Below are 56,082 nucleotides of genomic sequence, written 5' to 3'. Positions count from 1 at the left end.
CCCGCTCGACCGGCCGCTTCGAGCAGGCCGAAGGTGGCACGCTCTTCCTCGACGAAATCGGTGACATGCCGATGGACGCCCAGACGCGGCTTCTGCGCGTGCTGCAGCAGGGCGAATACACCACCGTCGGCGGCCGCACGCCGATCCGCACCGACGTGCGCATCGTCGCCGCCACCAATAAGGACCTGAAGCAGGCGATTAATCAGGGCCTGTTCCGCGAGGACCTCTATTACCGCCTCAATGTCGTGCCGCTGCGCCTGCCGCCGCTGCGCGATCGCGCCGAGGACATTCCCGATCTCGTGCGCCATTTCATCCAGCAGGCCGAAAAGGAAGGTCTTGGCTCCAAGCGCTTCGATCAGGAAGCGCTGGAACTGATGAAGGCCTATGCCTGGCCGGGCAATGTCCGCGAACTGGAAAATCTCATCCGCCGTCTGGTGGCGCTCTATCCTCAGGATGTCATCACCCGCGAGATCATCGACGCCGAGTTGCGCTCCGATGTGCCCGACAGCCCGATCGACAAGGGTCCGATCCGCAACGGCTCGATGACGATCGCCCAGGCCGTCGAGGAGAACATGCGCACCTATTTCTCAGGCTTCGGTGAAAACCTGCCGCCGCCCGGCCTCTATGACCGCGTGCTGACGGAAATGGAATATCCGCTGATCCTCGCCGCGCTCACGGCAACGCGCGGCAACCAGATCAAAGCAGCCGATCTTCTCGGTCTCAACCGCAATACCTTGCGCAAGAAGATCAGGGAGCTGGGTGTCTCGGTCTACAGAAGTTCCCGCACCGCCTGAGCGTGTTCGGGCTTGCGCGGTACTACGGAGGGATGTCGAACGCATCCTCCCGGTCGCGATGACGCTCATGAATTGCTCATCGGCGCACGCGCCGGCTGAGCTGGCCCGGTATCAGATAGCGCTTCATGAACATGGTGACCTTGCAACTCAGGCTTCAAACGACTGAGCGCAAGACTGACAGAAAGGTGTGTGGGGGACTGCGCCAAGCCTCTTCTCGCCGACCGGCATGCTGCATTTCACACATGTGCCAAAAGTTCCGGCTTCAATCCGGTCCAACGCCGCTCGGACGGCGAGGAGCTCCTTTTGTCCAGCCTCGCCGAGTTCTTCCAGGACTTCATCGTTATTTCGCTCTGTGGCACGATCATTATCGTCAGGATTCCGAGGCTCTTCGAAATCATGCTCGATCGCTTGCAGGCGGGTTTCCAGCTCGCGCCGGCGTTGGTCAAGGATCGCCTTGTACTTTTCGATATGCTGCCTCGTTTGCGAGGAGGACTGCTTCTGCATGATCGCTCTCCAGCCGGCCTTTTGTTCGCGACCGACACCGTGTTTTACTGGGAATTTCGCCCCTGACGGGAAGCGGCAAAGCTAGGCGTGTAGGGCGTCCGTCGGATTGATCCGAATCAAGGTAGCTTTCGATCCGCGAGTGCCGATGAGAGCGGATTTCGTCCTGCCGACCGCATCTTCGAAACGGGTCGCCAACAGGGTTCTATCGAACGTGTAGGTCATGAGAAGTCTCCTTTGGGCGGTGGCTCCCATGCAACGGCCGTCAAATGCCGGGCCTCCAATCACCTGTCCTGCATAAACGCCTGCATTTCCTCAGGCGTAACCTTGCCGTCATTGCTTGCGTCAACCGCGTCGAAGACGCGTTTATGGATCGCGGTCAACTCTTCGAAAGAAATTGCGCCGTCCCCATCACTATCAGCGATGGCAAACATGATCTTCACCATATGACCGCTCATTGGCCCAATCATGCGCATTCCTGGGGACATGCCAGATGGCATCATGTTGCGGCCCATCATGCCTGGCATCATTTCCGATCCGTCCGCCTCGGGTTTAGCCTCAGACTGGGCCGGGTCTGGACTTTTCGTCTGGGCGGAGGCGATGCCCATGGCACCGACGGCACCGAGCAAGGCCAGCAGAGTGATCGTTGGCAGTCTGAACATGGACATCCTGACTCTCCTCTTTGAGTGTTGTCCTCCACGAGTTGGAGCGTCCTTTGAAGATACGACGCACATAGGGTTCAAACATTGCGCTGGATCAAACCACTTGCATGGTTCGAGTCGTCGATGAGGGACCGATCGACTTTGCGCCGCGTCATGCTTGCGATGCGAGCCACCAGAATCTCCGAGGAGTCATAGCGGCCGAAGCGATACCGAGGATCGAGCCGGACGACGCAAGAAACAAGGTGACTTCCGAGTGCGATGAGCTCGTCTCGGGGCCGGTAACGGATGAGCTTTCGAGCTGGCTTCTGCGAGGTCTGGTCAGCGCGCAAACAGGCCGCATCCGATCCCTTTCGGCTGGTCATGCCTGAGGAAAAGAACAGACAGACCGAGCCTTTCCGCGAGCGCAAGACCGTGTGCTTGGCCAAGAACCATCATCGCCGTCGCCCAGGCGTCGGCGCTCATGCAATCGCAGGCGATCACGGTCGCCGAGGCGGGCGGATCTCTAAGCGGGAAGCCGAGGCGCGGCTCCATGGTGTGCGAGAGACGATGGCCGCCGACATCAATCCAGTGTCGATAGTCGCCTGACGTCGCAACGGCGGCATCATCCAGCTCGAGCATGGAATGCACGGCACGCACTTCCAGATTTGGCGTTTCGACGGCGACGGTCCAGCCACGACCGTCGGGCTGAGTGCCGAGTGCTTTCAGTTCGCCGTCGATGGCGAAGAGGCCGGCTTCGATTCCGTGCTCGCGCGCAGCCTTCGCCAGTTGATCGGCGCCATAACCCTTGGCGATGCCATTGAGATCGAAGCACATCTCGGAGTGCTTGCGGGCGCGTCCGGCGGACTTGTCCAGCTCGAGAACATCATGGGCCGGGCTGCGTTTCGCAAGACGGGCGGTCCTGATCATGTCCTCGCTTGCGTCCAACATGCCGAAACCCCACGCGGTGGTGGCATCGCCCACGCCGATATCGAAGGCGCCGCCCGAGGTGCGGCCGATGGCAAGACCCGCTCCCAGCACGGTAAGCAGCCGGTCGGGCAGGGCAATCCATCCACCGGGTCGCGCGGCGTTCAAGCGATTCAGATCGCTTTCAGGCCTCCAGGTGGACATTTGTTTGTCGACTTCGGTCACGGCGTCGGCCATCGCCTTGCGGGCGGGGGCGACATCGAAATGCGATGGCATGTGAAAGAGGGCGGACCAGCGCGTGCCCATGGTCGGACCGTTCATCGCGTAGCGCGTCATGTCAGTAGATGTCCTCGGCATAGCGGCCAGTGGCTTTCAGGAGCGCGAGGTTGAAGCCCTGTGCCGCGAGAATGTCGGCAAGCACGGCGGCAACGGCCGCCGCCATGTCCCGACTCCCGCAGATGAGAACCTGACCGCCTGCGGCAATGAGCTTGCCGATGCGCTCGGCGTCCTTACGCAGAATATCCTGCACATAGGCCGGGCTTGCAGTTCGCGAAAAGGCGGTCGATACCGAGGTCAGCCGGCCGTCCTTTTTCCAGTAGGAAAGCTCCTCGGCGTAAAGCGCGTCGCTGGCTGGATGGCGAGTTCCGAAATAGAGGTGCATGGGGCGGCGTGCCCGGTTTCGACGCGCGAAGCCGGCAAGCGGACCGATACCGGCGCCGGCGCCGATGAGAATGACCGGCTTGCCTCCCCGGGCCGGGCGGAAGGAGGGGTTTGGGCGCACGAAGGCCGCAACAGTATCCCCCGGTTTCAATGCGGTGAGTTGGGTCGAGCAAAGCCATCCCACTTGCTTGCGGACGCAGATTTCGAGAAAGCCATCCGTGGTACCGGAAGCAAGTGAGTAGAAGCGCGGCAGATCCGAGCCTTGCGGCACGATGCCGATCAGGTCTCCGGCCTCGAACCGCGGGAAACCCTTGCCTGTCAGACGCTGCCGGAGCGAGATGTTCGGCAGGGCAAAGCGCAGGATGGCGGTGGTCGCCTGTACGCCTGCGCCATAATCGCGGCGGGATATCAGCGGCAATCTCCAGGTCTTTGGAGCGGTTGGTTGGTGCGTCAGCTCGAAATCGAGGCCAAGCGTCTCAGCCAGGAGCCGTCCCCAGCGGGCGAAATCCTGAGGCGATTGGCGGTCTACCGTGTCGAAGGGTATGAGGGAGGCCCAGCCCTTGTCCTTGGCGATCGTCGCGATCTCGGAGGCGAAACCGCAGAAGGCCGGGAAGCTGCGATCGCCGAAACCGAGCACGGCGAGCGGCAGGCTGGGCTTTGCGGGCGTACGCTCGAAACGTTCGATGAAGCCCATGGCGGAGGCGGGCGCTGCGCCGTCACCATAGGTGGCGGCGAGCAGCATAACACGCCGCGCCTTCGGCCAACGGGCCGGTTCGAAATCGGACATCGGGCCGACGTGGACGCAAAGACCCTCTGCGGAAAGAGCAACCTGCAGCGTATTGGCAAAGCCTTGGGTCGTGCCGCTCTCACTGCCGACGAGCAGGATCGTATCGGCCTCGCCAGCGTCTGCCGAGGTTGCTCTTGGGGCGCGGCGCCCCTTGAGCCAGACAAGCAGGCCTGTCCAGCCGAGAACAGGTACAGCAAGCGCAGAGAACCCGAGGACGAGCCCGAGCCAGGCCAAGCCGCACCCCGTGTGCAGCATGGTGATGAGGAGCGTGACCCTGTCGACCCAGCCGGCGTCCGACCAGGCCAGCAGCGCGCCGTTGCCCTGATCGATGTAAGCTTCTCCTGCTGCTGTCTTGAGTGTGAAAACGTCCGTTGCGTCGCCCGTAGCAGGGAAAGTCAGCGAGAGCAGGTCATTGACCGGCGTCTCTTGAAGCAGAGCGACAGACGTGAGCGCTACCCCGGTCTTGCCGCTGACGTCGGCCGGGAAGGCCGGCGCACCCGCGCTTTCCGGCAGCAGGCCGAAAACAGCAGCCGTCATCCAGAGCGCAGTGAGCGAGGAGAGGAAGAGGCCCGGCAGAGCTAGGCGCGAGACGACGGCGTGTAAGCGTCCGTCGCCGGTACCGCGAACGGATTTCAGGACGAAAAGCCAGCCGCCGGCGCGCCGTGCCATCAGGAACAGCCCGGAAATTGCGAGGGCAAGCATAACCGCTGCACCGCCCGCAGTTATGAAACGTCCAGTATCGTCGAGGAAAAGCGAGCGATGGAGATTGGTCAACCAGCGCTCCAGATCCGAGGTGTCGGCGCTGCCGGCCGGCGTGCCAGTGGCAGGGTCGATGACAGAGGAGGCGGGTTGGTCGCCTTCGTAGTAATAGGCGGTGATCCGCCCGGACGGCGCGCGTCTGATCTGTTCCACCGTAGGTTCTGCCGCCTGGACTCGCGCGGTGAGTTCGGCAACGCTGATGTGCTGCGCGGCAGGCGTGGTGAGCGCCTCAGCGGCGGGGAAGATCGACAGTGCAGCGCCGCTCAGCGCGACGACGGTGAGAAGCACCGTGGCGATCAGCCCAAACCAGCGGTGAAGCGAGCGGTTCATGGCGAGCGTCCTTCCCGCTCAACGCGCATAGGTGAAGGCGGCGACGTAGCGCATGCCCTTCACCTTCTGCCCCAAGCCGGCCGATGCCAGCGGCACCACGATCTCGTTTGGGCTGTCGCGCATGTCTTCCACGGCGGAGTCGATGTGAAGCTGATAGCCGGCATCGAACAGCGTATCGGCAAGATCGACCGTGACCTTGAGTGAACGGCCGGCACCAACACTGGCACCCGTGATGCCTTTGATCTCGGCGGTATCGCCACCGGTGGCGCGGGACCAGCCGGTGAGATGCTCGTAATACCTGCTCTTGCCGCCCGCCATCCAAAGGCTGCCGACATATTTGCCCTGCGCATCGGTGACGTAATAAGCAAGGTAGGCACCATCGCCGCCGTAGTTGCGCATGCTGGTGGTGAAGGTCACCTCACGCGCCATGGCAAGGCCAGGAACGGTAAGAGCCGTGGTGACTGCAAGCATGGCGATAACGGATTTCATTCTCATCGATATTCTCCTTGGCTGATTTGACGGTTCAGTTCGTCTGGACCCGCGGCTTGGAACCAGGCGTGAATAGGCCGTTGCTGGGCGGGGTGGTGTTCTGCTGCTGCACGGTGCCGCCTAGACCGCAGGCATCGTCATCCCAGTTTTCGCAGTCATCGGCGGCGTGACGGCCGGTGTCGTCGTGACGGAGGTGATGCTCCTCCTTGTGTTCATCGTCCTCGCTTTCTTGATAGCCGGCTGGTACGGCCCCGGCGGCGGCACTCTTCTGTGTGGGGGACGGCCTGGCCAGACTGCCGAGGGGAGCGAGAAAGCCGATGCCGGCGCAAGCGGCCAGAAAAAATTTGCGGTACGTCATAAGTGACCTCCAGTTGGCTATCTTTATGGGGATTGGGAGCGATGCTCAGCGATCTTCGCGGCGTCTATCGAGTTGGATGACTTCAAGCGTCACCGGATCGATTTTCGCTTCGAAGCGACGGCCGTCCCTGTCGGTGCCCCGGATTTCGTAACAACCGTCATCGATCTTGATGCGCTTCAACGTCCAACCCCGTTGCCCGGCCATGGCGCGAACCGCCGCATGCGTCTTCCAATTGCTGATCGGAACGTCGCAGTCGTCTCTTGCCTGAGCGGATGTCACGGCGATGACGGCGAGCGCCAAGATGGGCAAGGTGCCGTTTTTCAATCTTGTTTCCTCTCATTTCGGTCTGATCAATTGCGTTCCAAGCTGACCGGCATCTGACAAACCGCGCGACATTGCTTCAGCTTCCCGTAAGCTGGCCGGTGGACTAGGAGACGAAAGAGAGAGGGAGGGTTGCGATGCGGGTTCTGCTGATCGAGGACGATACGGCGCTGGGCGCGGCCATTCGCGACCAGATCGCTGCCGACGGTCACTCCGTCGATTGGGTCAATCGCCTCGACCAGGCGGGCGATGCGATCGTTGCTGCTGCCTACGATCTGGTGCTGCTCGATCTGATGCTGCCCTATGGGCTTGGCATTCCCTTTCTGAAGGCGTTGCGTGGGCGCGGCGACGTGACGCCGGTCATGATCCTGACAGCGCTCGACCAGGTCTCTGACCGCATTGCCGGATTGAACGCTGGCGCCGATGATTACATGGTGAAGCCCTTTGATCTTGCTGAGCTTTCGGCGCGGATCGGGTCGGTGGCGCGCCGTTATGCCGGCAATCCCAATCCCAACATCACGCTTGGCCCGCTCGCCATCGATCTCGCCGCCAGAAGCATCACGCTGAATGGCAAGGCCGTGGTTCTAACGGCGCGAGAATGGGTCCTGTTTGAGGCCTTCCTGCAACGTCCGGGCCAGCTTCTTTCGAAGGCGCAGCTCGAAGAGCGGCTCTATTCCTTCGATAGGGAAATCGACAGCAACGCCATCGAGGTCCATGTCAGCCGGTTGCGCAAGAAGCTCGGTACTCATGTGATCGAGACCGAGCGCGGGCTCGGCTATCGTCTGGGACGGCCATGAGGATCGGCGCTTCGCTCCAGACGCGCCTGGCGCTCGCCCTCGGGCTTTCAGTGACTCTGCTATGGCTTGTGGCGGCAGCGGTGACCGCGCACCGCCTTGGCGGGCAGATGGAAGAGGTGTTCGATGATGGCCTGAAGGCAACAGCGCAGCGCATTTTGCCGATTGCCCGGCACGACCTGCGAGAAGGCCATCAAGGCCGCGATGCGACCGATTACGACGACAATGGTGAGGACGACGACGGCGATGGACGCATCGACCGAGAGGCTCGCTACGGCGAAGATGTAAGCTTCATCGTGCGTGACCAAAACGGGCAGGTTCTGCTCGGTTCGAAGGGGGCGGATGCCTCGAGCTTCCCACCGTCCACGAAACGCGGCTTTCTTCGAACCGCAACGCACCAGCTCTATTACGATACGAGCTTCGACGGGAACCTGACGATTGCCGTCGCCGAACCGCTTGACCATCGCACGGAATTGTCACGCAAGATGCTGTTGGGCCTCGTGCTGCCGCTGATCGTGGTGATCCCTCTCAGCCTGCTCGCGATATACCTCGCGGTGCGCCGCTCCTTACGGCCGGTGCGCGCGCTTAGGCACGAGCTGGCCAATCGCGGCGCGCAGGATTTGTCGCCCGTCACCGACAGTGGCCTGCCGACCGAACTTCTCCCGATTTCGGCAGGTGTCAACCAGCTTCTCGACCGCCTGACGGCAGCGTTCCACGCCGAGCGCGCCTTTGCGGCCAATGCCGCGCACGAGCTTCGTACGCCGGTGGCCGGCGCAATCGCGCAGGCGCAACGCATTCGCTCCGAAACCAAGGAAAAGCTGACGAGCCAGCGGGCGACGGAGATCGAAACGACGCTGAAGCGGTTGATGCGCATATCTGAGAAGCTGATGCAGCTTGCTCGCGCTGAAGGCGGACGTCTACAAAGTGACCAGCCGTCCGATCTCAGAACCGTCCTGCAGATGGTCCTTCAGGATTTTGCCCGGGCCGGAGAGGGGCGCGTCTTGCTGGCACTGCCGACGGCGCCGGTGCGTTCGATGCTGGATCCGGACGCAGTCGGCATTCTCTGCCGCAACCTGATTGAAAACGCGCTGAAACACGGGGCGCAAGATGGAAAGGTTGAGGTTTCACTTCAGCTTGGCGGCCTGCTGAGTGTTGCCAATGACGGCCCGATACTGCCCCCAGACGCTGTAGACAGGCTGATGCGGCGCTTTGAGCGCGGGAACGTTGAGATCGGGGGAAGCGGTGTCGGGCTTGCTATCGTCACGGCCATCGCCGATCGCATTGGAGCCGATGTGACGATTGTGTCTCCGCGACCCGAGAGGAACGAAGGTGTGCAGGTTGAAATAAAGCTACCCGTGTGGTCGCCGAGGCTGAGTGTTTAGCGGGTGGCCGCCGAGGTGCCAATCGCGAAGCCGGCGCTGTCCAACCATCTGTATGCCATGCCGATCGGGGAGATGACGGCGCATCGTCGTTGTCCAGCCGCCGAGATTAAGTCTAGGAAGTCACTCCGTTCTGCTTCTTTTTCGACTGACCCCCGCGGCGATGAACACGCGCGAAAGCCCGTGATAGACCGGTTCGCGCGTCAGAATGCGCGACGTTATGTAGCCGATCATCGAAACGGCCATGATCGGGATGACGGCCTGGTGGTCGCCGATCATTTCAAGGATGATGACGAAGGCGGTCGTCAGCGCCTGCACGACGCCAGCGAAATAGCCTGCCATGGCGAGGATGGCCGCTAACGCGATGCTGGTGCCGAGCAGCGATCCGACCGTGCTGCCGAAACCGGCGCCAACCGCAAGCGATGGTGCAAAGATGCCGCCCGGATGCCTGGATCATCGACAGGAAACTGGCGGCGACGTGCGGCAACCAGATCGAGGCGGCCGATCTTCTCGGTCTCAACCGCAACACCTTGCGCAAGAAGATCAGGGAACTTGGCGTCTCGGTCTACAGGAGTTCCCGCACCGCCTGAGTGTGTTCGGGGGCGCGATAAAAAGAAGGCGGCGGGCCCTCATGTTTGCCCACCGCCCACCCCTCCCGGCGTCCGCCGCCACGGTCGGGAGGAGAGCTGAGCCTATCCGAGCCAGGTCGCGGTTTGTATCCAAGCAGACAAACAAAATTGCGGTGTCATTCAACAGTCACATAAGCATTTGTGAGGGGTGATTTGACGCCAGGCGAATGTCATTGAAGTTGCTGCGGTCGTCGTCGCAATGCCTGTGGATAAGCTGTGGATATCCGGTGGACGACACGATCAATCAGCGGGCTATAATGTCGCAGATTTCTATCGCATGTTGCCTATCCGTTCCGAATCTCATCATCTGCCATTGCTGCTGTCGACCTCCGCCGCAAACGTTGTCGATCGCATGCCACGGGCGCTCCGACTAATGTCGTGGAGCGCCCTTTTTCTTTACGGTCGGGGCTGATGGGAACTGCGACATTGTGTTTTGGTCAACTTCGCGGGCTGAGCCTCGCATCTCGTTGAGCATGCCATAGATTACACGAATCGGTCGTCGATCAATCGGGCGACGCCGTCCCCGGTGACAGGCCGGCACATATTCATAATTTACGGGAGTTGCATGATGGAATATCGACGTTTGGGAAAGTCAGGCCTGAAAGTGAGCGAGTTCTCCTTCGGTTCATGGGTGACGTTCGGCAAGCAGGTCAATGGAGGCGACGCCGTCGACCTCATGAAGCTTGCCTATGACAGCGGGGTGAACTTCTTCGACAATGCCGAAGGATACGAAAGCGGCAAGTCCGAAATCGTCATGGGCGAGGCGCTCAAATCGCTTGGCTGGAGCCGCGACAGCTTCGTCGTCTCGAGCAAGGTCTTCTGGGGCGGCCAGAAGCCGACGCAGCGCGGCCTGTCGCGCAAGCATGTGACCGATGCCTGTCACGCCGCATTGAAGAGGCTTCAGGTCGACTACCTCGACCTCTATTTCTGCCATCGCCCGGATATCGATACGCCGGTCGAGGAAACGGTGCGGGCGATGCACGATCTCGTTGCCCAGGGCAAGGTGCTCTACTGGGGGACGTCGGAATGGTCCGCGCAGCAATTGACGGAAGCCTACGCCGTGGCTCGCGACTTGCGCATCACGCCGCCGACAATGGAGCAGCCGCAATACAACATCTTCGAACGTCAGAAGGTCGAGTCCGACTATCTGCCGCTCTATGACCTCATCGGCCTCGGCACCACGATCTGGTCGCCGCTCGCCTCGGGCGTCCTGACCGGCAAATACAATAATGGTGTGCCAGCCGACAGCCGCATGAACCTGCCGGGATACGAATGGCTGAAGGAAAAGTGGTCCAGCGATGCTGGCCGCGCTCAGCTCAAACAAGTTGGTGAGCTTGCAAAGCTCGCGGACGAGATCGGCCTGTCGATCACGCATCTCGCTTTGTTGTGGTGCCTCGCCAATCGCAACGTCTCCACCGTCATTCTCGGCGCCTCGCGCGCCAGCCAGTTGCAGGACAATCTCGCGGCGCTTTCGCACAGGCACAAGATGACGCCTGACGTGCTGGACCGGATCGACACGATTGTTGGAAACAAACCGGAAGAACCACGTCGTTTCTAAAGAGCATGTGGGCCGAGGCCCTGCGCGGCTTGACAATGTGACGGACGGCGTTGCATTTTCGCCACAATGCGTTGCTTAAAGGTCACGCAAGGGTTTTGGACTTCGCTCCCGATCGAGTCGTTGCAGCGCTGGCTTTCTTGAGCCGGCGTTCTTTGGTTTCGATCGGCTGGCGAGGGCGGCGGGTGCCGCCTGAAGAGAGGCCGAATGACGCAGGATGGGGTATCGCCGGCGGCGGCGGGCGAGGCGGTGACCACGGTGACCGATCGCCGCGCCCTTTTTGCCGTGCCCGGCCTTGTGCTTGCCGGCGGCGCGCTTCTCTGCGCCACGGCGACACTTTTCGTGCTGCTCGGCCTCACCCCGATCGCCCCGAGTTCGCACGTCGTCATCACCTCGGTGATCGTCAATTCCTTCTTTGTCCTGACGCTGCTGGCGCTGATCGCCCGTGAGGTGGCAAGGCTGCTCAAGGCCCGCACCCGAGGGCGGGCGGCTGCTCGCCTGCATATCCGCATCGTCGTGCTCTTCTCGATCGTCGCGATCACGCCGGCAATCCTCGTCGCCATCTTCGCCAGCATCACCCTGAATGCCGGTCTCGACCGCTGGTTTGCGTTGCGCACCCAGTCGATCGTCAGTTCGTCGCGCAATATCGGCCAGGCCTACATGATGGAAAACGCCAGCTACCTGCAGGGGCAGACGGTTTCCATGGCCAACGACCTGGAGCGCAACCGCGCGCTCTACAGCCTCGACCGGACAGGTTTTGCCGACCTGATGACGCGCCAGGCGAGGGGCCGCGGCCTGCTCGGCTCCTTCCTCGTCGAGCGCGACGGTTCGGTGATCGTCCAGGCCGACATCGCCACCGAAAAGCCGTTGCCGGCGATCCCGCAGGACGCGCTTGAGAAGGCCGCGGCCGGCCAGCCGACACTGATTCCGCCCGGCGTCACCAACCTTGTCGGCGCCATCATCAAGCTCGATGCCATCCAGGGCACCTTCCTCTATACGGTGCGCGCCGTCGATCCCAAGGTCATGGGCGCCATGCGCATGATGGAGGAGAACGCCACCGAATATCGCTCGATGGAAGCCAACCGCTTCTCGCTGCAAATCGCCTTCGCCGTGCTCTATATCGGCTTCGCGCTGATCGTGCTGCTCGCGGCGATCTGGACCGCGATCGCCGTTGCCGACCGCATCGTCCGGCCGATCCGGCTGTTGATCACCGCTGCCGACAGCGTGGCATCGGGCAATATGGATATTGTCGTGCCGGTGCATGCCGTCGACGGCGACGTCGCCAATCTGTCGCGCACCTTCAACAAGATGATCTCGGAAATCCGCACTCAGCGCGACGAGATCCTCGAAGCCAAGGACGAGGTCGACGATCGCCGCCGCTTTATCGAAGCGGTGCTGTCGGGCGTCACTGCCGCCGTCATCGGCGTCGAGCAGGATCGCCGCATCGCCATCGTCAACAGTTCGGTCGAAACGCTGATGTCGCTGTCGGCCGATGAGATGCTCGGCAAGCAGCTGGTCGACATCGCGCCGGAGGTCGATCACGTGCTGACCGAGGCGGCTTCGCGTCATCGCGGCGATTTCCGCAAGCAGATCGCGCTCGTGCGCGGCGGCACGGTCAGGACGCTGAGCGTGCAGGTCACCCGCGAGGAAGTGCGCGATCAGAGCGAATCCTATGTGATCACGCTCGACGACATCACCGACTTGGTCATCGCCCAGCGCTCGACCGCCTGGGGCGACGTCGCAAGACGCATCGCCCATGAGATCAAGAACCCGCTGACGCCGATCCAGCTTTCCGCCGAGCGCATCCAGCGCCGTTACGGCAAGCAGATCGACCCGGGCGACCGGGCCGTCTTCGACCAGTGCACCGATACGATCATCCGCCAGGTCGGCGATATCGGCCGCATGGTCGACGAATTCTCTGCCTTCGCCCGCATGCCGAAGCCGACCAAGGAGCCGAGCGACCTGCGCGATATCTTGCGTGACGCGATCTTCCTGCGCGAGATGGGCAATCATCACGTCAGTTTTGCCCAGGATTTCGGTGAGCAGCCGCTGGAGGGCCTGTTCGACAGCCGCATGCTCGGCCAGGCTTTCGGCAATCTGATCAAGAATGCCGTCGAAGCGATCGAGGCCGTTCCGAGCGACGAACGCGACGAACGCAAGATACTCGTCCGAGCCGCCCTCGACACCGGCCGCGACCGCTTCACCGTCGATGTCATCGACAATGGCCGCGGCCTGCCGGTGGAGAACCGCCACAGCATTCTGGAACCCTATATGACGATGCGTGAGAAGGGCACTGGACTCGGTCTCGCCATCGTCAAGAAGATCATCGAGGAACATGGCGGGCAGCTTGAGCTGCATGATGCGCCCGCCGATTTTGACCGGGGAAGAGGGGCCATGATCCGCGTGCATCTGCCACGTCGGGATCCGACGCCCGCCTCTCCCGCAGCCAATGACAAGGAAAGCGTTTATGGCCTCTGATATTCTTGTCGTCGACGACGAGCACGATATTCGCGAGATCGTTTCCGGCATTCTCTCCGACGAGGGGCACGAAACGCGCACGGCCCATGACAGCGACAGCGCGCTGGCGGCGATTTCCGACCGGGTGCCGCGGCTGATCTTCCTCGATATCTGGATGCAGGGCAGCAAGCTCGACGGTCTGTCGCTGCTCGACGAGATCAAGACCCGCCATCCGGAATTGCCGGTGGTAATGATCTCCGGCCATGGCAACATCGAGACCGCCGTCTCGGCGATCAAGCGCGGCGCCTTCGATTTCATCGAGAAGCCTTTCAAGGCCGACCGGCTGATTCTGATCGCCGAACGGGCGCTTGAGAATTCCAAGCTGAAGCGCGAGGTCTCCGAGCTGAAGCGCCGCACCGGCGACGCATTGGAGCTGATCGGCACCTCGGTTGCCGTTTCGCAGCTGCGTCAGACCATCGAGAAGGTCTCACCGACCAACAGCCGCATCATGATCCTCGGCGCATCCGGCTCCGGCAAGGAGCTGGTGGCGCGGATGATCCACAAGAAGTCGGCCCGCGCCAACGGCCCCTTTGTGGCGATCAATGCTGCCAACATCACGCCCGACCGCATGGAAGTGGCGCTGTTCGGCACCGAGGGCACGCCCGGTCAGGCCCGCAAGATCGGCGCGCTCGAGGAAGCCCATCGCGGCATCCTCTATCTCGACGAAGTCGGCGAGATGCCGCGCGAGACGCAGAACAAGATCCTGCGCGTGCTGGTCGACCAGCAGTTCGAGCGGGTAGGCGGTTCCAAGCGCGTCAAGGTCGATGTCCGCATCATCTCCTCGACCGCCTATAATCTCGAGAGCCGTATCGCTGAGGGATGGTTCCGCGAGGATCTTTATCATCGCCTCGCCGTCGTGCCGGTGCGAGTGCCGGCCTTGGCCGAGCGGCGCGAAGACATTCCTTTCCTCGTCGACCAGCTGATGCGGCAGATTTCCGAGCAGGCCGGCATTCGTCCGCGCCGCATCGGCGACGACGCCATGGCCGTGCTGCAGGCGCATGATTGGCCGGGCAATATCCGCCAGCTGCGCAACAATATCGAGCGCCTGATGATCCTTGCCCGCACCGACGGGCCGGATGCGCCGATCACGGCCGACATGCTGCCGACCGATCTCGGCGACATGCTGCCGAAGGTCTCCGCCAAGAACGACTATCACATCATGACGTTGCCGCTGCGCGAAGCCCGCGAGATGTTCGAGAAGGATTATCTGATCGCCCAGATCAACCGCTTCGGCGGCAATATCTCGCGCACCGCGGAATTCGTCGGCATGGAGCGTTCGGCGCTGCACCGCAAGCTGAAGTCGCTCGGCGTCTGATTTGCATTCGGCGCGGCCGACGCCGCGCCGTGCCCCTTGTATTGCTTCCCGGAAGACCAGGTTTCCCATGCCGAGAATTGCCTATGTGAATGGCCGTTACGTCAAGCATTCCGATGCCAGCGTGCATATCGAGGATCGCGGTTATCAGTTCGCCGACGGCGTCTATGAGGTCTGCGAGGTGCGCCATGGCTACATCGTCGATCTCACCCGCCATCTGAACCGTCTCGACCGTTCGCTCGGTGAGCTGCGCATCGCCTGGCCGATGAGCCGGGCGGCACTGACGCAGGTCATTCGCGAGACGCTGCGCCGCAACCATGTCTGCAACGGGCTTTTCTACATGCAGGTGACGCGCGGAGTGGCGCGCCGTGATCATGTCTTCCCGGCCGAGGGAACGACGCCCTCGCTTGTTATCACCGCCAAGAGCACCGATCCCAAAATCATCGCCGCCAAGAATGCCAATGGCATCAGGGCGATCACCCTTGTCGACAATCGCTGGGACCGCGTCGACATCAAATCCGTCGGTCTGCTGCCGAACGCGATGGCCCGCCAGCAGGCCAAGGAGGCCGGCGCCCAGGAAGCGATCTATGTCGACGGCGACAGGATGGTCAAGGAAGGGGCGGCGACCAATGTCTGGATCGTCGATTCCGAGGGAATGCTGGTGACGCGGCCGGCCGAACACGGCATCCTGCGCGGCATTACCCGCACCACCTTGATGGACGTCGCAGCCAAGCTCGGGTTGCAGATCACCGAGCGAAACTTCTCGGTTTCCGAGATGCTCGCAGCCCGCGAGGTCTTCCTCACCGCAGCCACAAGTATTTGTTTTCCGGTCGTTTCCGTCGATGGCCAGACGATCGCCAACGGTCATCCGGGCAGCGTCTCGCAGAAAGTCCGCGAAGCCTTTTTCGACGTTGCGGAAAAGATTGCGATTTGATACCAAGATTTGCTGGACGGGTGAATGAGGCGCCGGTCTTGCGGGTGAGGTTGATTGATATTCTACCGGCCGGATCAGGTCGGCAATAAAGAAAGAAGCGGCGCGATGGCGGAACGTTCTCAGAATCTGCAGGACTTATTTCTCAATACTGTTCGCAAACAAAAGATTTCCCTGACAATCTTTTTGATCAACGGCGTGAAACTCACGGGCGTTGTTACGTCTTTCGACAATTTCTGTGTTCTTCTTCGCCGTGACGGCCATTCGCAGCTCGTGTATAAGCATGCGATCTCGACGATCATGCCGGGCCAGCCCATGCAGATGTTCGAGAGCGAAGAAGCAGCGTCCTAACAGGATCAGCCGTCATTTCGACACGCGATACCAAGAACGATTCGATCATCCCTGAGGCCGCCAAGCACAGGGACGACATGCGCGCGACTGTCGTCGTGCCGGTTCTGAAATCGCGTAGCCGCGGCGGCCAGAGCGAATCGGCCTCGACCCGCACGCCGGAAAGCCGGCTCGAAGAGGCGACGGGGCTTGCCCAGGCGATCGACCTCGATGTCGTCAGCGGCTCGGTCGTCCCGGTCAATGATCCGCGACCGGCCACATTGCTCGGCACCGGCAAGATCGAGGAGATCAAGGCGCTGCTCAATGAGCGGGATTCCGGTCTCGTCATCGTCGATCATCCGCTGACGCCGGTGCAGCAGCGCAATCTCGAAAAGGAATGGAACGCCAAGGTCATCGACCGGACGGGCCTCATCCTCGAAATCTTCGGCCGCCGCGCCTCCACCAAGGAAGGCACGCTGCAGGTCGATCTCGCCCACCTGAATTACCAGAAGGGCAGGCTGGTTCGAAGCTGGACCCACCTTGAACGTCAGCGCGGCGGCGGCGGCTTCATGGGCGGCCCGGGCGAAACCCAGATTGAAGCCGACCGGCGGATGCTGCAGGACCGCATCATCAAGCTCGAACGCGAACTGGAGCAGGTCGTGCGCACTCGCCAGCTCCACCGCGCCAAGCGCCGCAAGGTGCCGCACCCGATCGTGGCGCTGGTCGGCTATACCAATGCCGGCAAGTCGACGCTGTTCAACCGCATCACCGGCGCCGGCGTGCTGGCCGAAGACATGCTCTTTGCCACGCTCGATCCCACGCTTCGGCGCATGAAGCTGCCGCACGGCCGCACCGTCATCCTGTCCGACACCGTCGGCTTCATCTCCGACCTGCCGACCCATCTGGTCGCCGCCTTTCGGGCGACGCTCGAAGAAGTGCTGGAAGCCGATCTCATCCTGCATGTCCGCGACATGTCCGATGCCGACAACCAGGCCCAGAGCTCCGACGTCATGCGCATCCTTGGTGATCTCGGCATCGACGAGGCCGAAGCCGAGAAGCGGCTGATCGAGGTCTGGAACAAGATCGACCGCCTGGAGCCCGAGGTGCACGACACCATGGTGCAGAAATCGGCCGGCGCCAGCAACGTCGTCGCGGTCTCGGCCGTCAGCGGCGAGGGCGTCGACACGCTGATGGATGAGATCAGCCGCAGGCTCTCCGGCGTGATGACCGAAGCGACCATCCGCCTTCCGGTCGACAAGCTAGCGCTGTTGCCCTGGCTCTACGACCACGCGATCGTCGATGCCCGCGAGGACAATGAGGACGGCTCGATCACGCTCGACCTGCGCCTCTCCGAAACCGAAGCCACCGAACTCGAACGCCGCATCGGCAATGGCGCGAAGTCTTCGAAGGAAGATTGGGAGCGGTGAGTCACTCCCTTCTCCCCAGCGGGGAGAAGGTGGCCCGAAGGGTCGGATGAGGGGGCCGCACGGTACACCCTTCATGCTGCCCTTCGCTTGCGCTCAGCGCACTCGCTCCTGGCGTCGCTCACCCCCTCATCTGCCTGCCGGCATCTTCTTCCCGCTGGGGAGAAGGGAGATGTGGCAACACTCTGCTCACTCAGCCTGACCGCCTTGAGCCGAGCATGACGGAGAGTGGGGTTGGCTTCTTGCCAAACTTAGGCCGATCTACCCAGCCACGAGCGCTCTTTCAATCGCCTTGGCCGCTTGCCAGATCTCCTCCATTCGCTCGAGACTGGCCGCTTCCAGTGTCTCGCCTCCTTTATCAAGAACATTCTCTATATGGCTGAACCTACGCCGAAATTTCGTGTTCGTCCCGCGCAGCGCCTGTTCCGGATCGGTCTTCACATGCCGGCCGATATTGACAACCGCGAAGATCAGGTCGCCGAGTTCGTCACTGACCTTCGCGCGATCGCCTTCGCTTAATGCTACCCGCAATTCGCCGATCTCCTCTTCGATCTTGTCGAGGATCGGTTCCGGCGCCGACCAGTCGAAACCGACTTTCGCGGCGCGTTCCTGCAGCTTCAACGCTTCGGTCAAAGCGGGAAAACTGCGCTGCACCGAGCCGAGAAAGCCGCCGTTGAAATCCTCGGTGATCCCCCGCCTGGACCGGCGCTCTGTACGCTCGCGTTTTTCCGCCTGCTTGATCTCGTCCCACTGTTTCTTCACCGCATCCGGCGTATCGGCGGCCGAGCGGGCAAAGACATGTGGGTGGCGGCGGATCATCTTGGTGGTGATGGCGTTGACCACGTCGCCGAACGAGAATTCGCCGGCCTCCTCGGCCATGCGGGCATGGAAGACCACCTGCAGCAGCAGGTCGCCCAACTCGTCGCAAAGATCGTCCATATCGCCGCGCTCGATCGCATCGGAGACCTCATAGGCCTCCTCGATCGTATAGGGCTTGATCGTCTCGAAGCTCTGCTCGATGTCCCAGGGGCAGCCGGTTTCGGGATGGCGCAGCGCCGCCATGATCTCGATCAGCCGTAAAATCTCTGTGGAAGGTTCCATGGTGCCTCGGTTCAGCGGCCTCAGTTGAGCGGTATGTCGTTGGCGCTCTTCGACGACTGGTAGGTGGTGGAAAGCGCGTCGTAGCGCGCCTTGATGCGGGCGGTCTGGGACTGCAGCGCGGTCTTCAGCTGAGCCTCTTCGGTCGCGACGAGATCGGCGATGGCAAAGCTGTTCCAGAAGGCGTTCTGCCTGCGATAGCCGCCGGGTTCAAGCCCGAAGACCTCCTTCAGGATCTTCAGGTCGTGCGGAATGGCGAAGGCATCGCGGGAATCTTCGTGGCTGAAAAAATAATAGAAATTGTCGAAGCCCGCCCAGGTGATCGCCGACATGCACATGGTGCAGGGTTCGTGCGTCGACAGGAAGATCAAATCCTTGGTCGCCGGCTTGTCGCCAAGCTCGTAGAAGCGCTTCAGCGTATGCACTTCGCCGTGCCAGAGCGGATTGTCGAGCTCGTTGTTGGTCTCGGCGACGACGAGCGAAAGATCGGATTTGCGCAGGATCGCCGCGCCGAACACCTTATTCCCCAGTGAAACGCCGCGCTCGGTCAGCGGCAGGATATCGTCTTCGACAACGGAAAGCAGGCGGGCGGCGATGGTTTTGTCGGGCATTGATCTCTCCGGTTTTCCCTCAGTCTATCGCCTCGGCGGCGCAAGTGAAATGCGCGAAACGCCGGTGGACGTCTTTTGTCACAGGCTTTACAATGCGCTGCAGCAAATGCGCTCACTTGTGCTGTTTTGGTCAGCATGGGTGACTTTTCTCAAATCGCTAATGAGACGAGCAAAAGAATACCCGCTTGCTGGGGCTTTCGAATTTCTGTTCCTTCAATCCCTTGTCGATCAAGGGCATAGTCTGGCAACTTCGAAGTGGATTGATGATGTCTCCCAAGACTGAGCAGCTTTCGGTATTTCCAGCCTTCTTTCGCGTGGAAGGCCAGAAGACGGCTGTCTTCGGCAATGGCGACGAAGCGTTCGCCAAGGTGCGGCTGCTCTTGAACACACGGGCGCGGATCGTTGCCTATGCCGATCGGCCGCAAGCCGATTATCACGCCTTCCTGATCGCCAACCGTATCGAGACCGTGCGCACCGGCTTTTCCGCCGAGCAGGTCGAGGGATCGGCGCTGGTCTTCGCCGCCACCGGCAATGAGGCTGACGACCGCCGGATTGTCGATGCCGCCCGCACTGTCAGAATTCCGGCCAATGCCGTCGATCAGCCCGATTACTGCGATTTCTTCACGCCGGCGCTGGTCAATCGCGCCCCCGTCGCCGTTGCGATCGGCACCGAAGGGGCGGGGCCGGTTCTGGCGCAAATGATCCGTGCGCAGATCGATCAGCTTCTCTCCCCCTCGCTCGGCCGGCTTGCCGGCCTGGCGACGAGCTACCGCAAGGCCGTTGACCAGCTCGTTCCGCGTGGCGTCACCCGCCGCGTCTTCTGGCGCCGCTTTTTCTCCGGCGCCGTGGCCGATGCGATCGCCAACGGCAACCTGCCGCAGGCCCGCCACGCCGCCCACCGGCTGTTGGGCTCGATGGACAAAGTCGCCGGCCATGTCTGGCTGGTCGGTGCCGGTCCCGGTGCCGAGGATCTTCTGACGCTACGCGCCCAGCGCGTAATGATGGAAGCCGACGTCATCGTCTATGACGCGCTCGTGCCGCAGGCGATCGTCGATATGGGCCGCCGCGACGCCGAGCGGCTTTCCGTCGGCAAGCGCAAGGGCTGCCATTCGAAATCGCAGGAAGAGATCAACGACCTGCTGGTCGACCTCGGTCGCCAGGGCAAGCGTGTCGTCCGCCTGAAATCCGGCGATCCGCTGGTCTATGGCCGGGCAGGCGAAGAGATGGCGGCAATGCGCGCTGCCGGCGTCACCTATGAGGTGGTGCCCGGCATCACCTCGGCTTTCGCCGCCGCCGCCGATTTCGAGCTGCCGCTGACGCTGCGCGGCGTTGCCTCCTCGCTGGTCTTCACCACCGGCCATGATTTGACCGGCGACGTGCTGCCCGATTGGGCAAGCCTTGCCGTCTCCGGCGCGACGATCGCCGTCTATATGGGCCGCACGGTTGCCGCCTCCGTTGCCGAGCGGCTGATGCAGGCCGGCATTCCCGCCGAGACCACCGTCGCCGTCATCGAGAATGCCAGCCGCACTGAGCGCCGCCTGCTGCATGGCACGCTCGCCGATCTGCCCGACCTGCAGCACCGCGACGAGCTGACCGGTCCGGTCATGGTCATTATCGGCGATGCGGTCGCCGGCGCCAATTTCGAACTGTCCGAGCCGCTGGTGCGTGCGAACGCCCGGCTCGAGGAACTTTCAAGGAGCTAAACATGGTAGACAAGGTTCTGACGGCCAACCGGCTGACGGACGGCATTGCCGTCTGGCTGGATGCGAAGGGCGCGTGGTCCACCTCGCTGCAGGAGGCGCTAGTCGCCCGCCATAACGAAGCCGTTGAAGCGCTGGAAGCCATCGGCAAGAAATCCTATGCCGATAACGAAGTCGTTGACGTCGCCGTCGTCGAAGTCCAGGACACCAACGGCAGTCTCTGGCCGCTTCGCCTTCGCGAGCGCATCCGCGCCCAGGGTCCGACCATGGAATATGCCCCGGGCTACGCTCCGGCCGATCCCGAATTCATTGCAGTCTGAGGAAGACGATGTACCGTTACGACGAATTTGACCATGCCTTTGTCAGCGAGCGCGTCGAGCAGTTTCGCGACCAGGTTCAGCGCCGCCTTTCCGGCGAACTTGCCGAGGATGCGTTCAAGCCGCTGCGCCTGATGAACGGCGTCTACCTGCAGCTCCACGCCTATATGCTGCGCATCGCCATTCCTTATGGCACGCTGAGCGCCCGCCAGCTGCGCATGCTCGCCCATATTGCCCGCACCTATGACCGCGGCTATGGCCATTTCACCACGCGCCAGAACCTGCAGTTCAACTGGCCGAAGCTGTCGGAAATCCCCGATGCGCTCGCCGATCTCGCAAGCGTCGAGATGCATGCCCTGCAGACCTCGGGCAACTGCATCAGAAACGTGACGGCCGATCACTTTGCCGGTGCCGCCGCCGATGAGATCGCCGATCCGCGTCCCTATGCCGAAATCCTGCGCCAGTGGTCGTCGGTCCATCCGGAATTCTCCTTCCTGCCGCGCAAGTTCAAGATCGCCGTCACCGGCGCCGACCGCGACCGCGCCGCGATCCAGGTCCACGATATCGGCCTGCATCTGAAGAAGAACGACAAGGGCGAGATCGGTTTTGCCGTCTATGTCGGCGGTGGCCAGGGCCGCACGCCGATGATCGCCAAGCTGATCCGCGACTTCCTGCCCGAAGAGGACCTACTCTCCTACACCACGGCAATCGTTCGCGTGTACAATCTGCACGGCCGCCGCGACAACAAGTACAAGGCCCGCATCAAGATCCTCGTGCACGAAACCGGCGCCGAGGAACTGGCGCGCCAGGTGGAAGTGGAATTCGCCGCGCTGAAGGATAGCGAGCTGAAGCTGCCGGAAAAGGACGTCGAGGCGATCGCCAGCTATTTCGCACTGCCGGCTTTGTCCGAGCGCGCCGAAGGCTGGGAAAACCTCGCCCGCTGGAAGAAGGCCGATCCGGATTTCGCCCGCTGGGTGCAGCAGAACGTGCAGCCGCACAAGAACCCCGATTACGGCATGGTGACGATCTCGCTGAAGCCGATCGGCGGCATTCCGGGGGATGCTACCGACGCGCAGATGGATGCGATCGCCGATCTCGCCGAAGAATATGCCTTCGACGAAATCCGTGTCAGCCATGAGCAGAACCTCATCCTGCCGCATGTTGCACTTGCCGATCTGGAAGCCGTCTATCGCGGCCTCGTCGCCATCAATCTGGCCGAAGCCAATGCCGGCCTGATCACCGATATCATTGCCTGTCCGGGGCTGGACTATTGCGCGCTCGCCAATGCGCGCTCCATTCCGCTGGCGCAGGAAATCTCCCGCCGTTTCGGCAATGCCGAACGCCAGGCCGAGATCGGCGAGCTGAAGATCAAGATCTCCGGCTGCATCAATGCCTGCGGCCACCACCATGTTGGCCATATCGGCCTGCTTGGTGTCGAGAAGAAGGGCGCCGAACTCTACCAGATCACCCTCGGCGGTTCCGGCGACGAACATACCTCGATCGGCGAGATCATCGGCCGCGGTTTTGAGCCCGACCGGGTGACGGACGCGATCGAGACGATCGTCGACACCTATCTCGGCCTGCGCCTCGATCCATCGGAGATCTTCCTTGCCACCTATCGCCGCGTCGGGCCGCAGCCTTTCAAGGCTGCGCTCTACGGCTCAACCGCCGAAGCGGCATAAGGAGGCGATGATGACGAAGATCTGGAGAGAAACCGGTTTTGTCGAAAACGATCCCTGGGTGATCGAGACCGACGAGGCGAAGGCGACCGGCGAGCAGAAGCCGCTGCTCAGCCTCGACGAGCTGATCGCCAAGGCCGACGTAAGCAACGATGTCGGCCTCGGGGTGCTGATCAAGCCGGCCGACGATGTGCGCCGGCTGGAGCCCTATCTTTATCGCCTCGAAATCGTTGCCGTCGCCTTTCCGGCGTTCAACGACGGGCGGGCCTTCAGCCATGCCTCGCTGCTGCGCCAGCGCCTCGGCTACACCAACGAGCTGCGCGCCGTCGGCGACGTGCTGATCGACCAGGTGCCGCTGATGCTGCGCGTCGGTATCGACAGCTTTTCCGTCAGCAACGCCACGGCGCTGAAGCGGCTTTCCGAAAACCGTCTTCCCGCCATTCCCCATCATTATCAGCCGGCGGTGCGTGACGCCGAAGCCGGCAAGGGCTATAGTTGGCGCCGTCAGGCGAAGCCGGCCGCATAAGCGACCGATCCGCCTTTTTACGATGAGCGGAACGGTAGCATGAAGACATTCGAAGTGGCGGTGATCGGTGGCGGTCTCGCCGGCATGATCGCCGCAATCGCGCTTGGTCGCGGTGGCCGTAGTGTGGCGCTGGTGGCGCCCGTCGCGGCAAAAGAGGACCGGCGCACCACAGCGCTGATGGATCAGTCGATCCGCTTCTTCGACCGGCTGGCGCTCTGGGAAAAGCTGCGCCCGGCAGCCACGCCTCTCACCAGCATGCGCATCGTCGACGGCACTGACCGGCTGCTGCGCGCGCCGACGACCACCTTCCGCGCCGCTGAGGTCGGCCTCGATGCCTTCGGCTATAATTTCCCCAACAAGGCGCTGATCGACGTCCTCGAAAATGCCGTCGCCGACGAGGGCAATATCACCCGCTTCACCGAGATGGCCGAATCGATCGAAATCTCCGCCGAGACCGTGTCGATCACGCTTGCGGGCGGCGAGATGCTTTCAGCCGATTTTGCCGTCGGCGCCGACGGCCGCGGCTCGAAGCTGCGCGAGACGGCAGATATCGGCGTGCGCAACTGGTCCTATCCGCAGTCGGCGATGGTGCTGAATTTCGCCCATTCGCTGCCGCACCAGAACATCTCGACCGAATTCCATACCAAACATGGCCCCTTCACCCAAGTGCCGCTGCCCCAAGGTCGCTCCAGCCTCGTCTGGGTACAGGACCCCGCTGAAGCAGCAAAGCGCCTGGAATTGCCGCTTGCCGAACTCGGCGCCCTTGTCGAGGCGCGCATGCAGTCCATGCTCGGCAAGGTCGATGTGGAGGAGGGCGTCCAGGTCTGGCCGCTGTCCGGCATGATCGCCCATCGTTTCGGCAAGGGGCGCATCGCGCTGATCGGCGAGGCCGCCCATGTCTTCCCGCCGATCGGGGCGCAGGGGCTGAACCTCAGCCTGCGCGATATCATGGCGCTGACCGAGATCCTCTGCGACAGGGCGGAATTGCCGGTGCCGGCCGATGCCGGCGAAAGCTTCGACCGCAAGCGCCGCGCCGATATCATGACGCGCACGGCCAGTGTCGATCTTCTCAACCGCTCGCTGCTTTCGGATTTCCTGCCGGTGCAGATGCTGCGGGCTGCGGGCCTGCATATCCTCTCGGCGATTCCGCCGCTGCGCAATATCATCATGCGCGAAGGCATCGAGCCCGGCCGCGGCTTGCGCGATATTCCGGGTGCTCTACGGGAAAAGCTGAAGCGGAAGAAGGCCTGAGCGGATCACGATCAGCCAGAGCGAAACGCTGACCACCGAAAGCACCGTTGTGATCAGGATCGTCGCCGAGGCGCGCTCCTGCCACACACTATATTGCTGGCCGATGACGAAGACGTTGGTCGCCGTCGGCAGCGAGGCGAGCAGCACGGCTGCCTGGATCCACACCGGCTCGAACCCACCGACCGCTGTCAGTGCCAGGAAAACCGCGACCGGGTGCAGGATCAGCTTCGCCGGCACGATGTAGCCGATCTCAGCCGGGATCCGCTTCAGCGAAGAAAAACGGAAATGCTCTAGGCGCATGTCGGCTCAAAAAAGCACGCCGATCAATCCACATTTGTTGGCCCATGGTCCAACTATACTTCATCAACCCATACACCGAAGATGCCGCCGACGGGAGAGCTACAGAAGCAACAATCCCGCGATTACGAAGTGTGACCTTAGCAATCGGCATCGCGCCGGCGGAGATGAGCAAATGGCACAACAGGATAACTTCGGAATTAGCAGAGCTGATTTTCTAAAAGGGATGGCGACGACGGGCCTGACGGTGGGTCTCGTCGGGCGCTCGTCAGCAGCATCCGCGCAGGATGCCCCACCTGTTTCGCCGAGCGGAAGCGCCGCAAAACCGGCCACCAAGGCGACGACCGAATATAACGCGCTTTATCGCAACGGCCTTCCATTCGATGATGTGAAGGATTTCAAGGACGCCCATCGCGGGCTTTTGGCGGCACTGCCGGACCCGGCGATCATCAACAATGCCGAAGGCGTTCCCGTCTGGGACCTCAGCACCTATTCGTTCCTCGGCACATCCGATCAGGACGATGCGCCCGATACGGTCAATCCGAGCCTCTGGCGCATGGCCAAGCTCAACATGATTCACGGCCTGTTCGAAGTCGTTGACGGCGTCTATCAGGCGCGGGGTTATGACCTTTCGGTGATGAGCATCATCCGCACCGATACCGGCTATATCGTTATCGACCCGCTCGTCAGTTCGGAAACGGCCTCGGCCGTCTGGAAACAACTGGTCATCCCGAAGCTTGGCGACAAGCCGATTGTCGCGGTCATCTACACGCATAGCCATGTGGACCATTATGGTGGTGTGCGTGGGCTGGTGAACCAGGCCGATATCGATGCCGGCAAGGTCAAAATCCTGGCGCCGGAGGATTTCACCGAAGCGGCCGTCGGCGAAAACATCATTGCCGGCAACGCCATGAGCCGGCGCGCAAGTTATATGTACGGCAACCTACTGCCGCGCGGTGCGACCGGCCAGGTCGATGGCGGCCTTGGCAAATCCACCTCTTCAGGCGAAATCGGACTGGCATTGCCGACCGATTGGGCGACGGAAACGGGGCAGAAGATCAACATCGATGGCGTTGAGCTGCAGGTGCTGATGGCGCCGAATTCCGAGGCGCCGTCGGAATTCATGTTCTACATTCCCCGCTACAAGGCATTCTGCGCCGCGGAAGACGCCTGCCATACGCTGCACAATCTCTACACGCTGCGCGGCGCAAAGGTTCGCGACGGGCTCCTCTGGTCGAAATATCTGCAGCAGGCGCTAGACATGTTCGGCGGCGAGACGGAAGTGCTTTTCACCTCGCATCACTGGCCGACCTGGGGCAATGACAAGGTTGTGGCTCATATCGAAAAGCAGCGCGACTTGTTCCGCTTCATCCATGACCAGGTGATGCGCATGGCAAACAGCGGCATGACCCCGAAGGAGATCGGCGAAGTCATTCGCCTGCCGCAGGAGCTGGCGACCACGTGGGCCTGCAGAAGCTATTACGGCACGGTCTATCATGACGCTGTGGCGCAATATAACCTTCGCCTCGGCTTCTTCGACGGCGTTCCGGCCACGCTTCACCAATTGCCGCCGACCGATGCCGGCGCCCGCTATGTCAACTTCATGGGCGGTGCTGACAATGTGCTGCGGCAAGCGAAGGAATCCTTCGACCAGGGCGACTATCGTTGGGTTGCCGAAGTGGTCAATCACGTCGTCTTTGCCGATGCCAACAACATCGCCGCAAAACAGCTCCTCGCCGATACCTACGAGCAGCTCGGCTATCAGGCCGAATCCGGCCCGTGGCGCAACTTCTATCTGACGGGGGCACGCGAGCTTCGCCAAGGCGTTACAGAACTGCCGACGCCGAACACGGCAAGCCCGGATACGATCAAGGCCATGCCGATCGAGATGTTCTTCGACTTCCTCGGAGTGCGGCTGAACGGCGACCGCGCTGCCGGCAAGACCATCAACATCAACATGGAACTGACCGACACGAACCAGAAATATGCGGTCGGCGTTGCCAACGCCGCCATCCACTATTCCAAGGACAAGACGCTTTCGGACGCCGATGTGTCGATCGTCACCACCCGCGAGGCGTTGAACGACGTGATGCTCGGTACTTCGACGATGGAAAAGCAGGTTGTGGAGGGCAAGGCCAAGCTAACTGGCGATCCGAAGAAGCTGGCAGAATTCGTCGGCCTGCTCGACAACTTCGAATTCTGGTTCAACATCGTCACAGCGTGACGGGGGGGCTAAGGCATGTGCACCATATGCTCGCTGACCATCGAGTTCTCCGTCGAGCATCCACTTGCACTTGCGGTGGCTGTAGCAACCCGGCAGGCGATCGACGAGGATCTCCTGCCGGAGCCTCCCATCGGCGAAGTCGACATGGGTCAGTCCCGTCACGCGGCGGTCGTGCTTTTGACGACCCTGCAGCAGCGGCTTGAACAGGTTCTTTCGAGTTCAAAGCTGGCGGCTCTTCCAAACTTCTTCGTCCTGATGATCGAAAGCAGGACGTGGGGCTACTTCCTTCCAACGCCTAGCGGTTTCGACGTTCGGGCCGATCCGCCGGCCCCCCGTGTCGAACCTGACGTGGATGGGATGAGAGACTGCATCGTCATTGTCTCCCAGGAGGGCGCTGCAGCCCTGACCAACGGGCAGCTTACATTTCTGCACTCAGAACAGACCGGCGTCCTGGTGGTCGATGGACCGGATCTATCTGTCGGCAATGTGCGATCGGCCTTTTCGGCAGCTTATCCGGTCGGACGGTTCAGCGAGTTCGTCTGCGCCGAGGTCGCATGAAACTCATTGGCGGCACAGAGCGCCACCAATCACAGTTCAGATGTCGGATCAACAGGCAGCGGAAGGCGAAAGGAAGCCCATGCATCGTTCGATCAAACATTTCCTTGGGATGCTGGCAGCGTCTGTTTTCACTCCGGGGGCTTATGCCGCGGATCTGCTGCCCGTAACGGCGCCGCAGCCCGTTCCCCGAGATCCCGGCCAATGGACGTTTTCGTTTTCGCCCTACTTCTGGGCGGCGGGACTGGACGGCGAGACGCAAGTCTTCGGGCTTCCCACCGTCGATATCCACCAGGACTTCGGCGACATCCTGTCGGACCTCGACTTTGCGTTCATGGCGGCGGGCGATGCCAGATATGACCGGTACAGCATTTTCACCGATCTCAGCTACGTCCGCGTGACGACCAGTTCGGCTTCGCCGCGCGGCGTCGTCGCAGACGAAGTCAGGCTGAAATCGGAGACGTTCACCGCAATGCTGGGTGGTGCCTACACGGTCTACGAGGATCAGAATGCGCGGCTGGACGTTCTCGCGGGTGCTCGCTTCTGGCACGTCGAAACGCGTGTCGGCCTGAGCGGCGGGCTGATCGGCAGCCTGTCGAAGACCGATTCCGCAAACTGGGTCGACGCCATCGTCGGCATCAAGGGTAGCTACTCCTTCACCGACAAGATCTACGCGACCGGCTGGGGAATGATCGGTGCGGGTGGGGCGGACCTCGACTGGGACGTTCTCGCGGGCCTTGGCTACAAGTTCAATGACACCGTTTCCGCCGTGGCCGGCTATCGCGCGCAGGGCGTGGACTACAGCAGCGATGGGTTTTCCTACGACGTCATCCAGCATGGACCGATCATCGGGATGACCGTGAGATTCTGACGTTGGAGTACCTCGCCAAAAAAACTATCCAATCCGATCGCGTCGCTGATAACTACGACTCCGGCTATGGCCCCGACGAGGGCGAGAGAGCCATGGTCAACATCCAGCCTGTCGTTCCGATCGATCTCAACGATGACTGGAAAGCGGCCGACGTCTACCGGACTGATCGGGGGCGTCGGCCCCGCGCTGCTGCCCTGATCAACGCTAACCAAGGTTCGATCCATGCGCCACATCTCCCGAGTGCTTATCTTGGTTGCCTCGATCCTTCTCGGCGTTCATCCGTTAGTCTTCGCCGCCGAAAGCGCCGCATTGACGATGGCTGCAATCCTCCCGAAGCCGCATACCGGCGATCTCGACGCGATGACGAAGCTGCGGCTGATCCGTATTCTCGTTCCCTACAGCAAGACGATTTATTTCCTCGACAAAGGCCGCCAGTTCGGAACGGCCGTCGAGTTTGGTACCGCGCTCGAGACAGCACTAAACGAGGGAAAGAAGAAAGAGATCGAGCGCATGCGGATCGCCTTCATTCCGACGCCGCGCGACCGGCTGATCCCTGCTCTCAACGAAGGGCTGGGCGATATCATCATGGCGAACATGACGATCACGCCCAAGCGACTGGAGCAGGTCGATTTCAGTGCACCGATCTACGAGCACGCAAGCGAAGTTTTAGTTACGGGACCGTCAGCCCCAGCAATCGCAAGTCTCGACGACTTATCCGGCAAGGAGATCTCCGTCCGGGAGACCAGCAGCTACGACGAGCATCTTCTTGCTCTGAACGAGCGCATGAAGGCGGAGGGCCGGCCCGAAGTCCAAATGAAGGTCATCGACGAAAACCTCGAGGACGAGGACCTCATGGAGATGGTCAATGCAGGACTACTGCCCTGGACGATCGTCGACCAATACAAGGCCGACATTTGGACGAAGGTGTTCACCGATCTCAAGGTGCGTTCGGATATCGCGATCTCGACCGACGGTCATATCGCTTGGGCGATCCGCAAGGACAGCCCGCAACTGAAGGCAGTGCTCGACAAGTTTGCTGGCGAGCACGAGGTCGGCACAACATTCGGCAACATGCTGCGCAACAAGTATTTCAAGAGCGACAAGATCCTCAAGCAGGCCTATTCCCCCGAGGATGTCGCGCGCTTCAAGACGCTCGTCGACATATTCCGGGTCCATGCTGGGGAATACTCGTTCGACTACCTCATGCTGATGGCACAGGGCTATCAGGAATCGCAGCTCGACCAGAAGCGACGTAGCCCGCGCGGCGCTGTCGGGGTTATGCAACTGCTTCCGGCAACCGCCGCCGGAAAGGAGGTCGGCATCACAGGCATTGCCAAGAGCGAGGATCGGAACGTCGAAGCGGGCGCGAAATATCTGCGCCACCTTATCGACGTCTACATCGACGATCCGGGCATCTCGCCGCGCGATCGCCAGCTCATGGCGTTTGCGGCCTATAATGCCGGACCGGGCAACCTCAGGAAATTTCGCAAGAAGGCCGCCGAGCTCGGCCTCAGCTCGGATGTATGGTTCGGAAACGTCGAGAATGGTGCTGCTGCGATCGTTGGCCGGGAAACGGTGCAGTATGTCGGCAACATCTTCAAATACTACATCGCCTACAGCCTCCTGGAGGAAGAGACATCCGGCCGCAAGACGTCAGCAAAGACCGCACCGCAATCGCAAAACTGACGTCTAGGTCGGATCGTCCAGATGACAAGATTGCAAACTGCACCACCGCTCAATTCCGGCGCGCGAGAGGTTGCCCGCCCGTGGGAACCTCCCTATTTTAGTACGCTTGAATATTGACTCCACGTTGCATCGCGGATGCGACAAGTTTCAGGTGGTCGCAAGCGGTGGGTTCGAATCGTGCAAAGAGCGTGAAATATCAGGCGATAGGTCTGGCCTGCGCCCTTTTCCTTGCTGTTTCGCTTACTGCATTCGTCGCGAAACAGGCGGTCGCGCAAGTCGGCCCGCATCCCGTCAGCCGAGTCCTGCTTATCTACGAAAACGAAAGCACTCTGACAGCCGCTGTTGAGGTGGCGCAGGGCCTTCGTGCAAGCATGTCAAAGGCCATGCCGGCCGATATAGAAATCTACAGCGAGTACCTCGACACCGTACGTTTCCCTTCCCCCGCCAACGTCGCCCGCCTTACGGATTATTTGACTTCGAAATACCAGGGAATGACGTTCGATGTCATCCTGACGATTGGACCGGGAGCGTTGAAATTCGCGCTTGATCATCGCACCGCAATCGGAGGCGGCGCGCCGATCGTGTTTGGAGCCGTGACTGACAATTCGATCCGCAACAATAATTTACCCGCCGATGTGAAAGGCGTCGTCAGCCACTTTGATGTGGGCAAGACGATCGGCCTTGCCCTCACGTTGCAGCCCGATACAAAGCAGATCGTCGTCGTCACCGGCTCGTCGGCCTTCGACAAAAGTTGGCAAGTCTCTGCGCGTGCTACCCTGCGCGACGCCTATTCGGGTGTTCCAGTGACTTATCTTTCGAACTTGCCGATCGAAGGTTTCATGGATGCTGCGCGCAATGCAGCGGACCAGACGATCTTTCTCGTCCTGACGATTTTTGAGGACGCCGACGGCAGAAAATTCATTCCACGCGATGCTGCGGGGAAGATTGCTGCCGTCGCTCGGGTGCCGGTCTATTCGGTCTACAGTTCATATTTCGGCGCCGGGGCCACGGCTGGCTACGTGGGGACTTTCCAGGCGGTCGGGGAGCAGATGGGCTCACTTGCGGCAAGGGTGCTTAAAGGCGATCTCAATGCATCGCAGACGAGCTTCGTCGGGGATGGCCCGCTGGTGGACTGGCTGCAGGTCCGTCATTTCGGTATCGACCCGGAGCGCATTCCGCGGAATGCTGAAATCGTGAACTTTCAGCCGTCCGTCTGGGAACGATACCGCCCCCAGATATTAGCCATTCTCGCTGTCATTGTTCTACAAACCGCTACGATTGTGGCGCTGTTCTTCGAGCGCCGACGCAAGGTCCGGCTTCAGGCGGAGCTTAACCTCGAACGCCTTGAACTAGCCTACATCTCGCGAACGGCCCAGCTCGGGGAACTGTCCGGCGCGCTTGCGCACGAACTGAACCAACCTTTGACGTCCATTCTTGCTAATGCAGAGTCAGGGCGAAGACTTCTCGATAGTGATCCCTTGGACAGTGGCGAACTGCGGGAGATCCTCGGCGACATCGTTCTCGACAACAGGCGTGCCTCGACCGTGATTATTCAGTTGCGCCGCCTGATGATCCGAGGCGAGACCAGCCTCGCGTCGATGGATCTCAATCACGCGGCGACCACGACGCTTGCCCTTTTACGCAGTGAGCTTCTGGCACGGCAGACCCAAGTCGATCTGGCGCTCGATCTGCCGGATGTCCGTATCCAGGGAAATCTGCCGCAATTGCAGCAAGTCATTCTCAATTTGGTGCTGAATGCTGCAGATGCAATGCGGCATATGCCGCCGGCTAAACGCATAATTGCAATCGAGACAAGAAAACGCGAGAATGGAACACTTGAGCTTACTGTAACCGATCTGGGCGTCGGCATCGCCCCGGAACGGGTCGCGGATTTGTTTAAGCCGTTCGTCAGCACGAAGAAGGCGAGCCTCGGCCTCGGCTTGGCGATCTGCAAGTCGATCGTACAGGCTCACGGAGGAACCCTGCGCTTTGACGATAGCGTTCGGCAAGGCGCTCGTGTGATACTCACTTTACCGGCTGCATAGGGGGATATGATGAGCAATTCATCTGCGACCATTCATATCGTGGACGACGACGTCGGAATACTGAGAGCACTGAAACGACTTCTCACTATAGCTGGCCATAACGTCGAAACGCACCTGTGCGCAGAGGACTTTCTCGCAAAACATGACCCCGACAAACCTGGTTGCGCGATTGTCGATCTTGGCTTGCCGGGATTGGATGGCTTCGGGCTCCAGGACAGTCTGGTGATAGACCACGTAGAGCGGCCGATTATCTTTTTGACAGGCAATGGCAACATTCCCGCGAGTGTTCGCGCGATGAAAGCGGGGGCCGTCGACTTTCTGACCAAGCCCGTCGAACCAAACTGCCTGCTATCGGCTGTCTCGCAAGCGATCGAAAGGGATGCGGCCGCACGACAGATCGGACAAGAACGAAGGATTGCTGAGCACCGCTTCGCCACACTGACACGGCGCGAGCGGGAGGTGTTTGCGTGGGTTGTTGCTGGCCGGCTGAACAAGCAGATCGCGGCTGAACTTGGCACCGTCGAAAAAACCGTCAAGGTTCATCGCGGCCGTATGATGGAGAAAATGGGCGTCCGTAATGTTGCCGATCTCGTGCGCCTTGGAGCAACCCTCCATCATTAACGCAAACATTGGACACAAGGCCAATTCACTGCCCGCATTCTTTCTGTAATATGGTGTCATGGATACGCCGGGACCCAAGGTCGCGATTGTGGATGACGATGAGGTTGTTCGTCGCGCGCTGCGGCGAATGATAGCTTCGCTTGCCTATTCTCCGATCGAGTTCGGGTCCGGCGAAGCGTTCCTTGCTGAACTTCCAAATACGAAGTTTGCTTGCGCTCTAATCGACATGTATATGCCCGGCCTCAACGGAATCGACATTGTAGGAAGGATGCGGTCCGAAGGACGAGACATCCCTTCTATCATCATAACAGGCGGCGATGAGCCGAAGTTGGAAGCGCGCTGCTTCAAGGCAGGAGCCGCAGGATATATGGTCAAACCGATCGAACGTGACGCCATCGGCGAAGCAATACGGACATTGCTGCAATAAAGAATTTCCACAGATCCAGAGGGATTGAGCCGAGATTTTGTCGTCGTTCTTCGCGACCGCGACATCCAGTCTAATTAATGCATGTCGTTATTCCGGAACGGTGCAGCGGTTCCGGGGATATCGACATGCATAAAAACAACAGACTAACGCGCGTCACACGAATCAAATCGGATGCGACGCGCTTTAGTGCGGGCCTAACCCGATTCCGGTCAGTAGTCCCAGAAGGCCGGCACCCAACGAAAGGCGTCGCCGTCGACCGCCACCCGGCCAACGGACGGGAACGGCAGGTGAGTGGCCACCAGTTGCTCGCCGGTCTCCGCCAGTTCCCGCAAAAGACGGACCCGAACGCGAGCCGCCTCCTCGGGGTCGTGTTCGAAGCCGTTGTACCAGTCGGGGTGTTCAAACCCGACCGCGAACACGGCGTCGCCGGCAAACATCAGCCGTTCGCTGCCGGACGCCAGGCGGACCACGCTGTGCCCGGGGGTGTGGCCGCCGGTGCGATGAACGACCACGCCCGGCGCCACCTCGTACTCCTCATCGAACAGCCGCAAATGGCTGCGGTACTCTTTCGCGAACCGCTTTGCGGCCGCCCGAAGCGCGTCCGGGAACCCCGCCGGCATGGAGACCCGGGAGAAATCGGGCGCCTCCCAGAACTTGACCTCGGCCGCCGCCACGTGGATCCGCAGGTCGGGGCGCAGCTGGTCCTTCACCCCGTCGACGAGTAGCCCGCCAATGTGGTCCATGTGCATGTGGGTCAGCACCACGTCGGTCACCGACGCGAGATCGATGCCGGCGGCCTCCAGTCGCTTGATCAGCTGCCCGGCCCGCGGCAAGTGCAAGTCCGGGTCGACCCCCAGCCCGGCGTCGAGGAGGATGGTCTGGTCGCCGCTGCGCACCACGACCACGTTCAGCGCCCAGTCGAAAGCGTCCGGCGGCAGGAACATGTCTTTCAGCCAGGCCGCTCGGGCGGCCGGATCGGCGTTGTGTCCCAGCATCGCAGTTGGCAGCGGTAACACTCCATCGCTGACCACCAGCACCTCAATCTCGCCGATCCGCACCGCGTAGCGCGACGGAACCAACTCGTCGGGCCGAGGTCTGCCAGAGTGTGCGGTGTTTTCCAGGCTCATCTTTGTCTCAAGGTTCATGTTCGTCTCCTTCTGACCGCCGCCTTAGACACGGCACCGACGACGCTACATGGAGGCGTGTTTGCGATCGATTGGGTCGAGGAATAAGGGCGAGTGGGGCCGAGGGACAGGGCGAGCTATACCACGGCATAGGTGCAGGCCTCGCTTTTTACTGCCGGCGGCGTGCTGATGAGCGCGCGGTCGATTAGATCAACGAATGCGGCAAGCCTGCTGAATGGGCTCGCCACAAATGTCATTTTTGCCATCGGCGGGCATTGAATCGGAAGGATTATTTTTCGGCCCCATCGCAAAAGAGCTGCTTCTTGTCCCGTTAAAAATGTCAGACCACAGGCGAGCTGCCACATGGCCGTAAAAAAACCCGCCGAGGCGGGTTTGTGGGAGATTTCGATATGATGCTCAGGTGGTGGAGTGTCCGAGTGGCGGCTAGCTCGGCGGCAAAATAACGAGTTGACGCCGCTTCACTTTGCGAACGACCATAAGCTTCACAACGGAAAGGACCTTTGAATGTTTGAGAAGCTTGATGCCACTGAGCTGCAGCGCCGCGAGGATGAGATTTTCTTCAAATTCATGGAACGGAAATGGGCGCTGGACGCCGTCGGCGTTCCGCCGACTCATGATAAATTGTTCTGCCTCCTCAAATGGCAGTTGGACGAAATTGAAGCGGCGAAAGCAAACTTGGAGGAGGCGACGGCCGCGGCCTGATGCGGCGAGTCCTTGCGGCATCACTGGCGAAAAATGTCAGCTTTGCGATAGATTCGCTCGAACCCGCCGAAATCATAGACAGGCGTGACGCCGGAGACGCGCTTCTCGGTTTTCGCGTAGTGCTCTTTTCCGCGGGCCAGCTTCCGGAAGGTGATGTGGTCCTTCAGGAACGCCCTGACGGACTCCTCCGAGTACGCGGTTACCGTGAGGCCGTTGCCGCTTCGGTACTGGATGGTCTCGAACACGCCAGCGCTCGCAAGGCGAATAACGGTGTCCGCCAAGGCCACCAGGCGCGTCGTCAAGAAATTCGTGGCTACGTAACCCGCAGGAGTGCCGACACCGGCGACTGCCTTGACGGCATCGACGTCCACGAGGAGATGCTCGAGCGTTGTCGACTTGCCGTCAGGCTTCGAAATGCTGAAAGGAATCTTTCCCTCCAGAATTCCATGAAGCTGGTTGACGAACGACATGAACGGAACGCAGTTTTTCAGAGGCACCATTCCCGGTGCGTCACCCGTTGTCGCCAAACTGTCGAGGCGCGCAACCAGACCTTCGATCTCTGCGCGCGAGAACAGATTTTTCAAGTCGTGATCCGACTTCTCGGTCGCCGCGGAAATGATGCCCGCATTGACGAGCTGTCGGACGACCTGAGGAGAGGCATCGAGACGTTCGCGAACGAATGCCATCGGCACGCTGTCCTTCCAGTTCGCGATGACGCCTTCCATCGTTTCAACCTCGATCGAGACCTTGATGTCACGAACCGACGTCGCGTCACCATTGAGCAGACCTGCGGCGTTTAGAAGCTTGCGCATTGTGGCAGGATGGATTCCGTACGTGGTGAAGGCACTACGCACGCTGTGGAACTTGCGAACCCCACCATGGCCGAGGAAGTTGTTCTCCGGACCCAGCGGATGGACGCTAAAGGCATGGTCGCGAACGAAGTTGACGAGGGTCCCGAACCCCGGCGGCTCCGCGTTTTCGTGCAGGAAATCGTAGAGCTCGCCGTAGAGCTTGCTTCCCACCGATTTATCGTCGGCGCCCTGATGGCGCTCGTCGAGTTTTTCAAGGAAATCTCGAAGACCGAGATATCCCTCTGAAAGCAGACCGAAGCCCGCTTTCGCCACGGCCCGGAGTTCCTCGGTTGAATACTTGGAGAGCGTCTTTCGGTCGCCGATGATGATCATGGAGCCCAAGACGTCGCAAAGCTGTAACGCGCCGTCATACGGGAGCTCGTCCAGAACCTCGTGGCAGACCGATGCGCCGTTGAGGCGGTCGCAGAAATACCGGTCGAAGCCGGTCACCTCTACCGGTATGTTGATTTCTGCCGCCGCAAGGACCTCATCCCAATTGTCCATGAGCGCACTGGTGAAGTCCTCCTCTGCGTAGCCTGCATACTTCTGCGAGATCGATACCAAGCCGACTTCGTGGGTGGGACAGACGGAAACGCGGGCGTGCATCCATGAAGCGCGGCAATAGACATTGGTGAACGGGCGTCGCCCGCCGCCCGTGTGATCCTCGACGACACAGTGCGGGCAGTAGCGAGCGGCTTCGCGGCGGACGTCGCGACGGCTGATCAGCTCAGCACGAAGCTTGTGGCGCGACCCGTCCTCCACGCGCAACGCATGGTATGCGAGTTCTTCGGCGGTATTGCCGGTCATGGCAGCAAGGTGAGCGACAGCCGCCCCGAAGCTTCCATGGTGCCAGATCTTGATGCCGGTCAGACGCATGAACTTGGGCAGGCGCATATTGCGTTCGCGAGCATAGCGCGCCGCGAAGCCGAGCAGCGTTTCCGAGGGTTTGATCGGGAAGCGGTTGACCATGACTACTTCACCTCCTTCTTGGCAGCTTTCATGGCTTCTGCCTTTTGGGCCTCGAGCATGAACACTCGGGCAAGCGTCTCACCGAGCGCATTATTCGGATCGATGCTCTTCCAGGCCGTGGCCTTGAAGATGTTCTGAGATTCGCGGCAGCCGCTGAGGCCGTACGCAAACTCGAAATCGCTCTTCTCGACCGAGGGCGACTTGCGACGGAGGGCGTGCTCGCACGCGGCACGAATGAGCTGGATGATCAGCCCGAGACCGCCGCTCGAAGCGTGCATTACCTGATGCACGAAGTCATCGCTTGCCAAGTCGGGCGACGCCTCGAGCTTGGCGTGATCGATGACGATCTTGAGGAGAACCTTGCGGACAAGCTTCAAGTCATCCGGGTAGTTCAGAGCGCGGAGCTCGACCAAGTTGCTGCGGCCCTTGAGCTGGCCGTCGGCGTCACCGGCGATATGGACGAACTGCGCGAGCGCCGGAACGCCGCTTAGAATAAGGTGGAGGGGCCAGCCGTTGATCTGCACGAGGCTCTTCAAGACGTCGGCGACGTTCTGAATTTCCTTGGTCGTGTTGCCGCGAAGGACATGCTGCATTTCGTCAATCCACAGAAAGAGAACCTGCTGTTCCTTCAACTGCTCCTTCCACAGATTGAAGATCTCCTGTTCGGTGACCTGCTTGTAGGCCACGTCGAAATTGAGGGCCGCCAGGCCGGCACGGGCGAGTCCTTTCAAGGTCAGCGGCTTCGGCGCCTCAAAGGCTACGAGCGGGCGGACCTCCTTGCCATCGGAGGCTACGCGGGGTGCAAACTGCGGACGCTTTGCGATATGGCGCTCAACCGCGGTGGTCTTGCCGGAGCCGCTTTCGCCAACCACGAAGATCGCACGACGCTTGGCGGCCTTGCCGAACAAGGCGGCCGCCACGTTTTCTACGATGCTGTCGAAAAGTTCGTCCAGGAGCGAGTCGCGGGGAGTGCCGACATAGCGGGTGTGCATGCGCCCGAGGGTTTCGACGCGGGCCTGGCGGTCCGGATCGAAGCTGTCGTAAATAGCCTTCGCGGCCTCGGTGAAGTAGTCGTCGTGCAGAGAAGAAGTGGTCATCGAAGTGCCCTCGTTGGAGTTGCTGGTGGTCGTGGTGTGTGCCCCTTAGTCTTCGTCATCGAAGAAGAGGCCGTCTTCGTCGCCCGAGGTCGGATCGACGACGGTGAATGCGGAGCCGGAGGAGTCCTCGACGACGACGTTCACCGGTTCCGCGGCGTCGTCTTCATCGTTGTTGTCCTGCTCGATCAGGTGATCGAAGGCGTTCAAGCTGCTCGACAGCGGGTTCGCAGGAATCTGAACCTCGCCAAGTCCGACGACGCGACCCTGAAGATCGTCCTCGACCGCCTGCTTGAAGTATTCGCGCTCGATCTGCGCATAATCCTTGGTCAGAAGCACATCGAGACCGAGACCGGCCAAGGACGCGGCCGTCTTGCCAGCCGCGCGGAGATCGCGAATTCCTGCGAGCATCACGGACAGCTTGGCATCAGCGTTGGCGCCATGTTTTTCGGCAAGGTCCTTCTTGGCCGCTACCCATTCGAAGAGCGTTGTGCCGGCGGGGATGCCGATCGTCGCGTTTGCTGCGATCCATTCGTTGCCGCGCTTGAACGAAATCTTGCTGATGTCGAGACGGCTGGTGCGGACCTGCAAGCGAGGCGCCGGAGAATAAGGCAGCGCCTGCTGCTCGTAACGTGCGCGCTGGATATCGGGGTGGTCGTAGTGGATGCCGGCAACGGCAAGGCCCTTGTCCGATACTGCGCGAACGAGCTCTGCGCCGAAGATATCGCGACGAGACTTCTCGTCGATCGGCTGCATCACGGCAGTATTGCGGGACAAGCGATACCAGGCGTTTGCCGGCGTCTCGAAGCCGAGGCCGGAGTGCGGGGTGTTGTGGTAGACGTCAACGATCGCGCGGATGAACAGACGATTGAACTCGTCGATGTTCAACACGGCGTAACCCTGGGAGTCGTAGTTGCCCTTCTCGAGGATGTTCGAGAAGGTGCGCCCCTTGAAGTAATCCATGAAGCGCAGCTCGCAGGTATGGAAGAACGACTCGATCGTGCCGCGGGCGGCCGCGTCACCGGCCGGCGGGAACGCGTGCGTGCAGCGGAGAGCAGCCACCGCCGCGCGGAACTTCTCATGGACGAATGCCGGCCCGGCGTCGGTGCAAAGGGTCTCCGGAACCAGCGCATATTCCCAGGCGTCGCCCGCGCCGACCATTGCCGACATCACCGTCTTGTCGGTGACGACCATCTCCAGGGCGGCAAGCGAGGAGCGGTGGGACGGATCACGGCGGCTGAAGTGCATCGCGAGGATGCACTTGGTCGCACGATCGATTGCGACCGTCAGCCATACGCGGGCGCGCTTGACCGCCTCCTTCTCCTTGACGGAGAGCAGTTCCCAGATGCGGAAGTGCACGAGAAGGACCTGAAGGTTCACCTTCCATTCGTCCATTTCCACGATCTGGCCGGGACGCTCGACCGAGACGCCGCCGTGAACGATCGCGAACTTCTTACGAGCGTGGTCTTCATCGTAGCGCTTAGCCATCAGGTAGTAGACGCCCATGCTTTTGATCAGGCGTTCAAAACACTTCCGAGAAGGCATATGATAACGGCGGAGGCCAGAGATGCCGATCTCCTTGTTGCGCAGTTCCACCTCCGCCTTCAGGCGGAAGAAGCAGGAACGCATGGAGGGGCGGGAGTCATCCGCGTACTCTCGGGCGTACTCGAGCCACAATGCGACGTCGTCTTCATGGAAAAGCGAACGGGACTTCGGACCCTTTTTCAGGCTGACGAGTGCGAGCGGATCGTAGCCGCCGTCGACATACATGTCGTGCAGGCGCTTGAAGTGGCGGGGACCCGGAAGCTTGTACGAGATCTCGGCGCCGCCGTTGGCACTGGACCAGCGTTCGGAAACGATGCGCTTGAGAATCGGAAGGAGGAACTTCAGGCACTTCACGCCGAGGCTGACTTTGCGTCCCTTGAAGTCCTCAGCCTTGAGCACAGGGTGCTTCTTGCCTGCGGCCTCGAAGCGGATGTACTCCTTGATCATCTCCTCGAGCCAGAGGGCCTTGGTAACCTTGCCCGCCCCGAAGTCGGTGATCTTGAGGTTGCCGTACTTCACCGCAAGATCAGACTTTTCCTCGCTGTGGTAGTCGCGGTCGACCTTCAGCTTGTGTTCCACGCGGAGCAGATAGATCTGCTCATGCGAGAACGGGTGATGGCGGCCTTCGGCGTCCCTAAACACCGTGCCTTCGGTCGTCTGCTTGTGCACCGTCAAGTCGAGGGTGCTGCGGTCGGCCTCGATCGTGATGCGGTCGTGCGGACCGAAATGATAGATCGGGATCGATGCGCGCCGGGAAAAGTTGAGCGGGGATACGAGCTGCTGGTTCATGGCAATACCTCTCTCAGTTGCCAGTGTTGATCAGGAAGGAGCGGTCGGTGATGCGGCCGGGAACGATGGGGGCGAGAGCGCCGTCGTAGATCAGGTGCCAGATCGCCAGGCGGCGGTGGGCGATGACGATTTCAGGGGAGGCGACGAGCATGTCCCAAAGACGCATCGCGCCCGTCAGACCCGCAACGAATTCACGAGCGGCCGCGTATTCGACGTCGTTGCGATTGCGGATTGCGAGCAGCATCCATTCGGCGTTCGCATTCGCAGACGTGGTCGCGAAAGCTTCGGTGACGATGCTGATCTTGTCCGCCACGTGCGAGATGCCTGCGCGGCGGATGCGCCGCATCGTGTCGACGAGGCCTTTCTCGAAGACAATCTCCTTCGGCTTCGCAGCCACGAGCGTGCGAATGCCCAGGTCATCGAGAAGGAAGTAGTCGAACGTGTGCGTGTGTTTCTTGCCGTCCTTGTCGCTCCAGGGCAGCGTCGGCCACTGCTCGCGGACCTCGACGTACTTGCGATCCGCGCGGAAGATGCGGCCAGCCTTGAGCTCGACGCCGCTTTCGAAGTGCATCGTATGGTCTCCGTCCAGGCTCGGCTGGTTGCCGCGCCAGTTGAACGGCGACTTTTCGGAGGGCTTGCGGTTGCCGCGAGAAGGAAGGACCGGCGTGTAGGACGGTGCGATGGTAGGCCTGTGGTAGGTCGTTTCGGTCGGAACCTGGAAGCTAACCTTGATGCCGTCGCGGATGTTCAGCATGTGCTGCTTGATGAAATGCTCGTGGCGCATAGGGATCTCCTGTTTTGCGCGCTGCAGACATGGCTCCGCCGGTCGCCGGCATGGGGATGCGGCGGCGGACGCGGAACCGAGAGTTCGAGGGGACGGCTACCTAGGCGACGTCGGGCGGATCTCAGCCGACTCGGCCGATGCCCGCCGGGCTTTTGGATGGGTGTGGGCAAAATTCGACTTCGCGAGGACGTCCTCCGGCAGGGGCGGTCCGATCTCCACCGTGGCGACTCGGTGCGACACCCAGTCGAGCTGCAGCAACGCCCGGCCCATTTTGCGGACACGTTCACTCTCGCGCTCGGCCAGGTCCTCCCAAACGCTGGGAAGAATCTGATGTCGATAGGCATGTCCTGACACAGGGTAGGGAAGGCTGCGCCCGGCGACGCTGGCGCGGAGAGTCAGCCGGTTCGACGCCGGGCGGGCATCGCGGCTCAGTTCTGCAATGACGGCCTTGATGGCCGGTGTGTTGAGACCGGGTTTCATAGTTCGCTCCTTTCAAGGGGCGCAGTTCTCCTGTCGCCGGTGCTGGCCGGACGCTGCAGAGGAGATGTTGGGTTGGATTTGGCTAGCCGATCACGGCTGGCGATTGGTGCGGAGGCGGACCGAACGGTCCGGCATCACCTCGAAGGCGTTGAGCAACACTTCGAGCAGAACTGCCTCGATCTCCTTGATCTGCGCCGTGCGTGCTTTCGGCGACGAAATGCCAGAACGCCGGCAAAGCTCGCGTTTCGCACAACGGCGAAACGTGCTTTCAGAGGGCAGGTGGGCGGTGCCGACTCCCTGTTTCAAGACGGTCCACTGAAGCTGGCGGTAGCAATCGCGCACCGATTGGCGCTTGTTTCCATCAACGCATTCGGACACAGCCCGTTGGAAGAGTTCCATCGTCGTTGCGTGCTTTGCATCGACGTTGCGACGTTCGAGGCGAAGACACGCGTTGGCGATGCGGCGACGGATCTCTTCCGCGCGAGGTTTGATGACGGGATCGCCGACGGCGATCGGGCGCAAGTCGTGGATCTGAGCCATTGGTATTCTCCTTCCCGAATACTTTCAGTGACCGAAGCTAGGGTGGATCGGGTGGGGCCGGTACGACGCCTGAGGGCAATCGTCCCCAGTGGAATTCGCGCGGTGCTGCAGTTCCAATTCCACGGCGCGCTCGAAGACCCGGTGAGACGGGCAGGCGATTTTCAGCCCCTCGTGGCGGGCGGCCTCGAACCAGTACCGACGGAAGAAGCGATGGGAGGCGCTCACGCAGCGAAAGACGCCGGCGTCGGCGCACTCCAGCACGGCTTCACGAAAAATCTCCTGCATCGCGTCCACGCTGGGCGCCGCGTCGAAGAGGGCGACATCCTGGCGGCGTCCGAATACCGCCGCCTCCGCGACCTCGATCAGCTCGCAGACGTCGAGCGTCTCGGCGTCGTCGAACTGGTCGATGGTCCATTCACTCGTTTCGAGGGGGGCGGACGCAACACGGCCGCCCGTAAGAATTCCAATCAGCGGCTCGCCATCGAAGTGTACCATTTCTGCATCCTCTCGTTGGGGCAAAGCTTCGCCACCCGCGTTCACGACGCGGCGGGAGCTTTCGGCGTTTGTTCGGTTAGAGGTTGGTCGTTCGGGTGGCGCCGGAGATCGCCGCGCTTACGATCGTGTTCGTCGTTCCGTCATGGTTCATGGCTATCTCCGGCGTTCCCGAACCGTATAGAAGATCCTGCCAAGCGTTTCTGAACCCGATTTACGGCCAGTCTTGCGGAACAAAAATTGGAGATTAGCTTCGTCTAATGTGAATTCGCGCAACGACGGCGAAGGGTTCATGGACGCTCGATGTCGGCGCCGGCCTGATCGTCAGGCTATTATGAGGAACCCTATTCGAACACTGTACATCACGACTTCCCCTGCTGCTGCGGGCGTTTGGATGTGATTCAGGTACCGGCGTCGAAGTAAAATGTCCACAAATTTATTTCATCGTCGACCAGTTGACGTCGTAGTTCTGCGGCGTCGGAATATACGCGCGCGCATGCAGGCGATGCGCGGCATGAACGTTCTAGCGTTGTCAACAATTGTACTTCACGAAAACCATATCATTGTCAACTCTATGAATCATTCTGGCGTTGTTGCTTGCGACCGTGTCGCCGATGCTTTTACGACCGTTCAGGAGAGTGACAGATGTTTATAGTGGACAACAGAATCGCCGAGATCCGGGAGAAGCTCGGGCCGTTGCTGGACGAGATGGGGATTGAAGCCTCCGTCCAATTTACAAGACGCTCTGCCACCGTTTCCTTCCTGCCGAAACAAGGCGAAACCTGCTTCTCGCCGGTCGAAATCGTTTTCGGTGACGGGGACCAATACCTGGAGGACGACCACGAGGCGTCCTGGAGCGATGCTCATGTGAAAGTGCATCAGTTCCACTGCAGACGTTTGGGAGAGACCGGCTGGGAGGCCTGGGAATCCCAGGATCGGGAGCAACACAGTATCAAGCGCAAGGGAAAGGACTTGTACAGATGGCTGTCCAGGCTCATCGAGTCCAACGGGGTGGTGCCTACCGGCGGCGTTACGCCTTATTGCATCGCGAGCCACAGCTTCGCAAACGCCTACACGATGGTCGCCCGACCGTTTCCCGACGTCAGGGTCGACCAGGAAATTTCGAGCGACGACGGATCGCCGACAGAGACCCTCACGTTCCTGGACGCCCAGGGACGCAGCGTCGAAATTTCGATGCGGGTAGGCGACGCCCACTCGACGGTGCTCATCGACGGGGAGATGGTCATGACCATCGAGCAGGAGGACATCCGCGCTGTCCGCCGGCTCGCTCTCGATCTTGCTAGAAAGCCACCGGAGGATCGTCCTGGCCTCTAGGCGGGAAGTCCTTCCGGAAAGGAATGGCCGTCCCGAATGTCGTGCTGCGAATCGTGCCAATCCTGACGGAACCTTTCCGCCTCGGCGTCGCGGTTACGCTCATCCTGGACCCGCGCCATCATCGCTTTCACGGCGGTTCGCTTCTTGTGATTGGGTTCGACAGCTCGAAGCTCCTCGCCATCGAGCACTCGCACGGCCTGGGCATGGATTTCGTTGCTGGGAAGCCGGGACCTTCGTCTCGCCACCGCTTGTCTGAATCCTTCACGCTGGGGACCGACTTTTGAATCTTCGATGACGGTGGCTTTCACTTCCTCGTCCAGATCGAAGGACTCGCCGGTCATCACCGCTCGCACTGCGAGACCTACCATCTTTGACATGATCGGTGGCAGCGCAGCCTGGATCATACGGAGTTTTCCGTTGCCCTCGGCAAGGAACTGCCAAGGTGCCGGAAATCCTTGCGCCGCGGCCAACACGCCGTAGGTAAGCTTGGGCTTGAAGTTCTCGTTGTCGGCTTCCTCAAGCGATGGAGGGGCGTCGACGATCTCGGCGTGGCGAAATCCCGACGCCGACCAGCCGTCAGCCGATCGCTTCTCCGTCTTTTCAGGAATGTCCGGAAGCATCGCGGTCAAGTACTCTCCCTTCCAATGCTTCGCCCACCGGTCGTATGTCTTCTGCTGATCGGATTGACCCTCGACCCGGCGCGGCGTCGCGTGAACGGCGATGACCGACGCAAGAGCGGCCCCGACGCCGCGCCTGTAGCCCGGTCTAATTTTCATAGCCTCCTCGAGTTCATCCTCGGTCGCAGCTTTCGCTATCGCCTTCTCCATCTGTCCAACGGTCCTGGTCATGACCTGAGGCTGCTCGAAGACGCGTGAGATCTCGGCGTCGATTCCGACAAGGAAGCTGCGTTCTGTCGAGTGCGGCAGTCCGAATTCAGCGGTATCGAGAGAGAAGTCCGTCACCACGTAGCCCATCGAGCTCAAGGCGGCCGCGGTTGCCGTCCGGGCATCGGAGACGCTTGGCCTCTTCCTGACGCCAGCATCATTTTCGATGATGAAGGCCCGTGGTCGGACGATCTGCAGAATATCCATCATGCGTGGATGGAGGTCGGGCTTTCTCTCGCCATCCTGTCCCGGCCCCGACGGCAAGCCCGCGGCGAGGAGGTCGATTCCTTCGAATCGAAGTAAGACCTCGTCTGGGATCTCGTTGATATCCGCAAGCTGCGCCGGCCAATGGGGCTGATTACGCTTCAAGGATTCGATAGAGGGCTTGTGGTTGTCGTAGAGCGCCACGTGACGGAAGCCCGCCGACTGAAGGCCGAGGGCCAGGCCTCCGGCTCCCGCGCACAATTCCAGGACTCGGAGAGGTGCCGTGGATTGAAATATGGAGGATCGCCCGTCGCCATCGTAAGGAACCAGGAGATCGACGGCGTCCTCGAGACCGATCTCGCCAAGCCCGATGTCCTGGTGAAGCTTCAGTCCGCCTTTGTATCCGAAGCAGCCTTCCGCGACCTGCTGGAAGGCGGAGTACGCGCCGACTAGATTCGGCGCATGTTCGCCGCCCGACCGTTCGAGTGACTGCAGATCCCCAAACAGATCCTCGAACACGGGAAGGGCTTCCGATGCAATGGCGACGAGGTCGCGATGGCATAGGTCGTATAAACCCTCCTCCAGCTCGAATTCCTCGTGATCCCAGTAATTTTTGAATCGATGGAGCTTGTCGGAAATTGAACGTGCATAGGATTCGAGCTTGGCGATTTTGATGTCGAGCGTCGGGGAGGCGAGGGACTTGAGCGCCGCACGTCGCTCCTCCTCCCACCGCGCCCATTCAGGCATCGAATCCTTGAGGTGCTGGTCTTCTAACTTTGAGATCTCGTCGGACCGTACTAGCTGCCCGGCATCCAGAATTCTCAGCACTTTACGCTGCACGGCGGCCGGGGCGAGCGCGAGAGCTTCTATGGCTTTGATCGACAACTGGCTTTCACCTAGAAGCGTGAAACGTTCGCGCAGCGGTCCGCTCAGGCCCGAAGCGATCTTCTGAAAGTATTCAACGTCCTCCGGCCCAAGCCCTGCGTGCTTGGAAAGATAGGCGGCGACGTGATCCGGGTTGTGCCGCGACAGCGCGTCGACCACCGAGGCCGCAGCCATATATCGTTCTGCGATCTCGTTGTTGATCTGTCTGAGCGCAGCCACCGCCTCGCGAAGAACGGTTTCTTGCAAAAGGTCATCGGAGGTCTTTTCGGCAGTCATCGGTGTCTCCACAAACAATGTCAGCCATCGATATCGCCTGAAGGTTGAAGGAGACCAAATTAGCACGGTAAACAGACGGTCAACTTTGTGGTGGGTGATCGGGTTGCATGACGATCATGCTGTCGCCCCAGCAGAAGGCCCTGCGGGGCGCCATGCTCAATACGTTCACCCGAACCTTAAGCGCCACATCGCACCCAGCGCGCCGTCTGCTCCTGCTTTACTCAGGTGCCCTGAGTTCCATAAGTCGGTTCGCTGTTCAATGATCGCGGGAGCAATCTCTGCATGAGTTGAGCCTAAGTAACTCAATTGCAGCAAGTTGTTGTGAATTAATCTTCAGAAAAAGATCGAGCTTTGATCCGATCTCTAAGGAGGTGAGTCCTTTCCGACGGACCACCCCGGAATTGCTGTCTGACATAATCGCGCAGCCGCGCGACATCTTTTTCTGCCCGCTGATGAAAATACCTCGAAGCTCGAAGATTGCAGGCGAGTACTACGACCTGAGCTTCTAAAGCTGCGGTGTGATCAAAGTCTGTTGTGGCGATCAGCTTCGATAGTCTTGATCGTCCCGACATCTCCATGCGAAAAGGTCGCGATGGAAAATGGTGGTTGGGGACTGCAATGGACGACGGTGACGACAACGGCTATATGGCGTTCGATACCCGGTTCCGTAAATGCCCCGACGAACCGACCGTCCTTGAATGGACGGTGGGCCTGCGGCGATACTGCGAGGACACGCGAGACGATCCTGGAAAGCTTCTCGCCACTCTCACAGGTTTTCTTGCGCAGCCAGGTTACATTCCCGAGGACGACGACGACTGGTACTTCGATGTGTTCGACATGCGAAGCCAGCACGCGATGGAGGCCTTCCGCGTGCTGGTCGACGATACCCACCTCATTCATAAGGCCCTGAAAGTCAAATCTCTTTCCGACGAATTCAGTGCGATTGCGCACCTTGATCGCATGTGGGTCGATCCAAATGTACGTGGGCGCGGCCTAGGCTTGAGGCTCATGCGGGGCACAGCACGCTTTAGGGCGATATGGCCTCCTGGTCATTCTAAAAGCTTACCCGGATGGAGATAACGTTCCCAGCGCCGCCTTTCTGAAACTTGCCGCTTACTACCAGTCTGACAAGCAGCTAGGGTTTGTGCCAGTCTCAAAACGCAAACGTCCGGGATGGCTTGTAGGTTCTTGGGAGGAGCCGCTCGTTCACGAGAGTGACACGACCTTCTTCTATCTCGACTAGGATCGGGCGCCACGCCGTGGCCTTCACAGACCCACGGACGAGCCTCAAGTCGCCAGGCGGGGCTCCCCGCCGCAACGAGGGCATCGAATGCCGTCCTTCCAGCGCTTCATCGCCAGATATTCCACGCAGGCGTAGTCGTCGGAACCAGTGCGAATGGGAAAGCCATTATGTTTATCGCACGATAGGGCCCACTTCTCTTCGAGATGCCCGCTGCCGCTTAACAAATGCGCTGCACGCATACCACGCTAGATAGGTCGTTAGAATTGCTAGCTGCTGCGACAAGACGGAAACAACAACAAAAAACTGAAGCATTTCGCCCGGCTCATAGGAATCATCGACGGTGGTCATATCCGGTTTAAACGTCACTCTATCGCATACGTATACTGACAGAACGACCCAGATCACCGCCAAACAATGCAAGGTCTTCCGGCGATGTGGCCATCTACGCCCGGCGACAAAAGCCAAGAGCGGAGCTGCGAAGTTGCCTGCAAATATGATGGCGAATGCGAGTTCAGGCTTGATCATCGAATATCCTTCCGGCGTGCTGCGGCGAAGGACGAGGCTCTTCCGGCCATTCGCGCGCCGTTGACATCTCTGTCCTTACTGAGAGACTGAATAGCTCGATCGCTGCCACACGCAATCAATCATCGCATTCCCGGTCAGCGATGTCGTCAGCCAACACTTTGGCGTGCTCGGACAGAACGGCAGCTACGCTGTCGAGAAGCATCGCCAATTCAGGGTCGCTGTCGAAAAGTTGCTCCTGCTTAGCTTTCAACTTTCCGACATAGAAATTGTGGATATGCAGCGAACCAGTCATCTGCGCGAGGGTTGGCATACCGTTGCTCCATTCGTATTGGCGAGCGGGCGCCATCAATAATAGCGCGCTTTAGGCACTTCCATTCACGCCTCCACCTCGTCGAGTTCGGGCACCGGCGGATAGGTCTTCTTCTCCATCCAGTCGCGGACAAAAACTGGTGGCGTCTCCCGGCGTCAGCACGAGTTCGCTGCACACATCTACATCGACAAACGGATCGCGACACACGAAAACAAAAGTACTGAAAACCCTAAAATCATGAACGGAGTTCCGTAGCAAACCCTTGTTCTATTCGAAGTGAGGTCTTTGTCAGAGGTGGAGTCGCCATTATACATCTTCAAGCCAATGTTGCTGTCGGTACTGAAATTCCATTTGTTCTTCTTGTAAAAAATAAGCTCTCTTATTTCCGCAATAACCAGAAACACAACAACCACCGACAACAGTATTATGGCGAATACGACACCGTCAGAAGGGGGATGGTTGTTCATCGAAGTCAAGCTCCACCCTTCAGCGCTCCGCCATTGCGGAACTTCATGCGCGGAATGTACTGGTACCGTTTACACAAGGCAAATAGGAGAAACGGCGGCATGCCCTCGATCGACTAACGCCAGCGTCCATTTACCGGCCGCCTTGTCGTGTAGGGCGCGAGGCGATATTGTCTCATGCATCTCGGAGATGCGGCAGTGCGGAACGTTAAAATCTTAGGCGCCATTGCTGGTCTGGCATTGGCCGTATTTGCAGTGTTGTTCCTGTGGTCTGGACTAGAGGCCAACGACATGATTTCTAAATGCCATGACAATTCCGCAGGCGAATACATTCCTGAAATCGAAGCCCGGATCGCATATTGCGGGGGCGGTGCAAATTCGAGTGACCCTCTGCCGCGAGGCTACTAGGCAAGCTGGGCGCCAACCGGTGCGGGAACTTCATGCGTGGAATGTACTCCGGTAGGCCCAACCTTCCTGACCGGCTAACGCCAGCTCCCGTTCTGAGCGAAAGCTAGCCCTCGACAATCTCCTCGATGATCGCGCCTTGGAATGGCTTATCTGAGTTATTATCGTTCCCCATCACCGCCAACGGCCTAGGACCTCGATCGGGCGCCGGGAGCCCAGTCCGATAGATCGTCGTTCGCATTGTCGGTCATTCCCCAGCCCAACGGTGGATCGATAACCCATTCGTCGTGTTTTGGGTCGTAGAGACCGGGAATTGGAAAGTAGCGATCGATGTAAACGAAATCCTTGATATTCAAGGTCGCAATCGGCAGCCTGTGTGCGATGGCAATTGCAGCTAGCATCGCGTCGGCGCCGATCTTAATTCGATCCTTCTTGATCTTCGCCCCATCGGGCTGAAAATTCGCAGTTACGAACATGTTCCTCAACGGGCGGCAGGCTGCCATAGCGCCTAGCAGCCTAGCGGCCTCGACGGTCATCTCCGGCATCGTCAGTCGTTGATCAAGAAATTGTTCGAACCAGTCGAGCAAACTCAAGGCGCGCAAGGGGTTTTCCCTCTGCACCTGTCGTATCCCATATTCGGTTTCATAGACCACGACCCAGGGAACCGCCAAAGATCCTGGGGGCAGGGACGACAGCCAAGTCCTGATCCACTCCGGCGGATCGGGAAGATATGCGTTGCTTATGACGTTCGTATCTATCAGTAGCTGCGCCATGGGGGCTGACCGCCTTCAGATGGATCAGTCGCGAAACGGGTGTAGGCTACGGCGTCAGGTCCTGCTAAACGTTTACCCCAACTGAGTCCTGGAGGCTTTGATGGAATCTCGAGGAGTTTGGACGGCTAAGGATGCCAGAAGTAATTTTGTGCGGCTTTTGGAGCAGGCCAGAACCATTGGTCCGCAGCAGATCCACGACGATACCGGCACATATGTGCTGAAGGTCTACGACGATAAGACGAAGGAGGACGCCGCCAAATTCCTTCTCAAGCGTCGGCCGAAGGGCTAGATTCGGCCCCTTTTCTGTAAGGATTCGTTAACCACCCCGATCCTTTTTTCGATATGAGATGAGATGTGCGTTCGTTTGACGATGGTGACGAGTCCGCATTCTTCGCGGTGGCGAAGGCGATGCTCGGCCAGTTCTTGCGATGGCCAGACATCGCCGCGAGTCAGCGTCAGCCCAACGAGAGGGCCTCCTGAGCCGACGCGACCGCCAGCACATCTTTCCAGGTTGGGTAGCAAGTTCCACGAAACTTCGAGGGGATCTTGTCAACCTGGGTTCTCCAGCTCGTCGAGGACCGCCTACGTGATGGATGCCGCGTGAGAGGCTTTCAATGCTGCGAGCTCTAAATCGTCCGCCTGCCAGGGCGCGGCGAAGCATCGGCAAGCAGACGACGGTCGTGGCTGCGAAATAAGCGCCGTAGCTTCCTGCAGCGATTTGTGTCCCGACAATCGGACGTCGTGGTGACGATCAGCGCGATGGTCACGGTGCTATGGACAGGCACGGCTCGTGACGTCCGCTACATTGCCGTCGCCTGCATCGGCGACCTCGAGTGGGCGGCCATCGAGAACGCACGGCGACTGGCTGCTCCCGTCGGGCTGTCGGGACACGTTATACATTTGTGGGCAGGCTTGCCCGCAGATGCGATCTGCCTGTTCTCGAGCGAAGAGGGACTTCCCTCGTCGTGCAGGAGAGCATGGCCTCATCGTGCCGGGCGGGAGGCATTCCCGACCTAGTGCGCCATCGTGAATCCGGCCTCCTCGGCGATGAAGTGAGCGCCGAGACTGTCGTCGAGACGTTGGGGGAATTCTCCGGTCTCGATCGCTTCGCGAGAAAGAGCTTGGGCGGGCCGCGAGACGGTCGATCGAAGGGTGGTTCAGTGAAGAGGAGGCATTTGGATCATACGTCCTGGCCTACCATGATCTGCTGAGAGATCAGGATGTGCCGGACGTCCCGCACTCTGGATTCTAACGCTATCGAGTAAGCTCGCAAGACGTCCTCGAACGAACGGCGTCCCCAGAGTGCTGAATCAAAGAGCCCGAAAACGCATAGACTGGACGGACCGGCCTACGTGCACTCGAGTGGATGCGCTTCGAGCAGCGAGTTCGATAACGACTCGAAAATTCCGGTTGACTTCCTAAATTTTGTTCATATTTTGTTCACTATGATCCAGCTCCGCCGAATATCGCGAATACGTTAACTTCCTGCCGCCTCCGGGCGGACCGGCACAGTTTTTCGTATTCGGGACGGTGTGATGAGCTACTCTCATTTCGAAATGCCTCCGGCGTTGTACGCCGCCTATGCTGAAGCTTCCACCAAGCAGTTCTATCCAGGCGCCACGGTACGATGCTCCGGCACGCCGATGTTCCGGTCGCAGCTCGCAAGGGATCTCGGCTGCCTTCTCGACGTCGACCGCACCGTCGTCGGGTGGCTGTGTCTTCCACGTCAGGTCGACGCCGACATCGGTCCGCACGTCTTCGACTTCCTCGTGGACTACGACGACGGCACGAGCGTCTACCTCGACGCCGTGGACGAAGAGGGCAGTCCCGACATCACCGAGGCGGCCGCGATCGCAGGTCTGCGGCATCGGTTCGAGTTGCGTGATCGGATCGAGGACGGCTTCCGGCTCCTCAACGCACGCGATCTCCTTCGCTACGCCCGCTGGCGGACCCCGCTGAACGACCGCGTCCGAATGCTTGCGGCGCTGGACGACGCCGGTTCTCTTCAGGTCAGCGAGTGCCTCGGCATCTTCCGAGAAGTCGCGCCGATGACGGCGATTGCGTGGATGGCCCTGCATCGTCTGATCGAACTGGATCTCGACGAGTGCATGATCGGTCCAGAGATGCTCGTTCGCAGATATCAGCGTTGAGGTGACGGCGATGGCATCTGCAAGCAGGCCTCGGGGCCGTTTTGAGCCAACCATTGAGCGCATCGCTTACGCTCGCGGGATTCATGCCGCCTTGCGCGATCTGCCGGTCGTCGCGGAGGTCATTCAACCAGTCTTCCTTCTCCGTCTCCCGTGGGGTGCAAACGACGACGAGTACCTCGCCGCCGCTAACATCCACATGCTTGGCACTGCCGAAAATGAGAGAGTAAGGGTACTCGCGCCTCGACGTGATCGTAAAGGTATGCTTGACTTTGAAGACGTCCTCGCGGATCTCGCCCAGGGCGGTGTCGTCCTTGTAGAAGCGGACGCTCCGGTTCCCCCGAAGATCACCGCTACTGCCGACCTGATCGTGGATGTCCGGCCCGTCGCCAGCGAGGACCTTCGGGCCGCAGCACAGGAAGTGCTGGCGTTGACACTGACCCGAGACGAGGCGGATGAGCTGCTGCGCCTGCCTCAGGATCTGATGTTTGCCGCGATGAGACCGGGACGAAGCTTTGCGCAGATCGTCAGCAGGGTGCAGTCATCAAACGTTGCGATGGATCGGTCCGGGCCTCTTCTCGAGGACCTTGGCGGATATGGAGACGCCAAGACGTGGGGTCTGGAGCTTGCCGAGGATATCCGGAGTTGGCGCCGGCGAGAAATTGCATGGGCCGATATCGGCACAGGGCTGCTTCTGAGCGGACCACCGGGGACCGGCAAGACGCTGTACGCGGCGGCGTTGGCGCGCTCCTGCGGCCTCGCCTTCATTGCCACTTCCGTCGCACAATGGCAATCGGCCGGCCACCTCGGCGACCTGCTCCGAGCAATGAGGACTTCGTTCAGAGCGGCGATGGAAAAGGCTCCCTCGCTGCTGTTCATTGACGAGTTCGACAGTATCGGAGATCGGGCAAGTTTCTCAAATGATCATGCCTCCTATTCCACCCAAGTGGTGAACGGACTCCTTGAAGCGCTCGACGGAAGCGTAAGGCGTGAGGGCGTCGTCGTTGTAGCAGCGACAAACAACGTCGGCTCGATCGACGCGGCCTTTCTCCGGCCGGGCCGGCTGGGACGACATATTCGCATCGGTCTTCCCGGCGTCGAGGATCGGGTCGCCATCGCAAGCACCTATCTGGGCGGAGCCTTGCCCGTGCCCGACATCGAAAAGGTTGCCGTGGCCACCGAGGGCATGACTGGAGACGATATCGCCGGGCTTGCCAAGGACGCCCGAAGGCGGGCCAGGGTGGGGAAGATTACGCTCGACGCCGCGCTGGTCCTGTCATGTCTACCTCCGGCGCTTCCTCTAGTTGGGGAAGAGCGGAGATGTGTGAGCGTCCATGAGGCCGGTCATGCGGTCGTGGGAGTCAAACTAGGCTTCGGCGTGCTCCAGGCGGTCGCGATCGTCGGGGAGGTTCGCAAAACCCAAGCGATTGCCGGAGGAGCTCTCTTTCAATCACGAGCGAAGATCGTCAGGTCGAAAGGATCGTACCTCGACGAGATCTGTCTTCGTCTTGCGGGCGCCGCCGCCGAAAAGGTCGTCGTTGGCTCGGTGACGGATGGCGCTGGAGCCGGCCTTGAGAGCGATATTGCTCAAGCCGCGGACGTTGCAACTCTGATGGTGGCTGAGTTCGGCATGGGTGGCACGCTGCGCCACGTTCATACGACGACCGCTGCGGATCGTGAGCTACTCCGAAGGCGCAATGGCGAGGTCGCCAAGGAGGTGGCCGATATCCTTGCAGAGCAGCTCCAGCGCGCGGAGGCGATTATCCTGGGGCATGTGCATGTCGTCGAAGCGATTGCCGAGCGTCTGGAGAGGAAAGGTCTGCTTGATGGCGACGAAGTCGCCGAACTGATGAAGGGCGAGCACACGAACGGGAGGAGGGACAACGTATGAACTCGACCTGGAAACTCGTAGTGCGCACCTTCAAGGGTCGTCCGCCCCCCGAGGGGAGGGCGCGCGTGGAGCAGACGATCCTGGAAGCGTCCGGCATTCCACTCAAGTTGCGGGAGGCTCGCCATCGCCTGTTTATCGTGACGACGAACGTATCGAAGGGAACGCCGGCGGTCATCGAAGGCGAGAACGGATTTGTCTGCCTGATCGCACTCGACGATCTGGTCGAGATCGTGTTGGATCCTGCACCGACACTCCGAGACGTGATGCGCGACGCCGGGGTGAAGGGTCATAACTAGGGCTCTCAACATTCCCATCGAACGACGGGCGGGCAGACAAGGCTGAACGCCTTCGATCTTGGCGAGGCCGTCGAGCGGATGAAGGGGACGTTCGGCAGGCCGGTCGATCTCCAACTTCATACACCAGAGGAATGGCGCGGTCTGGAAGAGGACCGGGTGTTTGGACGACCATGCGTCCGTGCCGGATCGATGTAACTTCGATCTGCTGACCATCGTAAGAGTAGTCCAGTAGGTAATCGCCGGTCACTAACGTACGGTTACCGGCGATTTGGAGCCCATGCATATGGTTTCCTGCTTCGGGAAAGCCCGAAAGCCCGGAACTCGCAGCGCTGATCAAGCGTATCGAGAAGGCCAATCGGAAGCGTCGAGGAAACAGGGCGGCATAGCATCACGTGGAGTAGAGCAGCCCGGTAGCTCGTCAGGCCCATAACCTCTGAAGGCCGCAGGTTCAAATCCTGGCTCCGCAACCAATCTGAGGCCGGGCGCCTCTTCAGGACCAGTGACCCGCCTTCGAAGGGTGCCGGTGTCGTGCCAGAAGCTCGGGAGAGCGGTTACCCTTGCCGTCGTGGGTGTTTAGAGACACGGGATCAACGCGGGCGGAGGAAGAAGGCGGCACCAACGAATTGATGCCCAACTCATTGTGGATCGCTGCAAATTCATATCCGGTTCATACCTGCGGGGGCATGGTCGCGCACATTACAAGTGGAAAGGCGTAACCATGAATAGAATTATCTCTCGCATCGGAACTGCTGTAGTTGCAGTTGTTATGACAGCATCGAGCTTTGGCATGGCCACAGCCGCCCCCCTCGTGGCTCAGCATCTTCAAGCCACATCGAGCGTCGAACTTGCGCAGTACCACCGCGACGACCGCCGCCGTGAATATCGTCATGACCGGGACCGCTATGAACACAGGCGCGACCGTCGCGGCTATTGGCACGGTCATCGCGGATATCGGGACTACCGCAAGGGCTATCGTCGTCACAGCGACGGGTACTACTATCCGCGGTCTGTCTTCCAGCTTTACATCCGCTAAGCTGTTTCGGCTTCGATCAGCCCCGTCAGAAATGGCGGGGCTTTTCTTTGCCCATCGCCCATCTCCTCCTTCCCGATCCGGAACGCCGACGGGCGCCGGCTGCCGCGGCGCCCTCCTTCAAGAATCTGACTAGGCGGCCTTCTGCGCTTCGATCTGCGCCGGAGCAGCCGGCGATGCGAGTACGTGCTCGCTCTGGATGTCGATCTTCCGCGGCTTCAGCGCATCGGGAATTTCGCGAACGAGATCGACCGACAGCAGGCCGTTCTTCAGATCCGCGCCGTTCACCCGGAGATGGTCGGCCAGCTCGAACCGTTGCTCGAACGGCTGGCCGGCGATACCGCGATGCAAGTAGCCATCCGTCGGAGCCTCCTGCTTCCTGCCGGTCACAGTCAAAAGGTTGGACTGGAATGTGATGTCGAGATCGTCCTGCGCGAAACCTGCGACCACGATCGAGATCCGGTAGCTGTCATCGCCGGTCTTGACGATGTCGTAGGGCGGCCAGTCGCTGATGGAGCGGGCGCGCTGGGCGTTTTCGAGAAGATTGAAGACCCGGTGACCTGCCACTGCGAATTTCTTCCAGAATTGATTAGAGTCCGGCCTTACGAAGGACGGACGAATGAAGAAGCAGAGATTTACAGAAGAGCAGATCATCGGTGTGCTGCGTGAGCAGGAGGCTGGCG

At 60.4% G+C, this 56,082-nt stretch carries 53 protein-coding genes, 1 tRNA gene and 4 pseudogenes (1 of these 58 only partly in view); 33 read left to right on the top strand and 25 right to left on the bottom strand.

Features of this window, described 5'->3' with window-relative positions; translation table 11 throughout:
• Positions 1–794, top strand: the 3' portion of a protein-coding gene (gene ntrC, locus HJB84_RS25715) for a nitrogen regulation protein NR(I) (protein WP_207584113.1). The gene continues 658 nt to the left of window position 1, outside the view; the window shows 794 of its 1,452 coding nt (coding positions 659–1,452); the start codon falls outside the window, past its left edge; its stop codon occupies positions 792–794.
• Positions 795–941: 147 nt separating this feature from the next.
• Here ntrC and HJB84_RS25710 read toward each other — a convergent pair whose 3' ends face one another.
• The 7 genes from HJB84_RS25710 to HJB84_RS25680 all read right to left on the bottom strand — a co-directional run bounded on the left by HJB84_RS25710 (position 942) and on the right by HJB84_RS25680 (position 6,567).
• A complete protein-coding gene (locus HJB84_RS25710) occupies positions 942–1,298 on the bottom strand; it encodes a TraR/DksA C4-type zinc finger protein (RefSeq protein ID WP_221117257.1) in 357 nt (118 codons plus the stop codon).
• Positions 1,299–1,579: 281 nt separating this feature from the next.
• Positions 1,580–1,963, bottom strand: a complete 384-nt coding sequence (locus tag HJB84_RS25705; protein WP_405049246.1) for an EF-hand domain-containing protein — start codon at positions 1,961–1,963, stop codon at positions 1,580–1,582.
• A 312-nt stretch (positions 1,964–2,275) separates the two neighbouring features.
• Positions 2,276–3,217 carry an FAD:protein FMN transferase gene (locus tag HJB84_RS25700; protein ID WP_207584116.1) on the bottom strand — a complete coding sequence of 314 codons (942 nt, stop codon included), beginning with the start codon at positions 3,215–3,217 and terminating at the stop codon, positions 2,276–2,278.
• A complete protein-coding gene (locus HJB84_RS25695; RefSeq protein WP_221117255.1) occupies positions 3,198–5,396 on the bottom strand; it encodes a PepSY domain-containing protein in 2,199 nt (732 codons plus the stop codon). Before HJB84_RS25695 ends, HJB84_RS25700 begins: the two co-directional genes overlap by 20 nt.
• Positions 5,397–5,414: 18 nt before the next feature.
• Entirely contained in the window at positions 5,415–5,885 is a 471-nt protein-coding gene (locus tag HJB84_RS25690; RefSeq protein WP_221117295.1) for a DUF2271 domain-containing protein, read from the bottom strand.
• A gap of 34 nt (positions 5,886–5,919) precedes the next feature.
• A complete protein-coding gene (locus tag HJB84_RS25685; protein ID WP_207584118.1) occupies positions 5,920–6,243 on the bottom strand; it encodes a hypothetical protein in 324 nt (107 codons plus the stop codon).
• 45 nt (positions 6,244–6,288) lie between these two features.
• Positions 6,289–6,567: a PepSY domain-containing protein gene (locus HJB84_RS25680; RefSeq protein WP_207584119.1), complete on the bottom strand. Its 279-nt coding sequence runs from the start codon at positions 6,565–6,567 to the stop codon at positions 6,289–6,291.
• A gap of 134 nt (positions 6,568–6,701) precedes the next feature.
• Here HJB84_RS25680 and HJB84_RS25675 point away from each other — a divergent pair, with 134 nt between their 5' ends.
• Together HJB84_RS25675 and HJB84_RS25670 are read left to right on the top strand one after the other, a co-directional pair.
• Positions 6,702–7,361, top strand: a complete 660-nt coding sequence (locus HJB84_RS25675; protein ID WP_221117254.1) for a response regulator transcription factor — start codon at positions 6,702–6,704, stop codon at positions 7,359–7,361.
• 68 nt (positions 7,362–7,429) lie between these two features.
• Positions 7,430–8,740, top strand: a complete 1,311-nt coding sequence (locus HJB84_RS25670) for an ATP-binding protein (RefSeq protein ID WP_311044497.1) — start codon at positions 7,430–7,432, stop codon at positions 8,738–8,740.
• A gap of 120 nt (positions 8,741–8,860) precedes the next feature.
• Here the strand turns inward: HJB84_RS25670 and HJB84_RS25665 are convergent.
• Positions 8,861–9,215, bottom strand: a pseudogene (locus HJB84_RS25665) (chloride channel protein); the annotation flags it as partial.
• Here HJB84_RS25665 and HJB84_RS25660 point away from each other — a divergent pair.
• From HJB84_RS25660 to hflX, 7 genes and pseudogenes are all read left to right on the top strand, one after another.
• Positions 9,205–9,327: pseudogene (locus tag HJB84_RS25660) on the top strand (helix-turn-helix domain-containing protein); the annotation flags it as partial. The pseudogenes HJB84_RS25665 and HJB84_RS25660 overlap by 11 nt on opposite strands.
• Positions 9,328–9,934: 607 nt before the next feature.
• A complete protein-coding gene (locus tag HJB84_RS25655) occupies positions 9,935–10,924 on the top strand; it encodes an aldo/keto reductase (protein WP_221117252.1) in 990 nt (329 codons plus the stop codon).
• A gap of 204 nt (positions 10,925–11,128) precedes the next feature.
• Positions 11,129–13,399: a PAS domain-containing sensor histidine kinase gene (locus HJB84_RS25650; protein ID WP_207584124.1), complete on the top strand. Its 2,271-nt coding sequence runs from the start codon at positions 11,129–11,131 to the stop codon at positions 13,397–13,399.
• On the top strand, positions 13,389–14,753 hold the full coding sequence (locus tag HJB84_RS25645; RefSeq protein WP_207584125.1) for a sigma-54 dependent transcriptional regulator: 1,365 nt from the start codon (positions 13,389–13,391) through the stop codon (positions 14,751–14,753). The genes HJB84_RS25650 and HJB84_RS25645 overlap by 11 nt, the downstream gene beginning before the upstream one ends.
• Positions 14,754–14,820: 67 nt before the next feature.
• Positions 14,821–15,684 carry a D-amino-acid transaminase gene (locus tag HJB84_RS25640; protein WP_207584126.1) on the top strand — a complete coding sequence of 288 codons (864 nt, stop codon included), beginning with the start codon at positions 14,821–14,823 and terminating at the stop codon, positions 15,682–15,684.
• Positions 15,685–15,789: 105 nt separating this feature from the next.
• On the top strand, positions 15,790–16,032 hold the full coding sequence (hfq, locus tag HJB84_RS25635; protein ID WP_003539403.1) for an RNA chaperone Hfq: 243 nt from the start codon (positions 15,790–15,792) through the stop codon (positions 16,030–16,032).
• Positions 16,033–16,109: 77 nt separating this feature from the next.
• Entirely contained in the window at positions 16,110–17,435 is a 1,326-nt protein-coding gene (gene hflX / locus HJB84_RS25630; RefSeq protein ID WP_207584127.1) for a GTPase HflX, read from the top strand.
• Between the two features lie 258 nt (positions 17,436–17,693).
• On the opposite strand, the gene mazG is transcribed toward hflX, so the two are convergent.
• Complete coding sequence (mazG, locus tag HJB84_RS25625; protein ID WP_207584128.1) at positions 17,694–18,533, bottom strand: nucleoside triphosphate pyrophosphohydrolase; 840 nt, start codon at positions 18,531–18,533, stop codon at positions 17,694–17,696.
• A 20-nt stretch (positions 18,534–18,553) separates the two neighbouring features.
• On the bottom strand, positions 18,554–19,141 hold the full coding sequence (locus tag HJB84_RS25620) for a deaminase (protein WP_207584129.1): 588 nt from the start codon (positions 19,139–19,141) through the stop codon (positions 18,554–18,556).
• Here HJB84_RS25620 and HJB84_RS25615 point away from each other — a divergent pair.
• The 6 genes from HJB84_RS25615 to HJB84_RS25590 are packed head-to-tail and all read left to right on the top strand — an operon-like array spanning position 19,125 to position 24,614.
• Positions 19,125–19,424 (top strand): hypothetical protein, encoded by a 300-nt coding sequence (locus HJB84_RS25615; RefSeq protein WP_207584130.1) that lies wholly within the window; start codon positions 19,125–19,127, stop codon positions 19,422–19,424. The two genes, HJB84_RS25620 and HJB84_RS25615, sit on opposite strands and share 17 nt — an antisense overlap.
• Positions 19,408–20,844 (top strand): siroheme synthase CysG, encoded by a 1,437-nt coding sequence (gene cysG / locus HJB84_RS25610; RefSeq protein WP_221117251.1) that lies wholly within the window; start codon positions 19,408–19,410, stop codon positions 20,842–20,844. The genes HJB84_RS25615 and cysG overlap by 17 nt, the downstream gene beginning before the upstream one ends.
• Positions 20,845–20,846: 2 nt before the next feature.
• Positions 20,847–21,161, top strand: coding sequence for a DUF2849 domain-containing protein (locus tag HJB84_RS25605; protein ID WP_207584132.1), 315 nt, complete (start codon positions 20,847–20,849; stop codon positions 21,159–21,161).
• Positions 21,162–21,169: 8 nt separating this feature from the next.
• Positions 21,170–22,840: a nitrite/sulfite reductase gene (locus HJB84_RS25600; RefSeq protein WP_207584133.1), complete on the top strand. Its 1,671-nt coding sequence runs from the start codon at positions 21,170–21,172 to the stop codon at positions 22,838–22,840.
• Positions 22,841–22,850: 10 nt separating this feature from the next.
• Positions 22,851–23,363: a DUF934 domain-containing protein gene (locus HJB84_RS25595; protein WP_207584134.1), complete on the top strand. Its 513-nt coding sequence runs from the start codon at positions 22,851–22,853 to the stop codon at positions 23,361–23,363.
• 39 nt (positions 23,364–23,402) lie between these two features.
• Positions 23,403–24,614, top strand: a complete 1,212-nt coding sequence (locus tag HJB84_RS25590; protein WP_221117250.1) for a UbiH/UbiF family hydroxylase — start codon at positions 23,403–23,405, stop codon at positions 24,612–24,614.
• Here the strand turns inward: HJB84_RS25590 and HJB84_RS25585 are convergent.
• Positions 24,582–24,884: pseudogene (locus HJB84_RS25585) on the bottom strand (AEC family transporter); the annotation flags it as partial. The gene HJB84_RS25590 and the pseudogene HJB84_RS25585 overlap by 33 nt on opposite strands.
• 202 nt (positions 24,885–25,086) lie before the next feature.
• Between HJB84_RS25585 and HJB84_RS25580 the strand changes: the two are divergent.
• The 8 genes and pseudogenes from HJB84_RS25580 to HJB84_RS25550 all read left to right on the top strand — a co-directional run bounded on the left by HJB84_RS25580 (position 25,087) and on the right by HJB84_RS25550 (position 33,340).
• Entirely contained in the window at positions 25,087–27,135 is a 2,049-nt protein-coding gene (locus HJB84_RS25580; RefSeq protein ID WP_259671168.1) for an alkyl/aryl-sulfatase, read from the top strand.
• 15 nt (positions 27,136–27,150) lie between these two features.
• A complete protein-coding gene (locus HJB84_RS25575; protein ID WP_207584136.1) occupies positions 27,151–27,693 on the top strand; it encodes a hypothetical protein in 543 nt (180 codons plus the stop codon).
• A 109-nt stretch (positions 27,694–27,802) separates the two neighbouring features.
• Positions 27,803–28,561, top strand: a complete 759-nt coding sequence (locus HJB84_RS25570) for a hypothetical protein (protein ID WP_246762759.1) — start codon at positions 27,803–27,805, stop codon at positions 28,559–28,561.
• An 18-nt stretch (positions 28,562–28,579) separates the two neighbouring features.
• A pseudogene (locus HJB84_RS33710) lies at positions 28,580–28,701 on the top strand (transporter); the annotation flags it as partial.
• 82 nt (positions 28,702–28,783) lie between these two features.
• Positions 28,784–30,247: a lytic transglycosylase F gene (locus tag HJB84_RS25565; RefSeq protein ID WP_221117249.1), complete on the top strand. Its 1,464-nt coding sequence runs from the start codon at positions 28,784–28,786 to the stop codon at positions 30,245–30,247.
• Positions 30,248–30,411: 164 nt separating this feature from the next.
• Positions 30,412–32,292, top strand: coding sequence for an ABC transporter substrate binding protein (locus HJB84_RS25560; protein WP_311045003.1), 1,881 nt, complete (start codon positions 30,412–30,414; stop codon positions 32,290–32,292).
• A 9-nt stretch (positions 32,293–32,301) separates the two neighbouring features.
• Complete coding sequence (locus HJB84_RS25555) at positions 32,302–32,913, top strand: response regulator transcription factor (protein ID WP_207584139.1); 612 nt, start codon at positions 32,302–32,304, stop codon at positions 32,911–32,913.
• Between the two features lie 58 nt (positions 32,914–32,971).
• Positions 32,972–33,340 (top strand): response regulator transcription factor, encoded by a 369-nt coding sequence (locus HJB84_RS25550; RefSeq protein ID WP_207584140.1) that lies wholly within the window; start codon positions 32,972–32,974, stop codon positions 33,338–33,340.
• 209 nt (positions 33,341–33,549) lie between these two features.
• Here HJB84_RS25550 and HJB84_RS25545 read toward each other — a convergent pair whose 3' ends face one another.
• Positions 33,550–34,485, bottom strand: a complete 936-nt coding sequence (locus tag HJB84_RS25545) for an MBL fold metallo-hydrolase (RefSeq protein WP_207584141.1) — start codon at positions 34,483–34,485, stop codon at positions 33,550–33,552.
• A 504-nt stretch (positions 34,486–34,989) separates the two neighbouring features.
• On the opposite strand from HJB84_RS25545, the gene HJB84_RS25540 reads away from it, so the two are divergent.
• Positions 34,990–35,187: a hypothetical protein gene (locus HJB84_RS25540; protein WP_221117248.1), complete on the top strand. Its 198-nt coding sequence runs from the start codon at positions 34,990–34,992 to the stop codon at positions 35,185–35,187.
• A gap of 20 nt (positions 35,188–35,207) precedes the next feature.
• On the opposite strand, the gene HJB84_RS25535 is transcribed toward HJB84_RS25540, so the two are convergent.
• The 7 genes from HJB84_RS25535 to HJB84_RS25505 form a co-directional block, all read right to left on the bottom strand.
• Positions 35,208–37,007, bottom strand: a complete 1,800-nt coding sequence (locus tag HJB84_RS25535; RefSeq protein WP_221117247.1) for a TniQ family protein — start codon at positions 37,005–37,007, stop codon at positions 35,208–35,210.
• Between the two features lie 2 nt (positions 37,008–37,009).
• Positions 37,010–38,104 (bottom strand): TniB family NTP-binding protein, encoded by a 1,095-nt coding sequence (locus tag HJB84_RS25530; protein WP_221117246.1) that lies wholly within the window; start codon positions 38,102–38,104, stop codon positions 37,010–37,012.
• A 45-nt stretch (positions 38,105–38,149) separates the two neighbouring features.
• Entirely contained in the window at positions 38,150–40,435 is a 2,286-nt protein-coding gene (locus HJB84_RS25525) for an integrase (protein ID WP_221117245.1), read from the bottom strand.
• Positions 40,436–40,448: 13 nt separating this feature from the next.
• Positions 40,449–41,219 carry a hypothetical protein gene (locus HJB84_RS25520; RefSeq protein WP_221117244.1) on the bottom strand — a complete coding sequence of 257 codons (771 nt, stop codon included), beginning with the start codon at positions 41,217–41,219 and terminating at the stop codon, positions 40,449–40,451.
• Between the two features lie 96 nt (positions 41,220–41,315).
• Positions 41,316–41,699 (bottom strand): hypothetical protein, encoded by a 384-nt coding sequence (locus HJB84_RS25515; protein ID WP_221117243.1) that lies wholly within the window; start codon positions 41,697–41,699, stop codon positions 41,316–41,318.
• Between the two features lie 90 nt (positions 41,700–41,789).
• Positions 41,790–42,239, bottom strand: coding sequence for a hypothetical protein (locus HJB84_RS25510; RefSeq protein WP_221117242.1), 450 nt, complete (start codon positions 42,237–42,239; stop codon positions 41,790–41,792).
• Positions 42,240–42,263: 24 nt separating this feature from the next.
• On the bottom strand, positions 42,264–42,734 hold the full coding sequence (locus HJB84_RS25505) for a hypothetical protein (protein WP_221117241.1): 471 nt from the start codon (positions 42,732–42,734) through the stop codon (positions 42,264–42,266).
• Between the two features lie 642 nt (positions 42,735–43,376).
• Between HJB84_RS25505 and HJB84_RS25500 the strand changes: the two genes are divergently transcribed.
• Positions 43,377–44,066, top strand: a complete 690-nt coding sequence (locus HJB84_RS25500; protein WP_221117240.1) for a hypothetical protein — start codon at positions 43,377–43,379, stop codon at positions 44,064–44,066.
• On the opposite strand, the gene HJB84_RS25495 is transcribed toward HJB84_RS25500, so the two are convergent.
• Positions 44,063–46,315 carry a DNA cytosine methyltransferase gene (locus HJB84_RS25495; RefSeq protein WP_221117239.1) on the bottom strand — a complete coding sequence of 751 codons (2,253 nt, stop codon included), beginning with the start codon at positions 46,313–46,315 and terminating at the stop codon, positions 44,063–44,065. The genes HJB84_RS25500 and HJB84_RS25495 overlap by 4 nt on opposite strands.
• Positions 46,316–46,933: 618 nt before the next feature.
• Here HJB84_RS25495 and HJB84_RS25490 point away from each other — a divergent pair.
• On the top strand, positions 46,934–47,395 hold the full coding sequence (locus HJB84_RS25490) for a GNAT family N-acetyltransferase (protein WP_221117238.1): 462 nt from the start codon (positions 46,934–46,936) through the stop codon (positions 47,393–47,395).
• Between the two features lie 207 nt (positions 47,396–47,602).
• Here the strand turns inward: HJB84_RS25490 and HJB84_RS34170 are convergent, their stop codons facing one another.
• The 4 genes from HJB84_RS34170 to HJB84_RS25470 all read right to left on the bottom strand — a co-directional run bounded on the left by HJB84_RS34170 (position 47,603) and on the right by HJB84_RS25470 (position 50,035).
• The gene (locus tag HJB84_RS34170; protein ID WP_405049245.1) at positions 47,603–47,797 is read right to left on the bottom strand and encodes a transposase; all 195 of its coding nucleotides are present in this window, start codon (positions 47,795–47,797) and stop codon (positions 47,603–47,605) included.
• Positions 47,730–48,083 carry a hypothetical protein gene (locus tag HJB84_RS25480; RefSeq protein ID WP_221117236.1) on the bottom strand — a complete coding sequence of 118 codons (354 nt, stop codon included), beginning with the start codon at positions 48,081–48,083 and terminating at the stop codon, positions 47,730–47,732. Before HJB84_RS25480 ends, HJB84_RS34170 begins: the two co-directional genes overlap by 68 nt.
• A gap of 115 nt (positions 48,084–48,198) precedes the next feature.
• A complete protein-coding gene (locus HJB84_RS25475; RefSeq protein ID WP_221117235.1) occupies positions 48,199–48,393 on the bottom strand; it encodes a hypothetical protein in 195 nt (64 codons plus the stop codon).
• A gap of 1,057 nt (positions 48,394–49,450) precedes the next feature.
• Complete coding sequence (locus HJB84_RS25470; protein ID WP_221117234.1) at positions 49,451–50,035, bottom strand: type II toxin-antitoxin system VapC family toxin; 585 nt, start codon at positions 50,033–50,035, stop codon at positions 49,451–49,453.
• Positions 50,036–50,135: 100 nt separating this feature from the next.
• On the opposite strand from HJB84_RS25470, the gene HJB84_RS25465 reads away from it, so the two are divergent.
• From HJB84_RS25465 to HJB84_RS34165, 6 genes are all read left to right on the top strand, one after another.
• The gene (locus tag HJB84_RS25465; protein WP_221117233.1) at positions 50,136–50,324 is read left to right on the top strand and encodes a hypothetical protein; all 189 of its coding nucleotides are present in this window, start codon (positions 50,136–50,138) and stop codon (positions 50,322–50,324) included.
• Positions 50,325–51,570: 1,246 nt separating this feature from the next.
• Complete coding sequence (locus HJB84_RS25460; protein WP_259671167.1) at positions 51,571–52,185, top strand: hypothetical protein; 615 nt, start codon at positions 51,571–51,573, stop codon at positions 52,183–52,185.
• A 91-nt stretch (positions 52,186–52,276) separates the two neighbouring features.
• Positions 52,277–54,073 (top strand): AAA family ATPase, encoded by a 1,797-nt coding sequence (locus HJB84_RS25455; RefSeq protein ID WP_221117232.1) that lies wholly within the window; start codon positions 52,277–52,279, stop codon positions 54,071–54,073.
• Positions 54,070–54,369, top strand: coding sequence for a hypothetical protein (locus HJB84_RS25450; protein WP_221117231.1), 300 nt, complete (start codon positions 54,070–54,072; stop codon positions 54,367–54,369). Before HJB84_RS25455 ends, HJB84_RS25450 begins: the two co-directional genes overlap by 4 nt.
• A gap of 391 nt (positions 54,370–54,760) precedes the next feature.
• Positions 54,761–54,839, top strand: a tRNA-Met gene (locus HJB84_RS25445).
• Positions 54,840–55,087: 248 nt separating this feature from the next.
• Positions 55,088–55,402, top strand: coding sequence for a hypothetical protein (locus tag HJB84_RS34165; RefSeq protein ID WP_221117230.1), 315 nt, complete (start codon positions 55,088–55,090; stop codon positions 55,400–55,402).
• Positions 55,403–55,531: 129 nt separating this feature from the next.
• Here HJB84_RS34165 and HJB84_RS25435 read toward each other — a convergent pair whose 3' ends face one another.
• Positions 55,532–55,966, bottom strand: coding sequence for an Hsp20 family protein (locus HJB84_RS25435; RefSeq protein ID WP_311045002.1), 435 nt, complete (start codon positions 55,964–55,966; stop codon positions 55,532–55,534).
• Positions 55,967–56,082: the final 116 nt, after the last annotated feature.

Source organism: Rhizobium sp. NZLR1b, assembly GCF_019685155.1.
Taxonomy (GTDB): Bacteria; Pseudomonadota; Alphaproteobacteria; order Rhizobiales; family Rhizobiaceae; genus Rhizobium.
The sequence above is the reverse complement of the archived record's forward strand: the minus strand, read 5'-3'. Positions and strand labels throughout refer to the sequence as shown.

Excerpts from the sequence above, each read along its gene's own strand:
- HJB84_RS25675 (WP_221117254.1), top strand. The coding sequence starts at position 6,702 with ATGCGGGTTCTGCTGATCGAGGACGATACGGCGCTGGGCGCGGCCATT.
- HJB84_RS25590 (WP_221117250.1), top strand. The coding sequence starts at position 23,403 with ATGAAGACATTCGAAGTGGCGGTGATCGGTGGCGGTCTCGCCGGCATG.
- HJB84_RS25460 (WP_259671167.1), top strand. The coding sequence starts at position 51,571 with ATGAGCTACTCTCATTTCGAAATGCCTCCGGCGTTGTACGCCGCCTAT.
- HJB84_RS25480 (WP_221117236.1), bottom strand. The coding sequence starts at position 48,083 with ATGATCAAGCCTGAACTCGCATTCGCCATCATATTTGCAGGCAACTTC.
- HJB84_RS25570 (WP_246762759.1), top strand. The coding sequence starts at position 27,803 with ATGCTGGCAGCGTCTGTTTTCACTCCGGGGGCTTATGCCGCGGATCTG.
- hfq (WP_003539403.1), top strand. The coding sequence starts at position 15,790 with ATGGCGGAACGTTCTCAGAATCTGCAGGACTTATTTCTCAATACTGTT.
- HJB84_RS34170 (WP_405049245.1), bottom strand. The coding sequence starts at position 47,797 with ATGCGTGCAGCGCATTTGTTAAGCGGCAGCGGGCATCTCGAAGAGAAG.
- HJB84_RS25685 (WP_207584118.1), bottom strand. The coding sequence starts at position 6,243 with ATGACGTACCGCAAATTTTTTCTGGCCGCTTGCGCCGGCATCGGCTTT.
- HJB84_RS25495 (WP_221117239.1), bottom strand. The coding sequence starts at position 46,315 with ATGACTGCCGAAAAGACCTCCGATGACCTTTTGCAAGAAACCGTTCTT.
- HJB84_RS25645 (WP_207584125.1), top strand. The coding sequence starts at position 13,389 with ATGGCCTCTGATATTCTTGTCGTCGACGACGAGCACGATATTCGCGAG.
- HJB84_RS25470 (WP_221117234.1), bottom strand. The coding sequence starts at position 50,035 with ATGGCGCAGCTACTGATAGATACGAACGTCATAAGCAACGCATATCTT.
- HJB84_RS25580 (WP_259671168.1), top strand. The coding sequence starts at position 25,087 with ATGGCACAACAGGATAACTTCGGAATTAGCAGAGCTGATTTTCTAAAA.
- HJB84_RS25705 (WP_405049246.1), bottom strand. The coding sequence starts at position 1,963 with ATGTCCATGTTCAGACTGCCAACGATCACTCTGCTGGCCTTGCTCGGT.
- HJB84_RS25600 (WP_207584133.1), top strand. The coding sequence starts at position 21,170 with ATGTACCGTTACGACGAATTTGACCATGCCTTTGTCAGCGAGCGCGTC.
- HJB84_RS25530 (WP_221117246.1), bottom strand. The coding sequence starts at position 38,104 with ATGACCACTTCTTCTCTGCACGACGACTACTTCACCGAGGCCGCGAAG.
- HJB84_RS25615 (WP_207584130.1), top strand. The coding sequence starts at position 19,125 with ATGGTTTTGTCGGGCATTGATCTCTCCGGTTTTCCCTCAGTCTATCGC.
- HJB84_RS25710 (WP_221117257.1), bottom strand. The coding sequence starts at position 1,298 with ATGCAGAAGCAGTCCTCCTCGCAAACGAGGCAGCATATCGAAAAGTAC.
- HJB84_RS25655 (WP_221117252.1), top strand. The coding sequence starts at position 9,935 with ATGGAATATCGACGTTTGGGAAAGTCAGGCCTGAAAGTGAGCGAGTTC.
- HJB84_RS25515 (WP_221117243.1), bottom strand. The coding sequence starts at position 41,699 with ATGAAACCCGGTCTCAACACACCGGCCATCAAGGCCGTCATTGCAGAA.
- HJB84_RS25695 (WP_221117255.1), bottom strand. The coding sequence starts at position 5,396 with ATGAACCGCTCGCTTCACCGCTGGTTTGGGCTGATCGCCACGGTGCTT.
- HJB84_RS25550 (WP_207584140.1), top strand. The coding sequence starts at position 32,972 with ATGGATACGCCGGGACCCAAGGTCGCGATTGTGGATGACGATGAGGTT.
- HJB84_RS25605 (WP_207584132.1), top strand. The coding sequence starts at position 20,847 with ATGGTAGACAAGGTTCTGACGGCCAACCGGCTGACGGACGGCATTGCC.
- HJB84_RS25490 (WP_221117238.1), top strand. The coding sequence starts at position 46,934 with ATGGACGACGGTGACGACAACGGCTATATGGCGTTCGATACCCGGTTC.
- HJB84_RS25520 (WP_221117244.1), bottom strand. The coding sequence starts at position 41,219 with ATGCGCCACGAGCATTTCATCAAGCAGCACATGCTGAACATCCGCGAC.
- HJB84_RS25700 (WP_207584116.1), bottom strand. The coding sequence starts at position 3,217 with ATGCCGAGGACATCTACTGACATGACGCGCTACGCGATGAACGGTCCG.
- HJB84_RS25505 (WP_221117241.1), bottom strand. The coding sequence starts at position 42,734 with ATGGTACACTTCGATGGCGAGCCGCTGATTGGAATTCTTACGGGCGGC.
- cysG (WP_221117251.1), top strand. The coding sequence starts at position 19,408 with ATGTCTCCCAAGACTGAGCAGCTTTCGGTATTTCCAGCCTTCTTTCGC.
- HJB84_RS25595 (WP_207584134.1), top strand. The coding sequence starts at position 22,851 with ATGACGAAGATCTGGAGAGAAACCGGTTTTGTCGAAAACGATCCCTGG.
- mazG (WP_207584128.1), bottom strand. The coding sequence starts at position 18,533 with ATGGAACCTTCCACAGAGATTTTACGGCTGATCGAGATCATGGCGGCG.
- HJB84_RS25540 (WP_221117248.1), top strand. The coding sequence starts at position 34,990 with ATGTTTGAGAAGCTTGATGCCACTGAGCTGCAGCGCCGCGAGGATGAG.
- HJB84_RS25650 (WP_207584124.1), top strand. The coding sequence starts at position 11,129 with ATGACGCAGGATGGGGTATCGCCGGCGGCGGCGGGCGAGGCGGTGACC.
- HJB84_RS25545 (WP_207584141.1), bottom strand. The coding sequence starts at position 34,485 with ATGAACCTTGAGACAAAGATGAGCCTGGAAAACACCGCACACTCTGGC.
- hflX (WP_207584127.1), top strand. The coding sequence starts at position 16,110 with ATGCGCGCGACTGTCGTCGTGCCGGTTCTGAAATCGCGTAGCCGCGGC.
- HJB84_RS25690 (WP_221117295.1), bottom strand. The coding sequence starts at position 5,885 with ATGAAATCCGTTATCGCCATGCTTGCAGTCACCACGGCTCTTACCGTT.
- HJB84_RS25620 (WP_207584129.1), bottom strand. The coding sequence starts at position 19,141 with ATGCCCGACAAAACCATCGCCGCCCGCCTGCTTTCCGTTGTCGAAGAC.
- HJB84_RS25640 (WP_207584126.1), top strand. The coding sequence starts at position 14,821 with ATGCCGAGAATTGCCTATGTGAATGGCCGTTACGTCAAGCATTCCGAT.
- HJB84_RS25475 (WP_221117235.1), bottom strand. The coding sequence starts at position 48,393 with ATGCCAACCCTCGCGCAGATGACTGGTTCGCTGCATATCCACAATTTC.
- HJB84_RS25555 (WP_207584139.1), top strand. The coding sequence starts at position 32,302 with ATGAGCAATTCATCTGCGACCATTCATATCGTGGACGACGACGTCGGA.
- HJB84_RS25500 (WP_221117240.1), top strand. The coding sequence starts at position 43,377 with ATGTTTATAGTGGACAACAGAATCGCCGAGATCCGGGAGAAGCTCGGG.
- HJB84_RS25510 (WP_221117242.1), bottom strand. The coding sequence starts at position 42,239 with ATGGCTCAGATCCACGACTTGCGCCCGATCGCCGTCGGCGATCCCGTC.
- HJB84_RS25565 (WP_221117249.1), top strand. The coding sequence starts at position 28,784 with ATGCGCCACATCTCCCGAGTGCTTATCTTGGTTGCCTCGATCCTTCTC.
- HJB84_RS25575 (WP_207584136.1), top strand. The coding sequence starts at position 27,151 with ATGTGCACCATATGCTCGCTGACCATCGAGTTCTCCGTCGAGCATCCA.
- HJB84_RS25525 (WP_221117245.1), bottom strand. The coding sequence starts at position 40,435 with ATGAACCAGCAGCTCGTATCCCCGCTCAACTTTTCCCGGCGCGCATCG.
- HJB84_RS25450 (WP_221117231.1), top strand. The coding sequence starts at position 54,070 with ATGAACTCGACCTGGAAACTCGTAGTGCGCACCTTCAAGGGTCGTCCG.
- HJB84_RS25535 (WP_221117247.1), bottom strand. The coding sequence starts at position 37,007 with ATGGTCAACCGCTTCCCGATCAAACCCTCGGAAACGCTGCTCGGCTTC.
- HJB84_RS34165 (WP_221117230.1), top strand. The coding sequence starts at position 55,088 with ATGAATAGAATTATCTCTCGCATCGGAACTGCTGTAGTTGCAGTTGTT.
- HJB84_RS25465 (WP_221117233.1), top strand. The coding sequence starts at position 50,136 with ATGGAATCTCGAGGAGTTTGGACGGCTAAGGATGCCAGAAGTAATTTT.